Source organism: Streptomyces yunnanensis, assembly GCF_029011865.1.
GTDB lineage: Bacteria > Actinomycetota > Actinomycetes > Streptomycetales > Streptomycetaceae > Streptomyces > Streptomyces yunnanensis.
Genome location: NZ_CP095749.1, coordinates 5368854 through 5426524, shown reverse-complemented (window position 1 = coordinate 5426524; position 57671 = coordinate 5368854). Strand labels below are relative to the sequence as shown.

The following is a 57671-nucleotide window of genomic DNA, read 5'->3' as shown; positions in this document are numbered from 1 at the left end:
CGGTCAGGTTCTGGGTGGTGACCCGCTCATTGCCCATACGGCCGGCCATCCGCATGCCCTTGAACACGCGGCCCGGGGTGGCGCAGCCACCGATGGAGCCCGGCTTGCGGTGCACGCGGTGGGCACCGTGCGAAGCCTTGCCACCGCCGAAGCCGTGACGCTTCATGACACCGGCGAAGCCCTTGCCCTTGCTCTTGCCGGTCACGTCCACCTTGACGCCGGACTCGAAGGTCTCAGCGGTCAGCTCCTGGCCGAGGGTGTACTCGCCGGCATCGGGAGTACGGACCTCGACGAGGTGGCGACGGGGGGTGACGTCGGCCTTCGCGAAGTGGCCCTTGAGGGGCTTGTTCACCTTGCGCGGGTCGATCTCGCCGAAGGCGATCTGGACGGAGTCGTAGCCGTCCTGGTCATTGGTGCGCACCTGGGTAACGACGCAGGGGCCGGCCTTCACCACGGTCACCGGGACGACACGGTTGTTCTCGTCCCAGACCTGGGTCATGCCGAGCTTCTCGCCCAGGAGCCCCTTGATCTGCTTAGCCATCTCTTCCGCGCCTCTCAGAGCTTGATCTCGATGTCAACGCCGGCCGGAAGGTCCAGGCGCATCAGCGAGTCAACGGTCTTGGGCGTCGGGTCGAGGATGTCGATCAGGCGCTTGTGCGTGCGCATCTCGAAGTGCTCGCGCGAGTCCTTGTACTTGTGCGGCGACTTGATGACGCAGTACACGTTCTTCTCAGTGGGCAGCGGCACCGGGCCCGCGACCGACGCACCAGTGCGAGTCACCGTCTCGACGATCTTCTTCGCCGAGGAGTCGATGACCTCGTGGTCGTAGGCCTTGAGCCGGATGCGGATCTTCTGTCCCGCCATGGCTACTTCGTAGTCCTGTCTCTCGTAACGCTCTGGGACCCGGGAGGTGACCGTTCTTCTCCGACCCACGCGGTCGGGCGTGTCGCGCCCCTTCTCGTAAATCTCCACATGGAAGATCCCTCGAGAGGAGAACATGGGGGAAGAACACCCACCGGGCGCCTGGAAGAGGCACCCCGCTGACACTTCCCGGAAGATTCCCGTACTTCCGCCCCTGAGAAGGGGCGACGAATACCTGGGACTCGCTTCCAGTCCTCCCGGCGGGAGGCGCGCAGCATCGGCACTCAACCGAGCAACCTGGACAGTGTGCCATACGCGGGTTGCGTAAGGCCAATCGAGCCCCGACTGTCAAGAAGCCCCGCCCACCTGATGGTGAGCGGGGCCTCTTGGATGCTCCGGAGAGCTACCGGATCAACCGGACCGTCTTACTTGACGATCTTGGTGACCTGGCCGGCGCCGACGGTCCGACCACCCTCACGGATGGCGAACTTCAGGCCCTCCTCCATGGCGACAGGCTGGATGAGGTCCACCTTCATCTCGGTGTTGTCACCCGGCATGACCATCTCGGTGCCCTCGGGGAGGGTCACAACACCGGTCACGTCAGTCGTACGGAAGTAGAACTGCGGACGGTAGTTGTTGAAGAACGGCGTGTGGCGGCCACCCTCGTCCTTGGAGAGGATGTAGGCCTGCGCCTCGAACTCGGTGTGCGGCGTGACCGAGCCCGGCTTGATGATGACCTGGCCGCGCTCGACGTCCTCGCGCTTGATGCCGCGGAGCAGCAGACCGACGTTCTCACCGGCCTGGCCCTCGTCGAGCAGCTTGCGGAACATCTCGATACCGGTGACCGTGGTGGAGGTCTTCTCGGTCTTGATGCCGATGATGTCGACGGTCTCGTTGACCTTGAGGACACCACGCTCGATACGACCGGTGACGACGGTGCCACGACCGGTGATCGTGAAGACGTCCTCGATCGGCATCAGGAACGGCTTGTCGACGTCGCGCTCGGGCTGCGGGATCGACTCGTCGACGGCCTTCATCAGCTCGAGGACGGTGTTGCCCCACTCCTTGTCGCCCTCGAGGGCCTTCAGAGCGGAGACCTTGACGACCGGAACGTCGTCACCCGGGAACTCGTACTCGGAGAGGAGCTCACGGACCTCGAGCTCGACGAGCTCCAGGATCTCCTCGTCGTCCACCATGTCAGCCTTGTTCAGGGCGACGACGATGTACGGAACGCCGACCTGGCGGGCCAGGAGCACGTGCTCCTTGGTCTGCGGCATCGGGCCGTCGGTGGCGGCGACCACGAGGATGGCGCCGTCCATCTGCGCGGCACCCGTGATCATGTTCTTGATGTAGTCCGCGTGACCGGGGCAGTCGACGTGGGCGTAGTGACGCGTCTCGGTCTGGTACTCGACGTGCGCGATCGAGATGGTGATACCGCGCTGGCGCTCCTCAGGAGCCTTGTCGATCTGGTCGAAGGCCGAGGCCTCGTTCAGGTCCGGGTACGCGTCGTGCAGCACCTTGGTAATGGCGGCCGTGAGGGTCGTCTTACCGTGGTCAATGTGACCGATGGTGCCGATGTTGACGTGCGGCTTAGTCCGCTCGAACTTCGCCTTCGCCACTGGGGTCCTCCTGTGGAGTGGTTCTGTACGCCTTACTCATCGGCGCCAGGTGATCTTTGCTGGATAGCCCGGGCCCGAGGGGCGTTCCTCCGCTGTTGCGGCGGAACGGCCCCTACGGGTTCCGGAGTCAAGCCTAGAGCGTGAACTCGACGGGTGAGTTACTCGCCCTTGGCCTTCGCGATGATCTCCTCGGCGACGTTCCGGGGAACCTCGGCGTAGGAGTCGAACTGCATCGAGTAGCTGGCGCGACCCGACGTCTTGCTGCGGAGGTCTCCGACGTAGCCGAACATCTCCGAGAGCGGAACCAGGCCCGTGACGAGCTTGGCGCCGGCGCGGTCCTCCATGGCCTCGATCTGACCACGGCGGGAGTTGATGTCGCCGATCACGTCGCCCATGTAGTCCTCGGGCGTGGTGACCTCGACCTTCATCATCGGCTCGAGCAGGGCCGGGCTGGCCTTGCGGGCGGCCTCCTTGAAGGCCATCGAACCGGCGATCTTGAACGCCATTTCCGACGAGTCGACCTCGTGGAACGCGCCGTCGAGGAGCGTGACCTTGACACCGGTCAGCGGGTAGCCGGCGAGAACACCGAACTCCATGGCCTCCTGGCAGCCCGCGTCCACGGACGGGATGTACTCCCGCGGGATGCGGCCACCGGTGACCTTGTTCTCGAACTCGTACCCGTCGCCCTCAAGCGGCTCGATGGCGATCTGCACCTTAGCGAACTGGCCGGAACCACCAGTCTGCTTCTTGTGCGTGTAGTCGAGACGCTCGACCGGCTTGCGCAGGGTCTCGCGGTAGGCGACCTGCGGCTTGCCGACGTTGGCCTCGACCCGGAACTCACGCTTCATACGGTCGACCAGCACGTCGAGGTGCAGCTCGCCCATACCCGCGATGATGGTCTGGCCGGTCTCGTCGTCGGTGTGCACCTGGAACGAGGGGTCCTCTTCGGCCAGGCGCTGGATGGCGACACCCAGCTTCTCCTGGTCGCCCTTGGACTTGGGCTCGATGGCGACCTGGATGACCGGGGCCGGGAACTCCATCGACTCCAGGATCACCGGGGAGCCCGCGTCGCAGAGGGTCTCGCCGGTGGTGGTCTGCTTCAGACCCATGACGGCGACGATGTCGCCGGCACCCACCGCGTCGATCTCCTCACGCTTGTTCGCGTGCATCCGGTAGATCTTGCCGATGCGCTCCTTCTTGCCCTTCACCGAGTTCTGCACCTGCGTGCCGGCCTCAAGGCGGCCCGAGTACACCCGGATGAAGGTGAGCTTGCCCAGGTGGGGGTCGCTCGCAATCTTGAACGCAAGGGCGGCCAGCGGCTCGTCCTCGGACGGCTTGCGCTTGACGATCTCCTCCGGGTCGTTGACCGCGTGGCCCTCGATGGCCTCGACGTCCAGCGGGGAGGGGAGGTAGCGCACGACCGCGTCGAGCAGGGGCTGCACGCCCTTGTTCTTGAACGCGGTACCGCAGAACACCGGGGTGACGGTGACGACGTCAGCCTTGCCGGAGGCGATGGTGATACGACGGATCGCGGCGTAGAGCTGCTCCACGGTGGGCTCCTGGCCCTCCAGGTACAGCTCCATGACCTCTTCGTCGTTCTCGGCCACGGTCTCGAGGAGCTTGCCGCGCCATTCGTCGGCAGCCTCGATGTGCGTGTCCGGGATGTCGACGGTGTCGTACATCTCGCCCTTGGCGGCCTCGGCCGACCAGACCAGGGCCTTCATCGTCACGAGGTCGACGACGCCCTTGAAGTCCATCTCGGTGCCGATCGGCAGCTGCATCACGATCGGGGTCGCACCCAGGCGATCCGAGATCATGTCGACGCAGCGGTGGAACTCGGCACCCGTACGGTCGAGCTTGTTGACGAAGCAGATACGCGGAACGCCGTAGCGGTCCGCCTGACGCCAAACGGTCTCGGACTGGGGCTCGACACCGGCAACGCCGTCGAACACCGTCACCGCACCGTCGAGCACGCGCAGCGAGCGCTCCACCTCGACGGTGAAGTCGACGTGGCCCGGGGTGTCGATGATGTTGATGGTGTTGTCGACGTTGTCCAGCGGCCAGTGGCAGGTCGTCGCGGCAGACGTGATCGTGATGCCGCGCTCCTGCTCCTGCTCCATCCAGTCCATCGTGGCAGCGCCGTCGTGGACCTCACCGATCTTGTACGAAACACCGGTGTAGAACAGGATCCGCTCGGTGGTGGTCGTCTTGCCCGCGTCGATGTGGGCCATGATCCCGATGTTGCGGACCTTGGCCAGGTCAAGCGAAGTGGTAGCCATAGTGGCTCAATCTTCTCTCGGTCTCGATGGGGGTTGCGACTACCAGCGGTAGTGCGCGAAGGCCTTGTTGGACTCGGCCATCTTGTGCGTGTCCTCACGCTTCTTGACCGAAGCGCCGAGGCCGTTGGAGGCGTCCAGCAGTTCGTTCATGAGGCGCTCGGTCATGGTCTTCTCGCGGCGGGCGCGGGAGTAGCCCACGAGCCAGCGGAGCGAGAGGGTGGCGGCGCGGCCGGGCTTGACCTCGACCGGGACCTGGTAGGTCGCGCCACCGACACGGCGGGACTTGACCTCAAGGGTCGGCTTGATGTTCTCCAGCGCGCGCTTCAGCGTGATGACCGGGTCGGTGCCGGTCTTCTCACGCAGACCCTCCATGGCGCCGTAGACGATGCGCTCGGCGGTGGAGCGCTTGCCGTTCAGCAGCACCTTGTTGATGAGGGAGGTCACCAGAGGAGAGCCGTAGACCGGGTCGATGATGACCGGGCGCTTCGGGGCGGGGCCCTTACGAGGCATTCTTACTTCTCCTTCTTGGCGCCGTAGCGGCTGCGAGCCTGCTTGCGGTTCTTGACGCCCTGCGTGTCGAGGGAGCCGCGGATGATCTTGTACCGAACACCCGGCAGGTCCTTCACACGGCCGCCACGCACGAGCACGATCGAGTGCTCCTGCAGGTTGTGGCCCTCACCCGGAATGTAAGCGGTGACCTCGATCCCACTGGTCAGACGCACACGCGCGACCTTACGCAGGGCCGAGTTCGGCTTCTTCGGGGTGGTCGTGAACACACGCGTGCAGACGCCACGGCGCTGGGGCGAACCCTCAAGTGCGGGCGTCTTGTTCTTCTCGACCTTGTCCTGCCGGCCCTTACGGACCAGCTGCTGGATCGTAGGCACTACTTCTCCGGTTTCTGTGTGCCAGTCTCGGTAAAGCTAACCTGGAACATTCCCCGACCCACGCGGTCGGGTGTGTCGAATACTGCAGACCTGCCTCGCTGGAACGAGGGCGGCGGCAGATTGCGGTGTCAAAACCCGGCTTCCGTGCTGCCGGGACTCTCCGGCCGGAACTGGCGGGAGAAGGCGCGCACGGCAGCCCAGGGACACCCCAGGCACAAGGTCAGAGCGTACCTAGCGCATTGGCTGCGGTCAAAACAAATGCACACGCGAAGGACACGCCGGACTCCCCCTGCGCTGCCGCCACGGTAGTGCGATCGACTGCGCTACGGAAGAAGGCGCACGGCCCTCAGCCGCGGGACACCGCGAGCAACGCCATCACCAGGAAGAACAGTGCCCAGGCACCGATCCCGAGCCAGCCGAGCACCAGGCCGGCGACCGCCTGACCGTCGCCCCGCTGGCCCGTGCGCCGGATCTCGGCCCGCGCCTTGTGCCCCAGGATCACCGCGGGGATCGACGTCAGCCCCCAGGTGAACGGCGCTATCAGCCCGCACACCAGCGCGCCCGTCGCCGCACCGTTGGTCGGCTGCGGCATCGGCATCTGCATCGGGAGGAACGTGGCGGGCACCGCGGGCATCATCGGTCGCGGCGCGAACTGCGCCTGCGGCACCGGCCCCTGCGGCAGGTCAGCGACCAGCATCTGGAGCTCGGTGTGGGTCTGCGCCTGATAGGCCCGCGACATCCGCTGCTCGTACTCGGACTGCGCCAGCCGCCCCTCGGCGAACCCCGCCTTCAGCACGTCGACCGCCCGCTCGCGATCCGCGTGCGAGGCCCGCATGGCAGGCGCCTGATACGGGTTCTGCGCAGGCTGCCCACCCTGCCACGGCTGGAATGCCATGCCGCGAACCTCCCCCCGCTCAACAGTTGTCCCCATCCTCTCATCACAGACGCAGCAATGGGAGGACGAGTTCCCACGGCACCTCGAACGCCGCAGGGCGGCCACCCCGTGGGGTGACCGCCCTGCTGACGCGCCTATGGCCTTACTGGTTGTACGGACCGTAGTCGTAGTCCTCCAGCGGGACCGCCTGGCCGGAGCCGGTGCCGAAGGGCGAGTAGTCGATGTCGTCGTAACCGACGGCCGAGTACATCGCGGCCTTGGCCTCCTCGGTGGGCTCGACCCGGATGTTGCGGTAACGGGACAGGCCCGTACCGGCCGGGATGAGCTTACCGATGATGACGTTCTCCTTGAGGCCGATGAGGCTGTCGGACTTGGCGTTGATCGCCGCGTCCGTCAGCACTCGGGTCGTCTCCTGGAAGGAGGCGGCCGACAGCCAGGATTCCGTCGCCAGCGAAGCCTTGGTGATACCCATCAGCTGCGGACGGCCGGAGGCCGGGTGGCCGCCTTCCGCCACCACGCGACGGTTCTCGCCCTCGAACTTCGAACGCTCCACGAGCTCGCCCGGCAGCAGCTCCGCGTCGCCGGACTCGATGATCGTCACGCGGCGCAGCATCTGCCGGATGATGATCTCGATGTGCTTGTCGTGGATCGCCACGCCCTGCGAGTTGTAGACCTTCTGGACTTCGCCGACCAGGTGGACCTGGACCGCACGCTGACCGAGGATCCGCAGCACGTCGTGCGGGTTGATGGCACCGACGGTCAGCGGCTGGCCGACCACCACGTGGTCGCCCTCGCCGACCAGCAGACGCGCACGCTTGGAGACGCCGTACGGCATCTCGTCGCTGCCGTCGTCCGGGGTGACGATGACCTTCTTGGTCTTCTCGGTCTCCTCGATGCGGACGCGGCCGGCCGCCTCCGAGATCGGGGCGACACCCTTGGGCGTACGGGCCTCGAAGAGCTCGACGACACGCGGCAGACCCAGGGTGATGTCGTCACCGGCCACACCACCGGTGTGGAAGGTACGCATGGTCAGCTGGGTGCCGGGCTCACCGATGGACTGGGCGGCGATGATGCCGACCGCCTCACCGATGTCGACCAGCTTGCCGGTGGCCAGCGAGCGGCCGTAGCAGAAGGCACAGGTGCCGACCGCGGACTCGCAGGTCAGGACCGAGCGGGTCTTGACCTCTTCGACGCCGTGCATGATCAGCTGGTCGATCAGCACGTCACCGAGGTCGACGTTGGCCGGGGCGACGACCTTGCCGTCCACCACGACGTCCTCGGCCAGCATCCGCGCGTACACGGAGGACTCGACGTCGTCCGCCTTGCGCAGGATGCCGTCGGCGCCCTTCGAACCGATCCGCAGCTTCAGGCCGCGCTCGGTGCCGCAGTCCTCCTCGCGAATGATGACGTCCTGGGAGACGTCGACCAGACGACGGGTGAGGTAACCGGAGTCGGCGGTACGCAGGGCGGTGTCCGCCAGACCCTTACGGGCACCGTGGGTGGAGATGAAGTACTCCAGCACGGACAGACCCTCGCGGAACGACGCCTTGATCGGACGCGGGATCGTCTCGTTCTTGGCGTTCGACACCAGACCACGCATACCCGCGATCTGACGCATCTGCATCATGTTTCCGCGCGCACCCGAGTCCACCATCATGAAGATGGGGTTGGTCTTCGGGAAGTTCTCATTCATCGCCTCGGCAACCTCGTTGGTCGCCTTGGTCCAGATGTTGATGAGTTCCTGCGTGCGCTCGTCCTTGGTGATCAGACCGCGCTCGTACTGCTTCTGGACCTTCTCGTCCTGCGCCTCGTAACCGGAGACGATCGCCTTCTTGGCCTCCGGCACGACGATGTCGGAGACGGCGACGGTGACGCCGGAACGGGTGGCCCAGTAGAAGCCGGACGCCTTCAGGTTGTCGAGCGTCGCCGCCACGATGACCTTCGGGTAGCGCTCGGCCAGGTCGTTGACGATCGCGGAGAGCTGCTTCTTGCCCACCGAGTAGTCGACGAACGGGTAGTCCTCGGGCAGCAGCTCGTTGAAGAGCGCGCGACCCAGGGTCGTCCGCAGCCGGAAGCTGTCGCCCTGCTGCCACTCCGGCTCGCCCTCGACCGGGGCCGGCGGGGTCCAGCCGCGGGGCGGCACGGTGCCGATCGGGAAGCGGATGTCGACCTTCGCCTGGAGCGAGAGCTCCTTGGCGTCGAAGGCCATGATCGCCTCGGGGACCGAGGAGAACGAGCGGCCCTCGCCGATGACCTTGCGCTCCTCTTCATCCGTGGTGAGGAAGAAGAGGCCCAGCACCATGTCCTGGGTCGGCATGGTGACCGGACGGCCGTCGGCCGGCTTGAGGATGTTGTTCGAGGACAGCATCAGGATGCGGGCCTCGGCCTGCGCCTCCGCGGAGAGCGGCAGGTGGACGGCCATCTGGTCACCGTCGAAGTCCGCGTTGAACGCGGTGCAGACGAGCGGGTGGATCTGGATGGCCTTGCCCTCGACCAGCTGCGGCTCGAAGGCCTGGATGCCGAGGCGGTGCAGGGTGGGCGCACGGTTCAGCAGCACCGGGTGCTCGGCGATGACCTCTTCGAGGACGTCGTACACCACGGTGCGGCCGCGCTCGACCATGCGCTTGGCCGACTTGATGTTCTGCGCGTGGTTGAGGTCCACCAGGCGCTTCATCACGAACGGCTTGAAGAGCTCCAGCGCCATGGCCTTGGGCAGACCACACTGGTGCAGCTTCAGCTGCGGGCCGACGACGATGACGGAACGCGCGGAGTAGTCCACACGCTTGCCGAGCAGGTTCTGACGGAAGCGACCCTGCTTGCCCTTGAGCATGTCGGACAGCGACTTCAGCGGACGGTTGCCGGGGCCCGTGACCGGGCGACCACGACGGCCGTTGTCGAAGAGCGCGTCGACGGCCTCCTGGAGCATGCGCTTCTCGTTGTTCACGATGATCTCGGGCGCGCCGAGGTCGAGAAGCCGCTTCAGGCGGTTGTTGCGGTTGATGACGCGGCGGTACAGGTCGTTCAGGTCGGAGGTCGCGAAGCGGCCACCGTCCAGCTGCACCATCGGACGCAGGTCCGGCGGGATCACCGGGATGCAGTCCAGCACCATGCCCTTGGGGCTGTTGCGGGTCTGCAGGAAGGCGGAGACGACCTTGAGGCGCTTGAGCGCACGGGTCTTCTTCTGGCCCTTGCCGGTCCGGATGATCTCGCGGAGGCGCTCGGCCTCCTCGTCCAGGTCGAAGGTCTCCAGGCGCTTCTGCAGCGCGGCGGCGCCCATCGAGCCGTCGAAGTACGTGCCGAAGCGGTCACGCAGCTCGCGGTAGAGGAGCTCGTCGCCCTCCAGGTCCTGGACCTTGAGGTTCTTGAAGCGGTTCCAGACCTCGTCGAGGCGGTCGATCTCGCGCTGCGCACGGTCGCGCAGCTGCTTCATCTCACGCTCGGCACCCTCGCGCACCTTGCGGCGGGCGTCGGCCTTGGCGCCCTCGGCCTCGAGCTCGGCCAGGTCGGTCTCGAGCTTCTTGGCGCGGGCCTCCAGGTCGGAGTCGCGGCGCTGCTCGATCTGCTGGCGCTCGACGGAGACGTGGGCCTCCAGCGAGGGCAGGTCGCGGGTGCGGCGCTCCTCGTCCACGAACGTGATCATGTACGCGGCGAAGTAGATGACCTTCTCAAGGTCCTTGGGCGCGAGGTCCAGCAGGTAGCCCAGCCGGCTCGGCACACCCTTGAAGTACCAGATGTGGGTCACAGGAGCGGCCAGCTCGATGTGGCCCATCCGCTCACGACGCACCTTGGCGCGAGTGACCTCGACGCCGCAACGCTCGCAGATGATGCCCTTGAAGCGGACGCGCTTGTACTTACCGCAGTAGCACTCCCAGTCCCGGGTCGGACCGAAGATCTTCTCGCAGAAGAGTCCGTCCTTTTCGGGCTTGAGGGTGCGGTAGTTGATGGTCTCCGGCTTCTTGACCTCGCCGTGGGACCACTGACGGATGTCGTCAGCGGTGGCAAGGCCGATCCGCAGCTCGTCGAAGAAGTTGACGTCGAGCACTATGCGTCAATCCCTCTCAGGGTCGTGTCTCTATGGTCTGTCGGGGTCCGGGGCGGGGCCGGGAGCTCTGTGGGGCTTGGAGCTCCCGGCCAGACCCGTCAGACCTCTTCGACGCTGCTCGGCTCGCGCCGGGACAGGTCGATGCCGAGCTCCTCCGCAGCGCGGAAGACGTCCTCGTCGGTGTCGCGCATCTCGATGGACATGCCGTCCGAGGACAGCACCTCCACGTTGAGGCACAGGGACTGCATCTCCTTGATGAGCACCTTGAAGGACTCGGGGATGCCGGGCTCGGGGATGTTCTCGCCCTTGACGATGGCCTCGTAGACCTTCACGCGACCGGTGACGTCGTCGGACTTGATCGTCAGCAGCTCCTGGAGGGCGTATGCGGCGCCGTAAGCCTCCAGCGCCCACACCTCCATCTCACCGAAGCGCTGACCACCGAACTGAGCCTTACCACCCAGCGGCTGCTGGGTGATCATCGAGTACGGACCGGTCGAGCGGGCGTGCAGCTTGTCGTCGACCAGGTGGTGCAGCTTGAGGATGTACATGTACCCGACCGAGATCGGGTCCGGGAACGGCTCACCGGAACGGCCGTCGAACATCCGCGCCTTGCCGGACGGGAGGACCATGCGGTCGCCGTCGCGGTTGGGGATGGTGTTCTCCAGCAGACCGGCCAGCTCGTCCTCGCGGGCGCCGTCGAAGACCGGGGTCGCGACGTTGGTACGCGCCTCGACCTGGTCGGCGCCGATGGACTGCAGGCGCTGGGCCCACTCCTCACCGAGGCTGGAGACGTCCCAGCCCTGGCTGGCGAGCCAGCCGAGGTGGATCTCCAGGACCTGTCCCGGGTTCATTCGGGACGGGACACCCAGCGGGTTGAGGATGATGTCGACCGGGGTGCCGTCCTCCATGAACGGCATGTCCTCGACCGGCAGGATCTTCGAGATGACGCCCTTGTTGCCGTGACGGCCGGCGAGCTTGTCACCGTCGGTGATCTTACGCTTCTGCGCGACGTAGACGCGGACCAGCTGGTTCACGCCCGGCGGCAGCTCGTCGCCCTCTTCGCGGTCGAAGACGCGGACGCCGATGACCTTGCCGATCTCGCCGTGCGGGACCTTCAGCGAGGTGTCGCGGACCTCGCGCGCCTTCTCACCGAAGATCGCGCGGAGCAGGCGCTCCTCGGGGGTCAGCTCGGTCTCGCCCTTGGGCGTGACCTTGCCGACGAGGATGTCGCCGGCGACGACCTCGGCACCGATGCGGATGATGCCGCGCTCGTCGAGGTCGGAGAGGACCTCCTCGGAGACGTTCGGGATGTCCCGGGTGATCTCCTCGGGGCCGAGCTTGGTGTCACGGGCGTCGACCTCGTGCTCCTCGATGTGGATCGAGGAGAGGACGTCGTCCTGCACGAGGCGCTGCGACAGGATGATCGCGTCCTCGTAGTTGTGACCCTCCCACGGCATGAACGCCACGAGCAGGTTCTTGCCGAGCGCCATCTCGCCCTCGTCCGTGGACGGACCGTCGGCGAGGACCTGGCCCTCGATGACCCGCGCGCCCTCGTCCACGACGACCTTCTGGTTGAAGGAGGTGCCCTGGTTGGAACGGGTGAACTTGGCGACGCGGTACGTGGTGTACGTGCCGTCGTCGTTGGCGACGGTGATGTAGTCCGCGGAGACCTCCTGGACCACGCCGTTCTTCTCGGCCTTGATGACGTCGCCGGCGTCGACCGCGCAGCGGTACTCCATGCCGGTGCCGACCAGCGGCGACTCCGCCTTGATCAGCGGAACGGCCTGGCGCATCATGTTCGATCCCATGAGCGCGCGGTTGGCGTCGTCGTGCTCGAGGAAGGGGATCATGGCGGTCGCGGCCGACACCATCTGGCGCGGCGAGACGTCCATGTAGTGCACCTCGTCGGCGGGGACGAGGTCGACCTCGCCGCCACGGCGACGGACCAGCACACGCTGCTCGGCGAAGCGCAGGTCGTCGGAGAGCTTGGCGTTGGCCTGGGCGATGAGGAAGCGGTCCTCCTCATCTGCGGTGAGGTAGTCCACCTCCTCCGTGACCTGGCCGTCGACGACCTTGCGGTACGGCGTCTCGATGAAGCCGAAGACGTTGACGCGGCCGTAGGACGCGAGCGAGCCGATCAGACCGATGTTCGGGCCTTCGGGGGTCTCGATCGGGCACATGCGTCCGTAGTGCGACGGGTGCACGTCACGAACGTCCAGACCGGCCCGCTCACGGGAGAGACCACCCGGGCCCAGCGCCGACAGACGGCGCTTGTGGGTCAGACCCGACAGCGGGTTGGTCTGGTCCATGAACTGGGACAGCTGGCTGGTGCCGAAGAACTCCTTGATGGAGGCGACGACCGGCCGGATGTTGATCAGGGTCTGCGGCGTGATCGCCTCGACGTCCTGGGTGGTCATGCGCTCGCGCACGACGCGCTCCATACGGGCGAGACCCGTACGGACCTGGTTCTGGATCAGCTCGCCGACGTTGCGCAGACGACGGTTGCCGAAGTGGTCGATGTCGTCGGTCTCGACAACGATGCTGTTGCCGTTCTCGCCGATCGTCTCGGTCTCGCCGGCGTGCAGCTTGACCAGGTACTTGATCGTGGCGATGACGTCATCGGTGGTCAGCACACCGGCGTCCAGCGGCTCGTCGCCGCCGAGCTTCTTGTTGACCTTGTAGCGGCCGACCTTGGCGAGGTCGTAGCGCTTGGGGTTGAAGTAGAGGTTCTCCAGCAGCGTCTGCGCGGCCTCGCGGGTCGGCGGCTCGCCCGGGCGCAGCTTGCGGTAGATGTCGAGCAGCGCGTCGTCCTGGCCCTGGGTGTGGTCCTTCTCCAGGGTGGCGCGCATCGACTCGTACTCGCCGAACTCCTCGAGGATCTGCTCGGTGGTCCAACCGAGCGCCTTGAGCAGGACGGTCACGGACTGCTTGCGCTTGCGGTCGATACGCACACCGACCATGTCGCGCTTGTCGATCTCCATCTCCAGCCAGGCACCCCGGGACGGGATGATCTTGGCGGAGAAGATGTCCTTGTCGGACGTCTTGTCGATCGAGCTGTCGAAGTACACACCCGGCGAGCGGACCAGCTGCGACACCACGACACGCTCGGTGCCGTTGATGACGAAGGTGCCCTTGTTGGTCATGAGCGGGAAGTCGCCCATGAAGACCGTCTGGGACTTGATCTCGCCGGTCTCGTTGTTGGTGAACTCCGCGGTGACGAACAGCGGAGCCGCGTACGTGAAGTCGCGCTCCTTGCACTCGTCGATGGAGTTCTTCGGAGGCTCGAAGCGGTGGTCGCGGAACGTCAGCGACATCGACCCGGAGAAGTCCTCGATCGGGGAGATCTCTTCGAAGATCTCTTCCAGACCGGACTTGGTGGGAACTTCCTGCCCACTCTCCAGCGCAGCCTCGACGCGACCCTTCCATGCGGCATTGCCGAGCAGCCAGTCGAAGCTTTCGGTCTGCAGCGCAAGGAGGTTAGGAACCCCGAGGGGCTCCTTGATCTTCGCAAAAGAGATGCGCAGCGGGGCGGTGCTGTCGCCGTTGTTCGTATTGGCAGTCGAGGCGTTGCGCGAGGCGGCCAAGAGGGGGTCCTTCCGAGGGCTCGGACTCACTACGCGCGTACCGGTCCCGAATCGAGCAGAGCGGTCGAGAAGCCCAGGTCAGGGCGGTCCATTTAGCTTTGCTCGGGCTCGGGTATGCCCCTGGTGACGGGCAGGGAGCAGCTAACAGGCAGCGCAAAGGGTCAGTGTAGCCACATGGCCCACTGATGTCCAGAGCGAGTTTCCGAAGACCGGTATCGCACCGCGTCCCGATCTTCTCCCTCCGGGAGGTCATCCCCTCCGCAACGGAGGAGCCCCTCGTTGTTCTTCTCTCCGCCCAATGCCCTGCGCCTGCCGAAAGCCCTGCGCCAGTGGCGCACACCGATGCTTCCCTCTTCGTCGGCGATCCATGCCTCGAACCCTGGACCGCTTCTGCGTCGCGTCCCGAGAATTGCGCGCCGCGTCCGGTTCGTCAAGGCCCCCCGCCTCTGGGAGATCGTCACATGGAGGTGCGTCCGGACAACGAAGATCACCATACTCGCACTCGGACGCGGGGCAACGCAGCCGGGGCGGGTATGCGGAAGGGCGACCACCCGTATGGGTGATCGCCCTTCGCGGTGTCCGCGTTACGCCCTCAGGCGCGGCGGACGGGAGTCAGAGACTCACCAAGGTCACTTGACCTCGACGGAGGCGCCGGCGCCCTTGAGGGCCTCGGCGGCCTTCTCCGCGGCGTCCTTGGCGACCTTCTCGAGGACCGGCTTCGGGGTGCCGTCGACGAGGTCCTTGGCCTCCTTCAGGCCCAGGGAGGTCAGCTCACGCACGACCTTGATGACCTGGATCTTCTTGTCGCCCGCGCCGGTGAGGATGACGTCGAACTCGTCCTTCTCCTCCTCGGCCTCGGCCTCGGCACCACCGGCGGCACCGGCGACGACGACCGGGGCAGCGGCGGCAGCGGTGACGTCGAACTTCTCCTCGAAGGCCTTCACGAACTCGGAGAGCTCGATGAGGGTCATGCCTTCGAACTGCTCGAGCAGCTCGTCCTGGGTGAGCTTCGCCATGGTGGCGGTCCTTCCACTAAATCGGCTGGTGCCGGATGTACATTTCGGCGGGCGTGCGGCCCGCTGTAACCCGCGCCGGGACGGCGCGGATCATGACGCGAGCCGAATTACTCGGCACCGCCCTGCTCGGCCTGCTTGGCGCGCAGCGCGTCCACGGTGCGGACGAGCTTCGACGGCAGCGCCTGGAAGACGGAGGCAGCCTGGGACTGCTTCGCCTTGAAGGCACCGGCCAGCTTGCTGAGCAGAACCTCGCGGGACTCAAGGTCCGCAAGCTTCTTGATCTCGTCGGCGGAGAGCGCCTTGCCGTCAAGGACGCCGCCCTTGATGACGAGGTTCTGGTTCTCCTTGGCGAAGTCACGAAGACCCTTCGCCGCCTCGACCGGGTCACCGGTAACGAAGGCGACGGCCGTCGAGCCACTGAGGTGCTCGTCCAGCGCAGAGATCCCGGCCTCCTTGGCCGCGATCTTGGTCAGCGTGTTCTTCACCACACGGTACTGAGCGTTGTCACCGAGCGAACGGCGCAGATTCCGGATCTGCGCGACGGTAAGACCGGTGTACGCCGTCACAACAGCGGCGTTCGAGTTGCGGAACTTGTCGGCAATCTCGTCGACGGCTGTGACCTTGTCGGGCCTCGCCATGAGCCTCGGCCTCCTTCCGGGTGATGAGGACCGCGCAGAAGGGGCTGGGCAAAACAAACGCCCCGGCGCAGGGCACGGGGCGTTACTCGACCGAACAGAAAATGCTCGGGAGTCTCTCCACACAACCTGCGCAGGCCGTCCGCAGCTAGCGGATCCTTCGGCCACCACACGCCCGGAATCGGACGCGCAGAGACAACCAGCGGTCTTTGGCTTCCGGGACACCGTACGGGAAGGGCCCATGCGCAGGCAAATCGGCCCGTGCGGGGCCGCGGCGGGCGACCGGGACACCCCGCCGCGGCCGGGCGCCTCAGGTGCCGGGAGCGGCCATGGTCTCGCTGGCCGGCGGCGGGGTCACGGTGACCTTGGTGCCGTAGTTCGAGTAGAAGACGGTGGAGTCCTGGGGCTGCTTGCCGTCCATCTGCTCACGCTTCTTCACGAGCGTGTTGTCCGGGCCGATCCACAGGTCGATGGTCTCCGTCGTCGCGCCGGCGTTCTTGAGCGACACCTCCAGCGCCTTCAGGTCGGCCTCGCTGAGGCTCTTGGACTGCATCTTGACCATCTCGGCCGCGGCGACCTTGCCGGTGTAGTGGGTCGCCTGAACGCCGCGGACGTCCTCCTTGCCGGCCTCCTGGACCTTGCCGGAGGCGATGAGCAGGTTCACCGACTTGACCGGGTCGTTGTTCTGCAGGGCGTCCTTCATCAGGGCGCCGGCCGGACCCTGCTTGGCCAGGGCTGCGTAGTCGTACTTGATCCAGCTCTTGCCGCCCATCGGCATGCCCATGTTCACGTACATCGCCTGGGGCGTGTACAGCGCCTTCATGGGCTTGCCGGTCGCCAACGGCCCACCGGTCGTGGTCATGTCGAGGGTCATGTTGGTCCCGTTCGACCAGTCCATCGCGCCCTTGATCGTGCGCGTGGTCGGACCCACCTTCTGCGTGCCGTCGATCTGCGCGGACTTCTTGTCGCCCGTCTGCTGCGACGCCGTCTTCAGCGAGGCCAGCGCGGCGTCCAGCGGGGACTTCGCCCCCGCCGCGTCGTTGCTGCCACCGCTGGCGCTGCCACCGCCGGTGCCGTTGCTCTTGTCGCCACCGCTGTTGCAAGCGGTCAGACCGGCCATCATGACGACTCCCGCCGCGACGGCGGCGGCTATACGCGTACTGCGCACGTGAGGCTCCCCCTTTGATCTCCTCTACGGACCTCGCAGGGGACTGTAGTGCAGGCCGCCGACAGCGCGCCTGGCGACCCTGTTATGAACGCGTCAGGCCCCGCTCTCCGTACGGAAAGCGGGGCCTGACGTCACGCGTCACGCGCTATGAGGCATCGATCGAAACGATCAGACGGCCTCGTCCTCGACGAGGAGGTTGCGGGTGCGGTTGGGGTCCACCGGGACGCCGGGGCCCATGGTGGTGGTGATCGTCGCCTTCTTGATGTAGCGGCCCTTGGCGGCGGACGGCTTCAGACGGGTGATCTCCTCCAGCGCCGCGGCGTAGTTCTCCACCAGCTTGGTGTCGTCGAAGGACACCTTGCCGATGATGAAGTGGAGGTTGGAGTGCTTGTCGACCCGGAACTCGATCTTGCCGCCCTTGATGTCGGTGACGGCCTTGGCGACGTCCGGGGTGACGGTGCCGGTCTTCGGGTTCGGCATCAGACCACGGGGACCGAGCACGCGGCCGAGGCGGCCGACCTTGCCCATGAGGTCCGGGGTGGCGACGACCGCGTCGAAGTCCAGACGGCCCTTGGAGACCTCGTCGATCAGTTCGTCCGAGCCGACGATGTCGGCGCCGGCGGCTTCCGCGGCCGCAGCACGGTCACCGGTCGCGAAGACCAGGACCCGGGCGGTCTTACCGGTGCCGTGCGGGAGGTTCACGGTGCCGCGGACCATCTGGTCGGCCTTGCGCGGGTCGACGCCCAGACGCATGGCGACCTCGACGGTCGAGTCGAACTTGGCCGAGGAGGTGTCCTTGGCGAGACGGACGGCCTCGAGCGGGGCGTACAGACGCTCCCGGTCGATCTTCGCGTCCGCGTTGCGAAGAGTCTTGCTGCGCTTCACTTCTGCTCCTGATGCAGTGGGGTGGAGTCGTGGTACGGACCAGCGCCTGGTCCTGCCACGGGCTGAGCCAACGTGCGGCTTGCGCCGCACGGCCGTGCGGGGCTGAGGATCAGCCCTCGACCGTGATGCCCATGGAACGGGCGGTGCCGGCGATGATCTTCTCGGCGGCGTCCAGGTCGTTGGCGTTCAGGTCGGGCATCTTGGTGGTGGCGATGTCGCGGACCTGGTCGCGGGTGATCTTGGCGACCTTGGTCTTGTGCGGCTCGCCGGAGCCCTTGTCCACGCCCGCGGCCTTCAGGATGAGCTTCGCGGCCGGCGGAGTCTTGGTGACGAAGGTGAAGGAACGGTCCTCGTAGACCGTGATCTCCACCGGCACGACCATGCCACGCTGCGACTCGGTCGCGGCGTTGTAGGCCTTGCAGAACTCCATGATGTTGACGCCGTGCTGACCCAGCGCGGGGCCGACCGGCGGAGCCGGGTTCGCGGCACCGGCCTGGATCTGGAGCTTGATCAGCCCCGTGACCTTCTTCTTCTTGGGAGGCATGCTCTCTCCGGGTCCTAGTGAGAGGTGGTTCGCCCCACAATCCGGATCATCCGGATGGAGGCATACCGCACCACGATAACGGGTACTGTCGTGCGGCCAAAAACCGCGCAGGTCAGACCGGCTCTACGCCGGTCTGACCTGGTCGGTGGCTGGTGGTCCGGAAGAACCTAGTTCTTCTGGATCTGGTCGAAGCTCAGCTCGACCGGGGTCTCGCGACCGAAGATCTCGACCAGGCCCTTGACCTTCTTCGAGTCGGCGTTGATCTCGTTGATCGTGGCCTGCAGCGTCGCGAACGGACCGTCGGTGACGGTGACGGAGTCGCCCACCTCGAAGTCCAGGACCTGGACCTCGACCTTGCGGGACGGCGCCGGCTTGCCCTCGGCCGCGGCGGCCTCCTTGGCGGCCTTCTCCTCGGCCTCCGGGGCGAGCATCTTGACGATCTCGTCGAGGGTCAGCGGGTACGGGTCGTAGGCGTTGCCGACGAAGCCGGTGACACCCGGGGTGTTGCGGACGACGCCCCAGGACTCGTTCGTCAGGTCCATGCGCACCAGAACGTAGCCCGGAAGCTTGTTCTGGCGGACGGTGCGACGGTCGCCGTTCTTGATCTGAACGACCTCTTCCTGCGGCACCTCGGCCTGGAAGATGTAGTCCTCGACGTTCAGCGAGACGGCGCGCTGTTCGAGGTTGGTCTTCACGCGGTTCTCGTAGCCCGCGTAGGTGTGGATGACGTACCACTCGCCGGGGAGCCCGCGCAGCTCGTCACGGAGGGCGGCCACCGGGTCGACCGGCTCCTGCTCCTCCGCGTCCTCGGAAGCCTCGTCGGCCTCCGCTTCGTCGGCGGACTCGACGTGCACGGCGGCCGACTCGGCGGGCTCGCCCGCGTCGGCGTCCTCGGCGTCCAGCTCGTCGACGTCGTCCGCGCCCGCGACGATCTCCGCGGCGGCTTCCTCGTCAGCGACGGCCGCAGCCTCCCCCTCGACCTCGGCCGAGACGGCCTCGTCAACCTCGGCCTCTGCAGCCGCGACGGGCTTGGCGGCGTCGTTCAGGTTCGGGTCAGACACGTGGCTGCTTCTTCCTTGCTTCAAGGGGTTGAACGTGCGAAGGGCCGCCCGCAGAGGCACCCTCCGCGGGATCAGCCGAAGACGTACCCGACGACTCGGTTGATTCCCAAGTCAATCACGGTTACGAGACCAATGATGATGGCTACGAAGACGATCACCACGGTGGTGTACGACGACAGCTGGCTGCGCGTGGGCCAGACGACCTTGCGCAGTTCCGCGATGACCTGGCGGTAGAAGAGCGCGAGACGCGCGAAAGGCCCCTTCTTGCCGCGCTTACCGCCGCGGCGGGGCTTCTTCTGGGATTCCGTGGTGCCGTCTTCGGAACGACCGCGCTCAGGCATGTCGATGGAGCCCAGGGCGTCCGTCACTCGTCCTCACCTGAATCCGGGTCGTGGCCGTGCCGCGTCCGGCCCGGCCGCACGGCGGTGCATTTCGTACGTACGCATGCACGCACTCGGCGATGAAGTGCGTGTAGCAGGGCCGGAGGGACTTGAACCCCCAACCGCTGGTTTTGGAGACCAGTGCTCTACCAATTGAGCTACGACCCTTTGTGGTTCCCCCAACCTACCGCATGCGGACGACTGCATTACGTCGTGCACTGCGGTGACCCGATGGGAGCCAACGGTCAGCGAGTGTACGTGCTTCGGGGCCGGGCGTCGAACAGGAACCTCGCGCACCGCCCCACAAACCCGTGTATCGGGCCCGACGGCGGTCTGCGACGATGCCTCTATGAGCGCTGCCACTCCCTCCGCATCCTCCCCCACCGACCGCCGGGTCTCCGCCCGGGTCGGTTCGATCTCCGAGTCCGCCACCCTCGCCGTCGATGCCAAGGCCAAGGCCCTCAAGGCCGCCGGGCGCCCGGTGATCGGCTTCGGCGCCGGCGAGCCCGACTTCCCCACGCCCGGCTACATCGTCGAGGCGGCGGTCGAGGCGTGCCGCAACCCGAAGTTCCACCGCTACACCCCCGCCGGCGGCCTCCCCGAGCTGAAGTCCGCGATCGTCGCGAAGACCCTGCGCGACTCCGGTTTCGAGATCGAGGCCGCGAACGTCCTGGTGACCAACGGTGGCAAGCAGGCCATCTACGAGGCGTTCGCCGCCATCCTGGACCCGGGCGACGAGGTCATCGTGCCGGCGCCGTACTGGACGACGTACCCCGAGTCGATCCGGCTCGCCGGCGGCGTGCCGGTCGACGTGGTCGCCGACGAGACCACCGGTTACCGCGTGTCCGTCGAGCAGTTGGAGGCGGCCCGCACCGAGCGCACCAAGGTGCTGCTGTTCGTCTCGCCGTCGAACCCGACCGGCGCGGTCTACTCCCGCGAGCAGGTCGAGGCGGTCGGCCGCTGGGCCGCCGAGCACGGCCTGTGGGTGCTGACCGACGAGATCTACGAGCACCTGGTCTACGGCGACGCGGAGTTCTCGTCGCTGCCGGTCGTGGTGCCCGAGCTGCGCGACAAGTGCATCGTCGTCAACGGCGTGGCGAAGACGTACGCGATGACCGGCTGGCGGGTGGGCTGGGCGATCGGCCCCAAGGACGTCATCAAGGCGGCCACCAACCTCCAGTCGCACGCCACCTCCAACGTCTCCAACGTGGCGCAGGCCGCGGCCATCGCCGCCGTCAGCGGCGATCTGACGGCCGTCGAGGAGATGAAGGTCGCCTTCGACCGGCGCCGCCGCAAGATCGTGCAGATGCTCAACGAGATCGACGGCGTGCTGTGCCCGGAGCCGGAGGGCGCGTTCTACGCGTACCCGTCGGTGAAGGGGCTGCTGGGCAAGGAGATCCGCGGCAAGCGCCCGCAGTCCAGCGTCGAGCTGGCCGAGCTGATCCTGGAGGAGGCGGAGGTCGCCGTCGTTCCGGGCGAGGCGTTCGGCACCCCCGGCTACCTGCGGCTTTCGTACGCGCTGGGCGACGAGGACCTGGTCGAGGGCGTCTCCCGGATCCAGAAGCTGCTGGCCGAGGCCAAGTAGCGGGGCGGTGGCCGCCGAGGCGTGCGGGGTCGGACGGGCGTCCGGCCCCGCACGCCTTTCCGGTGGTCCCTTCGTTCGGGGCGGGGCCTATGCCGGGGCGCGCGGGTGCGGCAGTATCTGCGGATGGAGCGTGTTCGTGATCTGCGTCAACTGCCGAAGGCCCATCTGCACCTGCACTTCACCGGCTCGATGCGGCCGGCAACGCTGTTGGACCTCGCCGACAAGTACGGCGTCCACCTGCCGGACGCGCTGACCAGCGGTACGCCGCCCCGGCTGAGCGCCACCGACGAACGCGGCTGGTTCCGCTTCCAGCGGCTCTACGACATCGCCCGGTCGTGTCTGCGCTCGCCCGAGGACATCCAGCGGCTGGTGCGGGAGGCGGCGGAGGAGGACGTCAAGGACGGCTCCCGCTGGCTGGAGATCCAGGTCGACCCGACCTCGTACGCGCCGCGGCTGGGCGGGCTGATCCCGGCGCTGGAGGTCATCCTGGACGCGGTGGAGCTGGCCTCCCGGCACACCGGGCTGGGCATCCGGGTGCTGGTCGCCGCGAACCGCATGAAGCACCCACTGGACGCCCGCACGCTGGCCCGGCTGGCGGTGCGCTACGCCGACCACGGCGTGGTCGGCTTCGGGCTCTCCAACGACGAACGCCGGGGGCTGGCCCGGGACTTCGACCGGGCCTTCGCCATCGCCCGGGACGGCGGCCTGCTGTCGGCGCCGCACGGCGGCGAGCTGTCCGGGCCGGCCAGCGTCCGGGACTGCCTGGACGATCTGCACGCCACCCGGATCGGGCACGGGGTGCGGGCCGCGGAGGACCCGGTGCTGCTGCGCCGGCTGGCGTCCCGGGGGGTGACCTGCGAGGTGTGCCCGGCGTCGAACGTCGCGCTGGGCGTCTACGGCAAGCCGGAGGACGTGCCGCTGCGGACGTTCTACGAGGCGGGCGTCCCGATGGCGCTGGGCGCCGACGACCCGCTGCTGTTCGGCTCGCGGCTGGCCGCCCAGTACGAGATCGCCCGCACCTCGCACGCCTTCGACGACGCCGAGCTGGCCGAGCTGGCCCGGCAGTCCGTGCGGGCCTCCCGGGCGCCCCAGGAGGTGCGGCGGGCGGCGCTGGCGGACATCGACGCCTGGCTGGCCGCCCCGGCGCCGTAGCGGGCCACCGGCGGCCCTCCGCGGCCCCTACAGGCTGACGCCGACCGTCACCGGTTCGTTGACCAGGGTGACCCCGAAGGCGTCGTGGACGCCGTCGCGGACCTCGCGGGCCAGCGCGAGCAGGTCCTCGGTGGTGGCCCGGCCGCGGTTGGTGAGGGCGAGGGTGTGCTTGGTGGAGATCCGGGCCGGGCCGCTGCCGTAGCCCTTGGTGAAGCCGGCGCGGTCGATCAGCCAGGCCGCGGAGGTCTTCACCCGGCCGTCGCCGTCCGGGAAGGCGGGCGGCGCGACGTCGGGGCCGAGACGGTCGTGGACCCGCCGGACGAGGTCGGCGTGCTCGGCCTCGCTGAGGACGGGGTTGGTGAAGAAGGAGCCGGCCGACCAGGTGTCGTGGTCCTCGGCGTCCAGCACCATGCCCTTGCCGGCCCGGAGCGCCAGGACGGTCTTGCGGGCGACGGCGAGCGGCACCCGGTCCCCGGTGCCGACCCCGAGGGCGCGGGCCGTCTGGTCGTACTTCAGGGGCGCGGAGAGTCCGTCCGCGTCCTCCAGGGCGAAGCGGACCCGCAGCACGACGTACCGGTCGGGGTGCTGCTTGAAGCGGCTGTGGCGGTACGAGAAGCCGCACTCCTCGTTGGCGAGGGTGACCGTCTCGCCGGTGCGGCGGTCGTAGGCGACGACCTCGGTGAGGGTCTCGGAGACGTCCTGGCCGTAGGCGCCGACGTTCTGGATCGGGGTGGCGCCGGCCGAGCCGGGGATGCCTGCCAGGCACTCGACGCCGGCCAGTCCGGCCTCGACGGTGCGGGCGACGGCGTCGGACCAGTTCTCGCCCGCGGCGAGTTCCAGGGACGTGCCGTCGACGGCGACACCGCGGGTGGCGATGCGCAGGGCGGTGCCGTCGAAGCCCTTGTCGCCGATGACGAGATTGCTGCCGCCGCCGATGATCAGCAGCGGGCTGCCGGCCTCGTCGGCTTCGCGGACGGCCGCGACCACCTCGTCGTCGGTGGTGGCCGTGACGAGCCGGGTCGCGGGGCCGCCGAGGCGGAAGGTGGTCAGCGGGGCGAGGGGAGCACCGTGCTCTACGTGGAGTTCCTGCACGCGCCCAAGGGTACGGGGGCGGTCCGGCGGCATCGGGCCGGCCGCCCCACGCGGCTGCGTCAGGCGAGCCGGACCACGGCGCGGGACATGCCCAGCACCTTCTGGCCGGCGCTCTTGGCGGTGAGGTCGACGCGGACGGTCCGCTCCGCGTCGTCGAGCTTGGCCGCGACCGTGCCGCTGACCTCGATCAGCGCACCGGTCCCGTCGTTGGGCACCACGACGGGCTTGGTGAAGCGCACGCCGTACTCGGCGACCGCACCCGGGTCGCCGACCCAGTCGGTGACCACCCGGACCGCCGAGGCCATGGTGAACATGCCGTGCGCGATGACGTCCGGCAGTCCGACCTCCTTGGCGAACTTCTCGTTCCAGTGGATCGGGTTGAAGTCCCCGGAGGCGCCGGCGTACTGGACGAGCGTGGCGCGGGTCACAGGGAAGGTCTGCGCGGGGAGTTCGGTGCCGACCTCGACGTCGTCGTAGGCAATCTTCGCGGTCATCTCAGGACTCCTCAGCGGGCCGGGCGACGAGCTTGGTGAGGGCGGTCACAACGTGCTCGCCGGCCTCGTCGTGCACCTCGCCACGGATGTCGATGACCTCGTTGCCGGCCATGGAGCGGATCGCTTCGATGGTGGAGGTCACAGTCAGCCGGTCGCCGGCGCGCACCGGACGCCGGTAGGCGAACTTCTGGTCGCCGTGGACCACCCGGCTGTAGTCCAGGCCGAGTTGCGGATCCGCGACGACCAGCCCGGCAGCCTTGAACGTGATGGCGAACACAAAAGTCGGCGGCGCGATCACATCGGGGTGACCGAGTGCTTTGGCGGCTTCGGTGTCCGTGTAGGCGGGATTGGGGTCACCGATCGCCTCGGCGAATTCGCGGATCTTTTCCCGCCCGACCTCGTACGGGTCGGTGGGCGGGTACGTGCGTCCGACGAATGACTGGTCGAGCGCCATGGGCTCGCAACCTCCCTGAACTGACGGTGCTAATGCCGCGAGGCCGCCCCCAGGAAATGGGGACGGCCTCACAGACGAGCCTGAGTTATCGCGTCTCGCGGTGCGCGGTGTGCGCGTTGCAGCGCGGGCAGTGCTTCTTCATCTCAAGGCGGTCCGGGTCGTTGCGCCGGTTCTTCTTGGTGATGTAGTTCCGCTCCTTGCACTCCACGCAGGCCAGCGTGATCTTCGGGCGGACGTCGGTGGCAGCCACGTGAGTGCTCCTTGACGGACGGATAGTCGATTTGAACGCATAGAAGAGTAGCCGACCGGAGGACCGACCCCACAATCGGCTACTGTCAGTAGCGGTGACCGGACTTGAACCGGTGACACAGCGATTATGAGCCGCTTGCTCTACCGACTGAGCTACACCGCTGCGATGAGCGAGTCCCCCGTCCGAGGACGAGGTACCTCACACATCAGAGCCCCAATACGGAATCGAACCGTAGACCTTCTCCTTACCATGGAGACGCTCTGCCGACTGAGCTATTGGGGCGAGCGATGAAGACATTACACGGCCCGCCGCCAAACGTGAAATCCGAATCCGCGTCGCGCCCCAGCAGCCCCCCGCACCACGCCAGTACGACTATTCCGCGCCTGCGCGAAGCTCTCCGGGGCGCGCCCTAGGCTCGGATCCACACCGCGTGATCTTGCACGCCGTGGCTTCGAGGAGCGCGATGTCCGACAGCAGTTCGCCGCAGCCGGGGAAGCCCGGGGGTGCCGGGCGGTACAGCCGGCCGGATTCCGGTGCGCTGGTCCTGTGCGGTGCCCGGCTCGCCGACGGCCGCACCGTGGACGTCCGGCTCGGCGGCGGGCGCATCGAAGCGGTCGGCACGGCCGGCAGCCTCGCTCCGCAGGGCGCCCGGGTGGACCTCGCCGGCTATCTGCTGCTGCCGGCCCCGGCCGAGCCGCACGCGCACTGCGACACCGCACTGACCGCGGACGCCGACGGGCCGGCCTCCGACTCCACCGAGGACGTCCAGCGCCGGACCACCGAGGCGGCGCTGCTGCAGCTCGGGCACGGGGCCACGGCCTCCCGCAGCCACGTGCGGATCGGCGGCGTCCAGGGACTGGGGGCGCTGCAGGCGGTGCTCCAGGCCCGCCGGGCGCTGCGCGGACTGGCGGACCTGGCGGCGGTGGCGGTGCCGCGGGTGCTGACCGGAGTGGCCGGCGCGAACGGGCTGGCGATGCTGCGGGACGCGGTCAAGATGGGCGCCACGGTCATCGGCGGCTGCCCGGACCTGGACCCCGACCCGACCGGGTACGTGGAGGCCGTCCTGGAGGTGGCCGGCGAGCACGGCTGCCCGGTGGACCTGCACACCGACGGCGACGACCCGGCGCGGTTGGCGCGCGTCGCGACGATGTGCGGCGGGCTGCGACCGGGGGTGGCGATCGGGCCGTGTGCCGGGATGGCACGGATGCCGCGGAGCGTGGCGGCCCGGGTCGCGGAGCAGTTGGCGGCCGCCGACGTCACCGTCGTCTGTCTGCCGCAGGGCGACTGCACGGGCCTGGAGCGCAACGGCACCCGGGTGTCGCGGCCGGCGCCGGTGCGGCTGCTGCGGGCGGCCGGGGTGCGGGTGGCGGCGGGCAGCGGGGCGCTGCGGGACGCGGCCAACCCGGTGGGCCGGGGCGACCCGTTGGAGGCCGCGTACCTGCTGGCGTCCTTGGGGGAGGCCACGCCCGAGGCGGCGTACGAGACGGTGAGTTCGGCGGCGCGGGCCACGCTGGGGCTGCCGGAGGTGCGCGTCGAGGCGGGCTTCCCGGCGGAGTTGCTGGCGGTGCGCGGGGAGCGGATCGCCGGGGTGCTCTCGTTGGCGTACAGCCGGATCGTGGTGCACCGGGGGCGCGTGGTGGCGCGCACCAGTGCGGTGCGCGAGTACTGCGATTCGGTGGACGTGGCACTGGAGTTGCCCCGCCAGTCGCAGCGCTAGGGCGCTTCTGACGGATCTCCGTGGAAGAAGGAGCGGCGCCTGGTGCGTGCGATCGCAAGGCGCCGGGATGTCTTCATAGCGGAGCTATGGGGACATGTCGGCAACGCCGCATGGGGGTCCCCCCGCGCCCTCAAGGCGTGGGGGAGGGCATGCCAGGCGCCGCGACGCCGCGGAGATCCGTCAGAAGCGCCCTAGGCCCTGTCCCCGGGTGTGGCGGGGCGGTTGGGCGTACGGTCGGCAGCATGCGCATTGTCATCGCAGGTGGACATGGTCAGATCGCGCTGCGGCTGGAGCGGTTGCTGCATGCGCGCGGGGACGAGGTCGCGGGGATCGTCCGGCGGCCGGAACAGGCCGGCGATCTGCTGGCCGCGGGTGCCGAACCGGTGGTCTGCGACCTGGAGTCGGCGTCGGTGGGCGATGTCGCCCGGCATCTGGAGGGGGCGGACGCGGCCGTCTTCGCGGCGGGCGCCGGGCCGGGCAGCGGCGCCGCGCGCAAGGACACGGTGGACCGCGGCGCGGCGACGCTGTTCGCGGACGCCGCCGAGGCGGCCGGCGTACGGCGCTTCGTGGTCGTCTCGGCGATGGGCGCGGACCGGGAGCCCCCGGAGGGCACCGATCCGGTCTTCGCGGCCTATCTGCGGGCCAAGGGCGCCGCGGACGCCGATGTACGGGCCCGGGCCGGGCTGGACTGGACGATCCTGCGTCCGGGCCGGCTCACCGACGATCCCGGTACCGGCCAGGTGACGCTGGCCGACGCGACCGGGCGCGGGGCGGTGTCGCGGGACGACGTGGCGGCCGTGCTGGCGGCGCTGCTGGAGGAGCCGGACACGGCCGGCCGGACGCTGGAACTGATCGGCGGGGACGTGCCGGTGGCGGACGCGGTGCGGAACGTGGCGTCGCACTGAGGCCCGCGGCGGCGGAGGTGCCCGCGCGGGCCTGAGGGCGTCTTTGCCGCCCCGTGGCGGCCACCGGGCCGTCCCGGGGGTCCAGGGGCGCTGGACGGCGCCCCAGCGGCGTCCAGCGCCCGCGGTCGGCCCCGCTACGGCAGGACGAGGATCCGGCCGAGGTGCGACCGCTCCTCGATGAGCCGGTGCACGGCGGGCGCGTCGGCGAGCGGGAACCGGGCATGGACGGCGGTGCGCAGCCGTCCGGACGCCGCGTGGCCGGCCAGTTCGGCCATTTCCGCGCGGGCCCGTTCCGGGGCCGCCGCGCGCCAGGCCAGCAGGGAGAACCCGACGACCGTCCGGAGCGCGAAGAGGCTGGTCACGGGGACGTCGAGCAGTTCGCTGCCGGCGACCCCGTAGACCACGACGCGACCGAACGGCGCCAGCAGGTCGAGGCTCTGCCGCAGGATCTCGCCGCCGACGGAGTCCAGGACCAGGTCCACTCCCCCGGGCGCGACCTCGCGGACCCGTTCCGGCCAGTCGTCGGCCGAGTAGTCGACGGCGGCGTCGGCGCCGAAGGAGCGGACGAAGTCGAACTTGCCCGGTGAGCCGACCGCGGCGATCACCTTCCCGGCACCGAGGAGCTTGGCGAGCTGCACCGCGAGGTGGCCGATGCCGCCGGCCGCGGAGTGGACCAGGACGGTCTCGCCCTCGGCCAACTGGCCGGTGCGCAGGGTCCGGAGGGCGACCGGGGCGCCCATGGGGAGCATGCTGGCCACGCCGAGGTCCACCCCGTCGGGTACCGGGGCGAGCCACTGGGCGTCGGCGACGACCTGCTCGGCGAAGGCGTCCTCGCTCAGCGTCGCGACCTGCCGCCCGATCAACTCGCGGTCGACGCCGGGGCCGGCGGCCTCGACGGTGCCGACCACGTCGCCGGTGAGCCGGCCGGGCAACGGGCGCCGGAAGAGCGGTCCGGCGGCCGGCCCGCGCCGCATCCTGGTGTCGACGAAGTTCGCCCCGATCGCCTCGGTCCGCAGCAGCACCTCGCCGGGCCCCGGGGCGGGGACCTCGGCTTCCTCGATCGTCAGGACGTCGGGGCCGCCGTACTCGTAGTAGCGCACGCGTCGCATGCCAGCTCTCCTCGGTGGTCGAAGAAACGCAGCGGTGAGTCGGTCCTGACCGACGCGACAGACTGAACTGGACCAGCGGTCAGGTTATGTGCTGACCGTAGCCATTACTGGACCATCGGTCCAGTTGTTTCTGCGAAATGATGGCCCTCCGGCATCGACCGGGCCCCGAGGACACGGGACGGAGAGGGTGAGGACCGATGGCGGAAGCCCGCCGCGAACGCGCCGACGCGGTACGGAACCGGCGCGCCATCCTGCTGGCGACCGAGGAGCTCCTGGCGCACCATCCGCCGGAGAAGATCTCGATGGAGCAGGTCGCCGCCGCGGCCGGGGTCGGCAAGGGGACGGTCTTCCACCGCTTCGGCAGCCGGATGGGCCTGATGCGGGCCCTGATGGAGGAGCGGGCGGTGGCGCTGCGCGAGGCGGTCACCGACGGCCCGCCGCCGCTCGGCCCGGGCGCCGCCCCGCGGGAGCGGCTGCTCGCCTTCCTGGACGCCGTCGTCGAACTCGTCGCCCGCAACAAGGGCCTGCTGGCCGCGCTCTGCCACGCCACCACCACCGCCCAGCGCCCCGCCGACGACGCACCGCGCGGCGAGCACCCCTTCCACGCCTTCTGGCACGGTCATGTCAGCGCCCTGCTCGCCGCACAGCGCCCCGACCTGGACGCCGGGCTCCTGGCGCACTTCCTCATCGGGGCCCTGCAGAACGAGCGCGTCCTGCGGCTGCTGGAGCGCGGCGAGACCGCCCACGTGGCCGGGACGCTGCGCACATTGGTCACCGGACTGCTGGACGCCGCGCCGACGGCCGACGAAAACGCGCCCGGGAGGCCGTGAGACCCGGCCGGCGGCGCGCCGCACCGGGACGCGGAAAATTCACCCGCCCCGTCCCGCGGGCCGCGCCGCCACCCGAAAGACGGGACCGCGGGACGACGCAACGCAAAGGACCCCTGAACCGTATTCCTACGATTCAGGGGTCCTTCATGGCTGTGGCGGCGCCAGGATTCGAACCTGGGAAGGCGAAGCCGGCAGATTTACAGTCTGCTCCCTTTGGCCGCTCGGGCACACCGCCGGGGGTGTCGTCCGGGATCCCGCTGTGGGGCGGTGTTCCCTGGCAACGACGTAAACCATACCCGATGACAGGGGGTGCTTTGCCACTCGATTCGGGAGCGCTGGATCTTGGCCGGGTGGCTAGGCTTGGCAGGCGGCCCGGGAAGGGCCGCATCTCTGATGGATCTACGTACGAGGAGCCAATCCACCATGGCCGACTCCAGTTTCGACATCGTCTCGAAGGTCGAGCGGCAGGAGGTCGACAACGCCCTCAACCAAGCCGCCAAGGAGATCTCGCAGCGCTACGACTTCAAGGGCGTGGACGCGTCGATCCAGTGGTCGGGCGAGAAGATCGAGATGCGGGCCAGCGCCGAGGAGCGGGTGAAGGCCGTCCTGGACATCTTCCAGTCCAAGCTGATCAAGCGCGGCATCTCGCTCAAGGCGCTGGACGCCGGCGAGCCGCAGGCGTCGGGCAAGGAGTACAGGATCTCCGCCTCGATGGAGGAGGGCATCTCCCAGGAGAACGCGAAGAAGGTCGCCAAGATCATCCGCGACGAGGGGCCGAAGGGCGTCAAGGCGCAGGTGCAGGGCGACGAGCTGCGCGTCACCTCCAAGAGCCGGGACGACCTGCAGGCCGTCCAGCAGCTGCTGCGCGGCAAGGACCTGGACTTCGCGATCCAGTTCGTCAACTACCGCTGAGCATCCCCGCCGAGGGCGGGTGACGGGCGGGAGCCGTCGGGGCGGCGCGACACGGGAGCGCGCCGCCCCAACGGCGTTGCGGGGCACGAGGGTTGACCTCAAGCCTGGTTGAGGTCGCAGGGTGGTCGCATGACTGCCGACACGCCTTTCCCCACGCCTTCTTCCGCTTCTTCCGCGCCCGCGTCGTCGCCGGCCGGGTTCCGGGTCGATGTGTTTCCCGAGGTCCGACGGCCGGACGCCGGGGCGGTGCTGATCGGCGAGTGGGACACGGGCGGTCCGGAGCGGCAGCGGGCGGTGATGGACGGGGTGGCCCGCCTCTGGGCGGAGGCGCCGCTGCCGGACGGGTTGCTGTCCCGGGTGCTGTTCGCCGGGACGGACGGGCGGAGCGTGCTCAACTACGGCCAGTGGACCAGCCATGCGGCGCGCCGGGAGTTCCTGCGGACCGGGGCCGCGGGACTGAGGGACCGGCTGGCGGCGCTGCTGGACGACGTCGGAGGCGTCGGCACCGGCGGGCCGGGAACGTACCGGCTCTACGCGAGCCTGCCGCCGGGCGGGGAGCCGCCGGCGCCCGGGTGCGTGGTGCGGACGGCGTTCCGGACGGCCGGGGAGGACACGGCGCGACGGCTGGTCGACGGGCTGCTGGAGCGGGCCGACGGGCGGCGGGCCGGGGACGGCGCGATCGCCTCGTACTTCCACCTCTCCGAGGACGGCACCCGGGTCGTCGACTACAGCGAATGGGCCGACCCGCAGTCCCACCGGCGGGTGGTGGACACCCGGCTGCGGGACGGCGGGCCGGTGATGCGCTTCCTCGGCGGGCTGGACGGCGTGGAGCCGCTGGGCTTCCGGCGGTTCACGGCCCCGAGGGGGCTGGTGCGCGCCCTGCCGGCCTGAGGGTCAGCGGGTGGCGAACGGCTGGTCGGTGGGGACGATCTCGCGGCCCAGCGGCAGCAGGGAGAGCGGGATCATCTTGAAGTTGGCGATGCCGAGCGGGATCCCGATGATCGTCACGCACTGGGCGACGCCGGTGACGATGTGGCCCAGCGCCAGCCACCAGCCCGCGAAGATGATCCAGATCAGGTTGCCGACCGCCGAACCGGCGCCGGCGTCGCGACGCTCCACCGTCGTCCGGCCGAACGGCCACAGGGCGTAGCCCGCGATGCGGAAGCTGGCGATGCCGAACGGGATCGTGACAATAAGGACGCAGCAGATGATTCCGGCGATGACGTAGCCGACCGCCATCCAGAAGCCGCTGAGGACCAGCCAGAGGATGTTGAGGATGAACTTCATGATCGGCAGCCTTCCAGGGGCAGGTCGGGGAGTGGTTCCGCCGTCCTAGACGCCGCCGGCCGCGGGAAACGTTGCGTGTTTCGCGTACCTGTCCCCCAAGGGGCGGTCGGCGATCGGCTTCAGGGGCGGTGGTGGCCGGCCATCTGCTCCAACCGGGCGATGCGCTCGCGCATCGGCGGGTGGGTGGAGAAGAGGCGGGAGAGGCCCTCACCGCGGCGGAACGGATTGGCGATCATCATGTGGCCGGCGGTCTCCAATCGGGGCTCGGGGGGCAGCGGGAGCTGCTGGGTGCCGATCTCCAGCTTGCGGAGCGCGGAGGCCAGGGCGAGCGGGTCGCCGGTGAGCTGGGCGCCGGAGGCGTCGGCCTGGTACTCGCGGGAGCGGCTGACGGCGAGCTGGATCAGCGAGGCCGCCACCGGGCCGAGGATCATGATCAGCAGCGTGCCCAGGAGGCCCGGGCCCTCGTCGTCATCGTCGGAGCGGCCCACGGGGATCAGCCAGGCGAAGTTGACCAGGAACATCACGACCGAGGCCAGCGCGCCGGCGACGGAGGAGATCAGGATGTCGCGGTTGTAGACGTGGCTGAGCTCGTGGCCAATGACGCCGCGCAGCTCGCGCTCGTCGAGGATCCGCAGGATGCCGTCGGTGCAGCAGACCGCGGCGTTGCGCGGATTGCGGCCGGTGGCGAAGGCGTTGGGAGCCTGGGTCGGGGAGATGTACAGCCGCGGCATGGGCTGGCGGGCGGCGGTCGAGAGCTCGCGGACCATGCGGTAGAGCTGGGGCGCCTCGAACTCGCTGACCGGGCGGGCCCGCATCGCGCGCAGGGCGAGCTTGTCGCTGTTCCAGTACGCGTAGGCGTTGGTGCCCACGGCGACCAGGACCGCGACGATCAGGCCCGTACGGCCGAAAAGACTGCCGATGACGATGATGAGTGCGGACAGTCCCCCGAGGAGTACGGCGGTCCTGAGCCCGTTGTGCCGGCGGTGCACGGTACGCCCTCCAAGTGGTGCGGCAGGGGAACCCTTTGCTTCGTTTCTCCACTCTCCAGTGGACCCTTACTCACTGGTCAACGCGAGAGGGGCGGGGGTGGTTCCCCGGCCCGTGCCTGGTCGGAGGGCGGGCGGGGCGCGGCCGGAGGGGTGACCCGGTGGGCGGACGGGGCTGCCGTCCGCCGTACGGCGGGACAGGGCCTAGGGCGCGTCTTCAAATGATCTTGAGTGGTGGATCATGGTTGGGTGATACGTCGTCATGAACTGTCCGATGCCGAGTGGGAGTTTGTCCGGCCCTTGTTGCCTGAGTCGTTGCGGGGCAGGAAGCGGCTGGACGATCGGACCGTGCTCAACGGGATCGTGTGGAAGTTCCGTACCGGCACGGCTTGGCGTGATGTCCCGGAGCGGTATGGACCGTGGGCCACGCTGCACACCCGTTTTCGCAGGTGGGCCCTGGACGGCACGTTCGAGCGAATGCTGCGGGAGGCCCAGGCGAGGGCGGACGCGGCCGGGGACATCGACTGGCTCGTGTCGGTGGACTCCACCGTGGTCCGCGCCCACCAGCACGCTGCCGGGGCCCGAAAAGGGGGCTGCGCGAGCCCGCACTCGGACGGTCCAGGGGCGGTCTGACCAGCAAGATCCATCTGGCGTGCGACGCCCTGGGCCGCCCGCTCGCCTTCACTGTCACCAGTGGCAACACCAACGACTGCACCCAGTTCACCGCCGTGATGGAGGCGATTCGGGTTCCCGGGTCGGTCTCGGACGGCCACGGGTCCGGCCCGCCCACGTCCTGGGCGACAAGGGCTACAGCTCGAAGGCCATCCGCGCCTGGCTCCGGCGGCGCGGCATCGGCCACACCATCCCCGAACGGGCCGACCAGATCCGTAACCGGCTCAGGCGCGGCAGCCGGGGCGGACGCCCGCCGGCCTTCGACAGGCAGCTCTACAAGCAGCGCAACGTGGTCGAACGCTGCTTCAACCGGTTGAAGCAATGGCGTGGCATCGCCACCCGCTACGACAAAACCGTCGAGTCCTATCAAGCAGCCGTCACCCTCGCATCGCTCCTGATGTGGGCGTGACATTTGAAGACAACTCCTAGAGGAGGGCGCCGGCGGCGAACCGGAGGACGAGCTGGGGGGCGCCGGAGAGGGCGACGCCCAGCGCGGTGGCGAGGGTCAGGGCGGTGGTGAGGGCCGCCGGGATCGGGGCGCGGGGCGCTCCGGCGGGCTCGCCGGCCGGGGTCTCGGCGGGCCGGAAGAGGGCCGCCGTCCACTGGAGGTAGTAGTAGAGCGCGATCACGACGTTCACGGCCATGACGACGGCGAGCCAGCCGAGCCCGGCGTCGACCGCCGCGGAGAAGACCGTCACCTTGGCGAACAGGCCGATGATGCCCGGCGGCAGGCCCGCGAGGCACAACAGGAAGAAGCCGAGGGCGAGCGCCACCAGGGGGCGGCGGTGGTAGAGGCCCCGGTAGTCGGCGAGGCGGTTGGCGGGGCTGGTGCGGGCCACCAGGGCGGCGACGGCGAAGGCGCCGAGGTTCACCGCGGCGTACATCAGGGCGTAGGCGACGGTTGCGCCGATGGCGTGCGCGGGGTCGTGGGTGTAGCCGGCCGCGGCGATCGGGACCAGCAGGTAGCCGGCCTGGCCGACGGAGGACCAGGCGAGCAGGCGGACCGCGCTGTGGGCGCGGTCCGGGTCCTGGCGGAGGGCGGCGGCGTTGCCGACGGTCATGGTGAGCGCGGCCAGCACGGCCAGCGCCGGGCCCCAGACGTCCGCGTAGGCGGGGAAGCCCTGGACGGTGACCAGGATCAGGCCGGAGAAGCCGACGGCCTTGCCGACCACGGAGAGGTACGCGGCGATCGGCAGCGGCGCGCCGACGTAGGTGTCGGGCACCCAGAAGTGGAACGGGGCGGCGGCGGTCTTGAAGGCGAAGCCGACGAGGGTGAGCGCGACGCCGGCGCTGGCCAGGGTGGCCAGGCGGGGGTCGGGGAGGGCGGCCAGGGCGTGCGCCACCCGGGAGAGGTGGAGGCTCCCGGTGGCCGCGTAGACGAAGCTGACACCGAGGAGCATCACGGCGGTGGCGGCCACCGAGGAGAGGAAGAACTTCAGTGCCGCCTCGGAGGAGAGCCGGTCGCCGCGGCGCAGCCCGACCAGGGCGAAGGCGGGCAGCGAGGCGACCTCCAGGGCGATGACCAGGGTGGCCAGGTCCCGGGATGCGGGCAGCAGGGCGGCGCCGGCCGCGGAGGAGAGCAGCAGGAACCAGTACTCCCCGGCGGGCAGGTCGTGGTCCTTGAGGGTGTCGATGGACAGCAGCGCCGTCAGGAGCGCGCCGCCGAGCACCAGGAACTGGACGATCAGGGTGAAGTGGTCGGCCACGTAGCTGCACGCGTCGGGCATGTTCGCTGCGAGCGCGGAGCGCTCTCCGCCCGGGGTGGTGGCGGGCGACGGGTGGGCAAGGCAGAAGGTGCGGCGGCGGCCGTCCAGGAGGGGCAGCAGCAGGAGCGCGGAGGCGGCCAGGCCGGCGGTGGCGAGCCAGCCCAACAGGGGCTTCCGGGCGGTCGGCAGGAAGAGGTCGGCGACCAGCACCACCAGGGCGACGGCGGCGGTGAGGGTGGGCGGGGCGATGGCGAGCCAGTCGACGGACTGGACCAGCGAGGTGACCTGACTCATCACTTACCGCCTCCGAGGAGCTGCTGGACGGCCGGGTTGGTGAGGCCGAGGAGGGCCGCGGGCCACAGTCCGGCGAGGACGGTGAGGACGGCCAGGGGGCTCCAGGCCGCGTATTCGTAGCGCGCGAGGTCGGGGAGGGCGGGGGCGGTGGCCGGCCCGCCGGTGTCCTGCGGGGAGGTCGGGGCCTTCAGGGTGCCGCCCATGCAGACCCGGCGGACGACCAGCAGCAGGTACGCGGCGGTCAGCAGCGTGCCGAGGCCGGCCAGCGCCATGAACGTCAGGAACGCGGGGCGGCTGAGGCCGGCGGCCGGGCGGAAGGCGCCGAACATCGCCAGCATCTCGCCCCAGAAGCCGGCCAGTCCGGGCAGGCCCAGGGAGGCGACGGCGGCGAAGGCGAACAGACCGCCGAAGCGGGGCGCGCGGCCGTAGAGGGCGGCGCCGGTGGCGACGGGAAGGGGCGCGGCAGAGCCGCTCGTTGAGGGGCGGTGGCCGGGCGACGGACGGGACAGGGTGTCCAGGTCGGTGCTGCCCAGGCGGTCCTTGAGGCCGCCGACGAGGAAGAAGAGCAGGCCGGTGATCAGGCCGTGGGCGATGTTGGCGAACAGCGCGCCGTTGACGCCGGTGGGGGTCATGCTGGCGATGCCGAGCAGGACGAAGCCCATGTGGCCGACGGAGCTGTAGGCGATCAGGCGCTTGAGGTCGCCCTTGGCGCCGGTGCGGACGAGGGCGAGGCAGGCCAGCGAGCCGTAGACGATGCCGACGGCGGCCAGCGCGGCGAGGTAGGGCGCGAAGGTGTGCATGCCGTCGGGCGTGATCGGCAGCGCGATCCGGACGAAGCCGTAGGTGCCCATCTTCAGCAGGACGCCGGCCAGCAGCACCGAGCCGACGGTGGGGGCGGCGGTGTGCGCGTCCGGCAGCCAGCTGTGCAGCGGCCACATCGGGGACTTGACGGCCAGTCCGATGCCGACGGCGAGCACCGCGACGAGCTGCACGGTGTGGCTGAGCTGGGCTTTCGGGCCGTTGTCAGTGGCCAGTGCGACCATGTCGAAGGTGCCGGATTTCACGCCGATGAGGAGGAGGCCCAGCAGCATGACGACGGAGCCGAGCAGCGTGTAGAGGATGAACTTCCAGGCCGCCGCCTGCCTTCCGGCGCCGCCCCAGCGGGCGATGAGGAAGTACATCGGGATGAGGACCATCTCGAAGGCGAGGAAGAAGAGCATCAGGTCCAGGACGGCGAAGGTCGCGAGGGTGCCGGATTCCAGGACGAGGATCAGCGCCACGAATGCCTTGGGGGACGGGCCCGTTGGCATGTTGAAGTAGCTGTAGAGGGCGCAGAGGAAGGTCAGCAGCGCGGTCAGGACGACGAGGGGGAGCGAGATGCCGTCGACGCCGAGGTGGACACGGATGCCCAGCGCCGGGATCCAGCTGAGGTCGGTGGTGGCCTGCATACGCGCCGGGTGACCGTGGTCGAAGCCGACGGCCAGCGCGAGGGTCGCGGCGAACACCACGCCGGTGACGGTCACGCCGTGGCGCAGCACGGCCTGGTCGGGGTTCTTCCCCTTCAGGCCGGGCGGGGCCGGCAGCAGCGCGGCGAGCGCGCCGATCAGGGGGAGCACGACGGAGCCCGCGAGGAGGATCTGCAGGGCGGTGTGGTTCACGGGTCAGGCCCTCCTGCGGGGTTCGGCTCCGGCGAGGCAGGCCACGAGGACTGTCGGCTGGGGGTGCGGGGGTCGGCCCCCGGGGGATGGCGGCACGGTCAGGCTCCCGTGCCCGTGGCGACGAGGGCGGCGGCGACGCCCAGGACGAGCGCGCCGGCCAACAGCGCCCCGAGGTAGGTCTGCACGTTGCCGGTCTGGGCGCGGCGGACGGCGGCGCCCAGCCAGCGGGGGGCGGTGCCCGCGCCGCTGACGTAGGTGTCGACGACGGCGCGGTCCAGGAAGCGGACCAGCTCCGCGGCGGCGCGGACGGGCCGGACGAACAGCGCGGAGTAGACCGCGTCGAGGTGGAAGCCGGCGGCCGCGTGGCGGTGCAGCGGCCCCAGCAGGAGCCGGCCGGGGTCGGCCGGGTCCGGGGCGCCGGCGGCGTCGCCGTAGGCCGGGGGGTGGGTGACGATGGCCAGTTCCTCGGCGAGCGCGGGGGTGGCGTCCTCCGCCACGGCGACCGCGCCGAGCGGGGTGCGGGTGGCCAGGGCGCTGGTGTGGCGCCAGGCGGCGTAGGTGATCAGGCCGCCGACGAGGGCGACACCGGTGCCCAGCACGGAGGTGGTGAGGGTCGGGGTGAGCGAGCGCCCGTCGAACCAGGCGGGCAGGAAGGTGGCGGTCAGGCCGAAGCCGACGGTGGGGAGGAAGAGCACCCACAGCACGGCGGTCATCGCGCGCGGCTGTGGGCCGTGGTCGGGGACCTCGGGGCCGGTCCCGCAGAACGTCAGCAGCCACAGCCGGGTGGCGTAGGCGGCGGTGAGGAGGGCGGTGAGCAGTCCGGAGATCAGGACGGTCCAGCCGGCGGCGCCGGGGACGCCGGCCGCGTGGCCGGTGGCGGCGTGCTCGGCGGCGCCCAGGACGGCTTCCTTGGAGAAGAAGCCGGCGAACGGCGGGATGGCGGCGAGCGCGAGCAGCGCGACGGTGACCGTCCAGAAGGCGTCCGGGATGCGCCGGGCCAGGCCGCCCATCCGGGACATGGCGGCCAGCGAGTTGGTGCCCGCGGCGTGGATGACCACGCCCGCGCCGAGGAAGAGGAGGGCCTTGAACGCACCGTGCGACAGGAGGTGGAAGACGGCGGCGCCGCGGTCGCCGACGGCCAGCGCGCCGGTCATGTAGCCGAGCTGGCCGACGGTCGAATAGGCCAGTACGCGCTTGATGTCGTCCTGGGCGAGCGCGGCCAGGGCGGAGCCGACCATGGTCACCGCGGCCATCACGGCGAGCACGACCAGCGCGGCGGCGGAGGCGGCGAAGACCGGCAGCAGGCGGGCGACGACGTAGACGCCGGCGGCGACCATCGTCGCGGCGTGGATGAGCGCGGAGACCGGCGTCGGGCCGGCCATCGCGTCCGGGAGCCAGGTGTGCAGCGGGAACTGCGCCGACTTGCCGGCGACGCCGGCCAGCAGCAGCAGCGCGATCAGCGTCGGGTGGTGCAGGCCGTCGCGGGCGACGTGGCCCAGGATGCCGGTGATCCGGAAGGTCCCGGCGTCGGCGGCCAGCGCGAAGATGCCGAAGAGGAAGGGCACGTCGCCGAGCTTGGTGACGAGGAACGCCTTCAGGGAGGCGGCGCGGGCGGCCTCGGTCTCCCAGTAGTGGCCGACGAGGAAGTACGAGCAGATGCCCATGACTTCCCAGCCGACCAGCAGCACCATCAGGTCGCCGGTGTAGACGACCAGCAGCATCGCGGAGGTGAAGAGCGAGACCAGGGCGGCGTAGGAGGGGTAGCGCGGATCGTCGCGCAGGTACGCCGTGGAGTAGATCTGCACGCAGGTCGCCACCACGCCGACGAGGACGCCGATCAGCGCGGCGAAGCCGTCGACGTGCAGCGCCAGGTCGACGGGGAGCGAGCCGGTCGGGGTGAGCCGGGTGGCGACGTCGGTGGCCGGGCCGCCGCCCTGGCCGACGGCGACGGCGACGGTCAGCACCGCCGCGGCCAGCGTCGGCAGGACCGCCAGCGGGCGGACGAAGCCGGGCGAGCGGCGCCCCGTGAGGAGGCCGACGACGGCCCCGAGGAAGGGCAGGAGGGGGGCGAGTACGGCGGTGGTCGTGAGAGTCACGCGGTGGCCTCCGCCCCGGTGTCCGGCTGCGGCTGCCGTGGTGCGTCCGCGCTGCCCGCACCGTCCTGGCCGGACGGTCCGGACGGCCGCTCGGCGAGGTCGCGGAGCCGGTCGATGTCGGAGCTGCCGCGGTTGCGGTAGACGAGCAGCACGATCGCCAGCCCGATGCCGATCTCGGCGGCGGCGACGGCGATGGTGAAGAGGGTGAGCGCCTGGCCGGCGTGCAGGGTGTCGCGCAGCCAGACGTCGAAGGCGACGAGGTTGAGGTTGACGGCGTTGAGCATCAGCTCGACGGACATCAGCACCAGGATCGCGTTGCGGCGCGCGAGCACGCCGTACAGGCCGGTGCAGAAGAGGAGGACGGCGAGGACCGCCGGGTACGCGAGATGCATCAGAGCCGCCCCTCCCGCGCGGCGGGCGCCGAGGTCTCGGCTGCGCCCTTCGCGCCGCCGCCCCGGCGGGACAGCGCGACCGCCCCGACCAGCGCGGCGAGCAGCAGGACGGAGAGCGCCTCGAAGGGCAGCACCCAGAAGCGGAACAGGCTGCGCCCGGCGGCCTCTGCGGAGCCCTGAACGGCCCCGTCGAGGTCGATCCAGGTGGCGCGGAAGGCGTCGACGACGACCCAGACCAGGGCCGCGGCCGAGGCGCCGGCCACCGTCAGCGCGACCCAGCGGTTGCCGGAATCGGCGTCCGGGGACGGGCCGATGGGCGCCTTGGTGAGCATCAGCCCGAACAGCAGCAGCACGACCACCGACCCGACGTAGATCAGCACCTGCACCCAGGCGATGAACTCGGCGGTGAGCAGGAGGTATTCCACGGCGATCCCGCCGAGGGCGACCACCAGCCACAGCGCGGCGTGCACCAACTGCCGGGAGCCGACGGTCATCAGGGCGGCGCCGAGGGTGGCGATGCCGACGAGGACGAAGGCGATCTCGACGCCGGTGGGCGAGAGGAAGCCGTGGCTTGCGGCGGCGAGCGTCACGTTCCCTCCTGAGTGTCGGTCGGGTCAGCGGTGCTGACCGGGGGCGGTTGCGGGGCGGCGGCGGCCTGCTGGGCGGCGAGCTTGTCCGCGGCCTTGCGGGCGGCGGCGATCTCCTTGGGCTCCTCGGCCGCCGGGTCCAGCGCGGGCGGCTCGGGCACCGTCCACATCCACTCGCGCAGCTTGTCGCGCTCGTGGGTGAGCTCGCGGATGTCGGTCTCGGCGTACTCGAACTCCGGCGACCAGAACAGCGCGTCGAAGGGGCAGACCTCGATGCAGATGCCGCAGTACATGCACAGCGCGAAGTCGATCGCGAAGCGGTCCAGGACGTTGCGGCTGCGCTCCCGGCCCCCGGGGGCGGCCGGCGGCACCGTCTCCTTGTGGGAGTCGATGTAGATGCACCAGTCGGGGCACTCGCGGGCGCACAGCATGCAGACCGTGCAGTTCTCCTCGAACAGCCCGATGACGCCGCGGGTGCGCGGCGGGAGGTCGGGCTGGACGTCCGGGTACTGCGCGGTGACGGACTTCCGCGTCATCGTGCGGAGCGTGACGGCCAGGCCCTTGGCCAGGCCGGAACCGGGGATACCCATCTTTAGGAGATCACCACCTTGACGATGCCGGTGAGGGCGATCTGGACGAGCGCCAGCGGGATCAGGACCGTCCAGGCGAGCTTTTGCAGCTGGTCCTCGCGCAGCCGCGGGTAGGTGACCCGCAGCCAGATGACGACGAAGCAGAGCGCCACGGTCTTCACCAGCGTCCACAGCCAGCCCAGGCCGTCGGCGCCGAACGGACCGTGCCAGCCGCCCAGGAAGAGGACCGCGGTCAGCGCACTGAGCACGACGATGCCGGCGTACTCGGCGAGCAGGAAGAGCGCGAAGCGCAGTCCGGTGTACTCGGTGTACGCGCCGAAGATGATCTCCGAGTCGGCGACCGGCATGTCGAACGGCGGTCGCTGGAGCTCGGCGAGCCCGGCGGTGAAGAACACCACGCCGCCGATGATCTGCCACGGCACCCACCACCAGTGGAAGGCGTCGAGGATGCCGGGCAGCGCCAGGGTGCCGGCGGCCATCGCGACGGACGCGGCGGCCAGCAGCATCGGCAGTTCGTAGGCGAGCAGCTGCGCGGCCGTCCGCAGACCGCCGAGCAGCGAGAACTTGTTGGCCGAGGCCCAGCCCGCCATCAGGGAGCCGAGCACGCCGACGCCCATCACGGCGAGCACGTAGAAGACGCCGGCGTCGAGCGCCTGCCCGACGGCGTTGCCCGGCCCGATCGGGATGGCGACCATGACCAGGAGGTAGGGCAGCAGGGCGACCGCGGGCGCGAGCTGGAAGATCCGCCGGTCGGCGCCGGTCGGGACGACGTCCTCCTTCTGCGCGAACTTCACGCCGTCGGCGACCAGCTGTGCCCAGCCGTGGAAGCCACCGGCGTACATGGGGCCGAGGCGGCCCTGCATGTGGGCCATGACCTTGTGCTCGGTCTGGCCGATGACCAGCGGGAAGACCAGGAACACGACGAAGATGGCGAGCAGGCGCAGCACCAGGGCGAGGGTGTCGCTCACGGGGTGTCGCCTCCTTCGTCTTCGGGCCGTTGGGCGGGCGGTGCGTCGGCCGGTCCGGGCTCGGGGGCCGGCGCGGGCTTCCCGGCGGCCTCCGCTTCCTCGAAGGCCGGGCGGGCGTGGTGCCAGGGCGCGTCGGCGGAGCGCGGTGGCGCGGCGGGGCGCCGGGCGGCCGGGGTGCCCTCGGCCGCGGCGTCCTTGGGTGCGGCGTCCGGGGGCGCGGGGGGCTCGGGCGCGGCGTCCTCGGGCGCGGCGGGCTCGGGCGCGGCGGCCGCCTGCTGGCTGGCCGAGCCCTGGCTCACCGACCGGTTGCGACGGGGCGGCCGGTCCGGGCGCGCGGCGTGGGCCGGGCGTTCGGCCGGGGTGCCGGCCCCGGCCGCAGCCTCGGTGGTTGGCACCTCGGTCGCCGCCGCCTCGGTCGCCGCCGGCTGCTGGCTCGCCGAGCCCGCGCTCGCGGAACGGGTGCGCCGGGCCGGGCGCTCGCCCGCGGCCCCCGCCGCCCGGGCGCCGCGGGCCGGCCGCGCCGGAGCGGGCGGCAACTGGCCCTTGAGCGGGCCCCACTCGTTGGGGTCGGGCACCCCCGGCGGCAGCATCTGCCGCCGCTTGGGCCCACCGTGCGCTGCGCCCGCCGCAGGCTCCCCCGGCTCCTTGGCCCCCGGCCACGCCTTCGCGACCCGGGCCGCCAGGACGAAGTCCTTGCGCAGCGGATGGCCCTCGAACGTGTCCGGCAGGAGCAGCGGCACCAGGTGCGGATGGCCGGTGAAGTCCACGCCGAACATCTCGTGGGTCTCGCGCTCGTGCCAGCCGGCGCCCGCGAACACGCCCACGGCGGTGGGCAGCACGGGCGTGTCGTGCGGCACGGTGGTGCGGACGATCAGCCGGCGGACGGCGCCCGGGTGGGCGACATCGGCGAGATGGGCGCAGATCCGGAAGCCGGTGCCGGGCTCGTCGACGGCGCTCAGCCAGTCGAAGTAGGTGCAGCCGAGCTCGTCGCGGGCGACGGTCAGCGCGCCGATCCAGGCGTCCGCCGGGACGTCGACGGTCAGCAGGTCGTAGGCCAGCTCCGCGGTGGCACCGGCGCCGAAGAGGGCGCCGGCCGGGCGCGGCAGCCAGCCGACCGCCTGCTGCTCCTCGGCGGGCGGCTCGGCCGGGTCGGCCGGCTGCCGGGGCTGCTCGGGCTGCTCGGGCTGCTCGCTCATCGGGATCCCTCCCCCGCGGTCCCGGCGGTGCCGGACGCGTCCGGCGCCGGGGCGGCCGGCGGGGTCACCAGGCCGCTGCGGAGGGCCGCGGCGGACGGCCGGGCGGCACGCTGGTAGCGCTCGCCGAGCGACTCGCGGGCGATCTTCTCCTGGAGCTTGAGGATGCCCTGGAGCAGCGCCTCCGGACGGGGCGGGCAACCGGGCACGTAGACGTCCACCGGGATGATCTGGTCGACGCCCTTGGTGACCGCGTACGAATCCCAGTAGGGGCCGCCGCAGTTGGAGCAGGCGCCGAAGGAGATGACGTACTTCGGCTCGGGCATCTGCTCGTAGAGCCGCTTGACCGCGGGCGCCATCTTGTCGGTGACGGTGCCGGAGACGACCATCAGGTCCGCCTGGCGCGGTCCGGGCGCGAACGGGATCACGCCGAGCCGGATGAAGTCGTGCCGGGCCATGGACGCGGCGATGAACTCGATGGCGCAGCAGGCCAGGCCGAAGTTGAAGACCCACAGGCTGTAGCGGCGGCCCCAGTTGAGGACCACCTTCATGGGTTCGGGGGCCAGCCGGGCCAGCGCGCCGAGGCGCCGAGGCTCCGGCAGGAACTCGGGGGCGACGCTCCCGGGCGCGGTCTCGGAGCCGGCGGAAGCGGGGGTCACGTCCATTCCAGGACGCCCTTCTTGTACGCGTAGAGCAGGCCGACGGCGAGGAAGCCGAGGAAGACGAACATCTCCACCAGCGTCACACCGCCGTATCCGGGCGCGGCGAAGACCGTCGCCCAGGGGAACAGGAAGATCGAGTCGACGGCGAAGACGACGTAGAGGAAGGCGTAGACGTAGTAGCGGACCTGGGTGTGCGCCCAGCCCTCGCCGACCGGATCCACGCCGCACTCGTACGTCAGCAGTTTCTCGGGCGTGGGCACCACGGGCCGCAGCAGCCGCCCGGCCCCGAAGGCCGCGGCGACGAACAGCACCCCGACCACGGCGATGATCCCGACGGCCGAATAGCCCAGGAAATAGTCCGCGGCGACGGTGGTGCGTACGGTCGTGTCCGGCACGTCCGCCCCTCGCTCCCTGACTGCGCTTCTTGAAACGACTTTTACACGATCTCTACGGACGGGAGTCTAGGCCCTGCCCCGGCCGCGTAGGGCAGCCGTGTCATCGCCGACGGTGGGTCCGGCCCCACTTCGCCCTTCCCGGGTGGCCGGCAGCGTAGACGGCGGGCCAGGTTGTCTCACCAGGCGTCTCACTAATCGGACGGCAGGCGTCCGGTCGGCGGACCGGGTGGGCGGGCGCCGCCGTGCGTCGGCGGTCCGTCGGTCAGCGCGGGGTGCCGCCGCCGTACGCGGCGCGCGGGTCGGCGGACGGCGGGGGCGCCTGGGGGTGGGGCTGGTACGGGGACGGGTGTGGGGGCTGGTGCTGTGCGTGCTGCTGGTGCACCGGGGGTTGGGGTGGCGGTGCGGTCGGGGGCTGGGCCGCTGCCGGGGGCGGCGCGTGGCGGGGCGCGGCCGGTGCCGGCTGCGGCTGCTGCGCGGGGACCGGGTGCGGCGGCCGGCGCCGGGCCGGGTCCCGGGAGACCGCACGGTCCATGACCTCGGCCGCGATCCGCGCCGCCGCCTCCTGCGTGCGGGCGCCCAGCAGCTCGCTGCGGATGGCGCCGCCCGCCGCCAGATGGCGGTCGTAGGGCAGCGGCAGCACCGCCGCGCCGCCGGCGCCCAGATGCCCGGCGGCCTTGCGGACGTCGACGCCGCTGTCCGGCGAGGAGTGGGTGAGCACCACGACCGTGGTCGGCAGCAGACCGGGGTGCAGACCGCCGACCCAGTCCAGTACCGACCGGGTGGCGGCCACGCCCTCCGGGGTCGCCGGGGTGACCAGGACCCGGGCCTGGGTCGTCACCAGCGCGGTGCGGGCCACCTCGGCGGGCAGCGTCTCGCAGTCCACCACCGTGGCGGCGAAGTGGCGGCGCAGCGAGGTCATCACCACGCGGTAGGTGTCGAGGTCCAGCCGGGTGCCGATGGCGCCCTGGCTGCCGGGCAGCAGCCAGCCGCCGCCGGCGAACGGGAGGAGGTAGCCCGTCAGGTCCGTGATCAGCATCGACGGGTCGAGGATCTGCGCGAGGTCGCTGCCCGACCAGCGGACCTCACGGGCGCCGAGCCGGTGCGGGAGCGTGCCCAGCGCCGGGTCGGCCTCGACGGCGAGCACCGGGTCGGGGCGGTAGTGCGCGAAGGTCAGCGCGAGCAGGGCGGCGACGGTGGACTTGCCGGCACCGCCGCGGATGCTGGACACCGCGATCTGCCGACCGCTGGAGACCGGTTGCTGGATGGCGTGCGCGGCCCGGGTCAGGGCGGCGGTCTCGGCGGCGGGCGAGGACGCGAACACCCGGCGCAGGGCCCGGCCAGCGCGCCGGGCCAACGGGTCGCCGCGGCGCGGCCGGGGCTGTCCGTCGGCCAACTCGGGCGGCAGCAGCGGCACGGAGACCGGCGTCCGCGCGGGCAGCCCGGAGCGCCCGTAGTGCCCGGGGGCGGGCGCGGCTCCGGGGCCCGGGGCGGCTCCCGGGGCGGGCGCGACCGGCGGCAGCGGGGCGACGGCCGGCGGGACCGGGGCGGCCGGAGATGCCGGGGCGGCCGGAGGTACCGGAGGAACTGATGGGGCTGATGGGGCTGATGGCGCCGACGGGGCCGATGGGGTCCGGATGACCTGGCCGGCCTGGATGATCTGGCCGGTCAAGGCGACCTGAGGGGCCGGCGGGGGCGGGGACGCCGGCGCGGGGTCGAACGGGGACGGTTCGGCCGCCGCGGGCATCGTCCGGGGCGGCGGCGACATCGAGGGCGGGGCCGGGGTCGACATCGGGGCCGACATCGGTGCCGGGGTCAGGGGCTGGGTCGGCGTCGGGCTCGGGGGCGGCGCAGCCTGCGGCATCGGTACGGCCGCGGGCAGCGCGCCCGGCACCCCGCCGGCCACCACCGCACCACCAGTGCCTACAGAACCACCCGAACCGGCAGGACCACCCGGCCCGGCAACACCTCCCACTGCCGGCGTACCCGCCGCAGCCGCCGGCTGTGCCGTGCTCTCCGTTGTCATCCGGCCCTCACCTCCTCCCGGTCTTCGCCCTGCGTTCCGAACTCCCCGGGCCGGCCGGAACGTTCCGCCGCCGCCGGGTCTTCACAGGATGTCCCCGTCGCCCCCGCTGTCCGCGTCGCCCCCGCTGTCCGCGTCGCCCCCGCCGACCTGATCGTCTCCGCCGGCACCGCCCCTCTCCTTCCCATGACCGTTCCCGACCGCTTCCGGCTGCTTCCAGTCGCTCCCGACCGTTCCCGACCGGTTCCGGCCTCGTCCGGTCGTTCCGCGCTGCTCCCGACCGCTCCGGTCGTTCTCCGCTCCGCGCCTCCTCGCCCGCTGCTCCGCTCCCGTCAGAAACCGCCCAGCAGCAGCCCGTAGAGCCCGAACGCGCCGAGGCCCACGGGGATCAGCGCCACCATGCTCACCGACTCCGCCAGATCCAGCCAGCGCCGCAGCCGGTTCCGCAGCGGTTCCGGCAGCCGGACGGCGAGCGCCGCCACCGGCAGGGCGACCAGCAGGCACAGCGCGGCGAGCGCGAGCGCCGGGGCACCGCCGTCCGTCGCGCAGAGCAGGACCAGCCGCACGCAGACGGCCGTTCCGGCGGCGAGCAGCGCGACCACCTCCACTGCCAGGGGATAGGCGCGGGCCCGGGAGAACAGGACGACGGCCAGCAGCAGGGCGGTGAGCACCGTCCAGAGTCCGGGCGCGCCCGCCGCGAGCACACCGGCCGCGCCGGCCGAGGCCGCCAGCGCCACGGTGGCCGGGGCCAGTCCCCGGTGGGCGGCGGCCAGCGCGGCGGCCGCCCGGTGGCGGCCGACCGTGGTGGTGCCGGCGTGCCGGTCGTCCAGCCCGGTCAGCCCGGCCGCGCGCAGCGCCAGCCAGGGCAGCGCCCCGAGGGCGAGGACGGAGAGGAATCCGAGGGCGACGCCGGTGCGGACCGGGTCGGTGAGGGCCAGCAGCAGCTCCCAGGTGCCCACCGTGAGCGCGAGCGTGGCCGCGCCGGTGAGGCCGCCGCGGCCGAGGCCGGTGCGGAGGCCGAGCAGGGCCAGCGCGACCGCGGCGACGAGTCCGGTGGCGGCGAGCCGGGCGGCGCCGCCGGGGGCCGCCTGCCAGGCGGCGACGATGCCGAGGGTGCCGCCGATGAGCAGCAGGGCGGTGCCGGCGGCGCGTCGGGCGGGCGCCGCGGTGAGCGCCGCGCCGCCGCCCGCGGCCAGGACGGCCGTGCCGGCCAGCCAGAGGGCGGCGCCGGCGCCGTACCAGGTGCCCGCCGCGATCCCGGCGACGGCGGCGAGCAGCACGCTCGCGGTGACCGCGGTCCGGGTCCGGCAGCGGTCGTCCCAGCGCGGGCTGTCCTGGGGGCCGGCCGGGCCGGTGGGCGCCGCGGCGGGCGCCGTCGGGGCCGCGGTCCGGCCGCTGCCGCCGCGCTGTCCGGGGCCCGCGTCCGCACCCGGCGTCGCACTCGTCATGTCCACGCGGCCGTTCTGCACCGCCACACCATACGGTCCCGGTGCCGTGCCCTGTCCACAGCGTCGCGCGCCAACCCGGGCCGCCCGGGCGGAGGGTGGGGGAAACCCCCCGCCCACCACCCGACGGCCCCCATGGCAGAGCGGTGCCGGGCCCGGCAAGCTGGGGCGTATGACGGAAAGTTCCCCACTCGCTCCCGACACCGACGCCCCCGACGGGGCGCCGCTCCCACCCCCGCGGGCGCCGCTCGACCGCTGGACCTGGCGGGAGATCGGATATCTGCTGGCCAACCTCCCTCTGAGCGTGACGGCGTTCGTGGTGCTGGTGGTCTGGTTGGTGCTGGGGCTCGGGCTCTCCGTCACGGTCGTCGGACTGCCGCTGCTGGCCCTGGGACTGACGGCCTGTCGGTTCTACGGGAAGCTGGAACGGGCCCGGGCGCGGGCCTGGCTCGGGGTGGCGGTGGCCGAACCGAGCCCGCTGCGACTGAGCCAGCACGGGTTCTTCGGGTGGCTGTGGGCGCGGCTGAAGGACCCGGTGGCCTGGCGGCACGCGCTGTTCGCGGTGATCCGGCTGCCGTGGGGCATCCTCACCTTCTCCCTCGTCCTGGTCTCGCTGTTCGTGGGCTGGCCGGTGCTGCCGTGGCTGGCCCGCTGGCTGTCCAACGTGGACCGGGCGATGGTGCGCGGGCTGCTGCCGCCCTCCGACGAGCTGGAGCGGCGGATCGCGGAGCTGGAGTCGGACCGGGTGGCGGTCACCGACACCGCCGCCGCCGACCTGCGGCGGATCGAACGGGATCTGCACGACGGGGCGCAGGCCCGGCTGGTGGCGCTCGCCATGGGCCTCGGTCTGGCAAAGGAGAAGCTCGCCGAGGGGCAGGCCGACGAGAGCGTGGCGGCGATGGTGGACGAGGCGCACGGCGAGGTGAAGCTGGCGCTCCAGGAACTGCGCGACCTGGCCCGCGGCATCCACCCGGCGATCCTCACCGACCGCGGCCTGGGCCCGGCGCTGACGTCGCTGGCCAGCCGGTGCACGGTGCCGGTCACCGTCTCCGTGGACCTGGCCGAACGCCCCGCGCCGGCCCTCGAAGGGATCGTCTACTTCACCGTCTCCGAGCTCCTGCAGAACGTCTCCAAGCACAGCGGCGCCCGGCAGGCGTCGGTGGAGGTGTGGCGGGTGGAGGGGGGCGGGCCCGCAGGGCCCTCGGGCAAGGGCGGTGGTGGGCGACGGCCGGGACGGCTGCTGCTCCAGGTGCAGGACGACGGGAGGGGCGGCGCGCGGCTCGACGGCGGCAGCGGGATGGCCGGACTCGCGGACCGGCTGGGGTCGGTGGACGGGCTGTTCGTGCTGGATTCGCCGGTGGGCGGGCCGACCCGGGTGACGGCGGAGGTGCCGTGGCGCCCGCGGCCGGAGGCGGGGGCGGCGCCGGGCGCGGGCCGACGCTGAGCGGGGCGCGGCCCCTTCCGCCGGGGTGGGGAAAACCCCCGGCGGAAGACTGCGAGCACCCTCATGGCCCGGGCGGCGCCCGTCGTCGACCCTGGAGGGAGCCGGCCAGGGCCGGTCGGGAACCGCCAGAACCGCCGGAATCGCCGGCACGGACGCCACGGCAGAACGGACGGACGAGACAGACATGGACACCGCGTACTCCGCGCACCCCACCCGCCCACCGCGGCCCCGCGGCCACCGGGTGCCGGTGGGGCTGCGCGCCCCCTTCGCCGGGCGCACCTGGCGGGAGTTCCTCCACCTCTGCCTGAGCCTCCCGGTGGCCAGCGTGATGTTCGGCTACGCGGTCGCCGTGGTCGCGACGAGCGCCGGCCTGCTGGTCACGTTCCTGGGCATCCCGGTGCTGGCCGGCGGACTGGCCGGTGCCCGCGGGCTGGGCGCCCTGGAGCGGGCCCGGGCGCGGGCGCTGCTGGGCCTGGACGTGGCCGCCCCGGAGCCGCTGCGCCCCTCGAAGCCGGGCCTGATGGCGTGGGTCGGGGCGGTCCTCAAGAGCGGGGCGTCCTGGCGGCACCTGCTCTATGCGTTCGTGCACTTCCCGTGGGCGCTGTTCGCGTTCGTCGGCTCGGTGACGTTCTGGTCGGTGGGCTGGGCGCTGCTGAGCTTCCCGTTCTGGTACTGGCTCGCCCCCTCGTACGCCTCCCTGCCGGGGATCCAGCTGTGGGGGGACGGGACCACCGTCCTGTATGTGAGCCCGACGGCGGCGGCCATGGTGAGCGGGGTGTTCGGGCTGCTGATGGTGCTGGCCGGGCCGTGGGTGTTCCGCGGGCTGACGCAGGTGGACCGGCTGCTGGTGCGCGGGCTGCTGGGGCCGTCGCCGCTGGCCACCCGGGTCATCGAGCTGGAGTCGGACCGCGGGGTGGTGGTGGACACCGCCGCCGCCGACCTGCGGCGCATCGAGCGCGACCTGCACGACGGGGCGCAGGCCCGGCTGGTGGCGCTGGCGATGGACCTCGGGCTGGCCAAGGAGAAGCTGGCCGCGGACCCGCAGGCGGCGGCGCGGATGGTGGACGAGGCGCACGGCGAGGTGAAGGTCGCGCTCCAGGAACTGCGCGACCTGGCCCGCGGCATCCACCCGGCGATCCTCACCGACCGCGGCCTGGGCCCGGCGCTGACGTCGCTGGCCGGCCGGTGCACGGTGCCGGTCACCGTCGAGGTGGACCTGGACCGGCGCCCGGCCCCGGCCATCGAGGGCATCGCCTACTTCACCGTCTCCGAACTGCTCCAGAACGTCGCCAAGCACAGCGGGGCGGACCGTGCGGCGGTGGACGTCTGGCACACCGCGGACCAGCTGATGCTGATGGTGTCGGACAACGGCCGGGGCGGGGCGAGCACCGAGGCCGGCGGCGGGCTGGCCGGGCTCGCCGAGCGGTTGGGCTCCGTCGACGGCCTGCTGGTCGTGGACTCCCCGGCGGGCGGCCCGACCACGGTCACCGCCGAGCTGCCCTGGCGCGGCTGACCGACGACCGGCGGACGACCAACGGGGAGCGACCAGGGAGAACGCTCGGAGGACACGATCGGGGTGGGGCCGGGACGGGGGTCCGGCCCCACCCGCCTTTCCCCGGCCGCCGCCCCGCCCCCACCCCCCGTCCTCTCCCCTCTCCCCTCCCTTCCTCCCCCCTTGCCCCTCTCCCCCCTTGCCCCTCCTCCTCTCCCGTTTTCCGCGCCGCCCCGCGTCGTTCCTCTTCTCCCCCTCACCCGCCCGCCGCGTTCCGGATGCTGGAATGCTGGGGGACGGCAGGCTGGACCGTAGGAAACGTGGGGAAACGAGGTCGTGGGGGACGTGTCGGTCGTGGAGGACAGGGTGCGGGTGGTCATCGCCGAGGACTCGGTGCTGTTGCGGGAGGGGCTGACGCGGTTGCTGACCGACCGCGGGCACGAGGTCGTGGCGGGCGTGGGCGACGGCGAGGCGCTGGTGAAGACGGTCGCCGAGCTGGCCGCCGCGGGCGCCCCGCCGGACGTGGTGGTGGCGGACGTGCGGATGCCGCCGACCCACACCGACGAGGGCGTGCGGGCCGCGCTCCGGCTGCGGCGGGACCACCCCGGGGTCGCCGTGCTGGTGCTGTCGCAGTACGTGGAGGAGCAGTACGCGACCGAGCTGCTGGCCGGGTCGAGCCGGGGCATCGGCTATCTGCTCAAGGACCGGGTCGCCGAGGTGCGGGAGTTCGTGGACGCGGTGGTCCGGGTGGCCCGCGGCGGCACCGCGCTGGACCCGGAGGTGGTGGCGCAGCTGCTGGGCCGCAGCCGCAAGCAGGACGTGCTGGCGCACCTGACGCCGCGGGAGCGCGAGGTGCTGGGGCTGATGGCCGAGGGGCGGACCAACGCGGCGATCGCCCGGCAGCTGGTGGTCAGCGACGGCGCGGTCGAGAAGCACGTCAGCAACATCTTCCAGAAGCTGGGGCTGACGCCGAGTGACGGGGATCACCGTAGGGTGCTCGCGGTCCTCACCTACCTGAACTCCTAGCGACCTGACACCCTGTCAGATGTCTGTGATGTACCGATCCACCAGCAGCTGAGGGGCAGGACGTAGAACGATGGTCCTAGCACCAATGGACGAGGTCGGTGCGTCACGGGGGCGGGGGCGACGAGGGCAGTGATTCGATGACAAACCATGACAGAGCGGTGTCTCATCCTGACGTCCACGATATGGCCGGACCAGGGAAGGGCACCCTTACCCAAGTACGATGGTTATGGGACAACCGGTCGGTACGACCCGTCCCACGCCCTGCGTCCGGCGGGGACGCCGCACCCCTTGAGGGAGGTCCGAAGCAGTGACCAGCCAGGTCAGTAGCACAGCCGAACAGGCCGACGGAGCGCTAGTCGGGGAACAGCGCACGTCCGGCGACGGCGGCCCGGGCAAGGAGGTCCGGCGCCTGGACCGGGTGATCATCCGGTTCGCCGGCGACTCCGGTGACGGTATGCAGCTCACCGGTGACCGTTTCACGTCCGAGACGGCGTCGTTCGGCAACGACCTGTCGACGCTGCCCAACTTCCCCGCCGAGATCCGGGCCCCTGCCGGAACCCTCCCGGGCGTCTCCAGCTTCCAGCTGCACTTCGCCGACCACGACATCCTCACCCCCGGTGACGCGCCGAACGTCCTGGTGGCCATGAACCCGGCCGCGCTGAAGGCCAACATCGGCGACGTGCCGCGCGGCGCGGAGATCATCGTCAACACCGACGAGTTCACCAAGCGCCCGATGGCGAAGGTCGGCTACGACTCCAACCCGTTGGAGGACGGCTCGCTGTCGGCGTACAACGTCCACCCGGTGCCGCTGACGACGCTGACCATCGAGGCGCTCAAGGACTTCGGGCTCTCCCGCAAGGAGGCCGAGCGCAGCAAGAACATGTTCGCGCTGGGCCTGCTGTCGTGGATGTACCACCGGCCGACCGAGGGCACCGAGAAGTTCCTGCGGGCGAAGTTCGCCAAGAAGCCGAACATCGCCGAGGCGAACGTCACCGCCTTCCGGGCGGGCTGGAACTTCGGCGAGACCACCGAGGACTTCGCCACCTCCTACGAGGTCGCGCCGGCCACCGCCGCCTTCCCGACCGGCACCTACCGCAACATCTCCGGCAACCTCGCACTGTCCTATGGCCTGATCGCCGCCGCGAGCCAGGCCGACCTGCCGCTGTACCTGGGCTCGTACCCGATCACCCCGGCCTCCGACATCCTGCACGAGCTGTCCAAGCACAAGAACTTCGGTGTGCGGACGTTCCAGGCGGAGGACGAGATCGCGGGCATCGGCGCGGCGCTGGGCGCGGCGTTCGGCGGCTCGCTGGCGGTCACCACGACCTCCGGCCCGGGCGTGGCGCTGAAGTCCGAGACCATCGGCCTCGCGGTGAGCCTGGAGCTCCCGCTGCTGATCGTGGACATCCAGCGCGGTGGGCCCTCCACCGGCCTGCCCACCAAGACCGAGCAGGCCGACCTGCTCCAGGCGATGTACGGGCGCAACGGCGAGGCCCCGGTGCCGATCGTGGCCCCGAAGACGCCCGCCGACTGCTTCGACGCGGCACTGGACGCGGCCCGGATCGCGCTCACCTACCGCACCCCGGTCTTCCTGCTCTCCGACGGCTACCTGGCCAACGGCTCGGAGCCCTGGCGGATCCCCGAGGTCGACGAACTCCCCGACCTGCGGGTGCAGTTCGCCACCGGCCCCAACCACGAGCTGGCGGACGGCACCGAGGTGTTCTGGCCGTACAAGCGCGACCCGGAGACCCTCGCCCGGCCCTGGGCCGTCCCCGGCACGCCCGGCCTGGAGCACCGCATCGGCGGCATCGAGAAGCAGGACGGCACCGGCAACATCTCCTACGACCCGGCCAACCACGACTTCATGGTCCGCACCCGCCAGGCGAAGGTGGACGGCGTCACCGTCCCCGACGTCGAGGTGGACGACCCGCTGGACGAGACCGGACGGGGCGCGAGCACCCTCGTCGTGGGCTGGGGTTCGACCTACGGGCCGATCACCGCGGCGGTCCGGCGGGTCCGCGGCGCGGGCCAGCGGATCGCCCAGGCGCACCTGCGCCACCTCAACCCCTTCCCGGGGAATCTGGGCGAGGTCCTGGCGCGTTACGACAAGGTGGTCGTGCCGGAGATGAACCTCGGTCAGCTCGCCACTCTGCTGCGCGCCAAGTACCTCGTCGACGCGCGCTCGCACACCCAGGTCAGCGGGATGCCGTTCAAGGCCGAGCAGCTCGCGGAGGTCCTTAAGGAGGCCATCAATGACTGACACGGTCTCGGAGAAGCCCGCGCAGATCGAGGCGCTCTCCCTGGTGCCCAAGGCCACGGCGAAGCAGTCCATGAAGGACTTCAAGTCGGACCAGGAAGTGCGCTGGTGCCCCGGCTGCGGCGACTACGCCGTCCTCGCCGCCGTCCAGGGCTTCATGCCGGAGCTGGGCCTGGCCAAGGAGAACATCGTCTTCGTCTCCGGCATCGGCTGCTCCTCCCGCTTCCCGTACTACATGGACACCTTCGGGATGCACTCCATCCACGGCCGCGCCCCGGCCATCGCCACCGGGCTCGCGTCCTCGCGCCGCGACCTGTCGGTCTGGGTGGTCACCGGTGACGGCGACGCGCTGTCCATCGGCGGCAACCACCTCATCCACGCCCTGCGGCGCAACGTCAACCTCAAGATCCTGCTGTTCAACAACCGGATCTACGGGCTGACCAAGGGCCAGTACAGCCCCACCTCCGAGGTCGGCAAGATCACCAAGTCGACGCCGATGGGGTCGCTGGACGCGCCGTTCAACCCGGTCTCCCTGGCGCTGGGCGCCGAGGCGACCTTCGTGGCCCGCACCGTCGACTCCGACCGCAAGCACCTCACCTCGGTGCTGCGCGCGGCCGCCGCGCACCCCGGCGCGGCACTGGTGGAGATCTACCAGAACTGCAACATCTTCAACGACGGCGCCTTCGAGGCCCTCAAGGACAAGGAGCAGGCCCAGGAGGCGGTGATCCGGCTGGAGCACGGGCAGCCGATCCGGTTCGGCACCCCGGCGCCGGACGGCCTCGGTTCCCAGGGCGTGGTCCGCGATGTGGCCACCGGCGACCTCAAGGTCATCGACGTCACCGAGGAGGGCACCGACGGGGTCCTGGTGCACGACGCGCACAGCCCCTCCCCCACCACGGCGTTCGCCCTCTCCCGGCTGGCCGACCCCGACACCCTGTACCGCACCCCGATCGGTGTGCTGCGCGACGTCGAGCGGCCGGTCTACGACACGCTGATGGCCGAGCAGTTGGACACCGCCGTCGAGCAGAAGGGCAAGGGCGACCTGGGTGCCCTGCTGACCGGCAACGACACCTGGACGGTCGTCGGCTAGCCGACGCCCCGGCCGGACCCTCCCGCGGGTGTCCGTGGGGAGCGCCTTGCGGCGTTCTCCGCGGGCACCCGCGCGTGCGTTCCGGACCCTTCACACTCCTGTCATGACCGTCTTACGAAACGGACATGACAGGAGCGGCGGACGGCGCTACCTTGCACAGCATCGACCACGCACGACCAGGAGGGCCCCTTGCCGCCTCGAACCGACCAGCGAGCCGGCCTCGCATACGGCCTCGCCGCCTACACCATGTGGGGTCTGCTGCCGCTCTACTGGCACCTGTTGGGCGCCGCCGCGCCGTCCGAGATCCTCGCCCACCGGATGCTGTGGTCGCTGCCGGTCGCCCTGGTCATCCTGGCCGCGCTGCGCCGCTGGTCCTGGATACGCCCGCTGCTGCGGCAGCCCAAGAGGCTCGGGCTGGTCCTGGTCTGCGCCGTGGTGATCTCGCTGAACTGGTACCTCTACATCTGGGCGGTCAACGCCGGGCACGTCCTCGAAGCCTCGCTCGGATACTTCATCAACCCGCTGGTGAGCATCGCTTTCGGGGTGCTGGTGCTGCGCGAGCGGCTGCGGCCGCTGCAGTGGGCCGCGGTGGGCATCGGCGCCGTCGCCGTCGTGGTGATGACCATCGCCTACGGCCGGATGCCCTGGATCGCGCTCGGCCTGGCCCTGTCCTTCGCGACGTACGGGCTGGTGAAGAAGGGCATCAAGCTCGACGGGATCGAGGGCTTCAGCGCCGAGACCGCCCTCCAGGCGCTGCCGGCGCTGGGCTTCCTGATCTACCTCGGGGTGCACGGCGAGTCCTCCTTCGTCACCGGCGGGACGGGGCAGGCGCTGCTGCTCGCGGGGTGCGGGATCGCGACCGCGGTACCGCTGATCTGCTTCGGCGCCTCGGCGGTGCGGCTGCCGCTGACCACCGTCGGAATGCTCCAGTACCTGGCGCCGACCTTCCAGTTCCTGCTGGGCCTGACGGTCTTCCACGAAAAGATGCCGCCGGAGCGCTGGGCCGGCTTCGCGCTGGTGTGGGCGGCACTGGTGGTGCTGACCTGGGACGCGCTGCGGACCGCCCGGCGGGCGCGATCCGAGCTGGCCGCCGCGGGCGCGCGGGCCGGCGAAGCGGTCGCGGCGCAGGCCACACAGGCGGCGCAGGCCGGGCCCGCCGCCGCGGACCGGACCGCCCCGGAGCCGGACGCGCCGGGATCCGTCAGGCCGTGATGTCGCGGGTGGTGAACCGCGCCCAGGCCGCCGAGCCGAACACCGCCGCGTAGAGCGCCTGGAGGCCGAGGTTCCGCAGGATCCCGTCCAGATAGACCGGGTCGCGGAGCAGGTCCGCGAAGGACAGCCAGTAGTGCGGGAAGAGGTACGGCTGGATGGCCTGGAGCTGCGGTATGCCGTCCAGGATCTGGGTGGTGAGCACCAGGCCGACGGTCGTCGCCATGGCGGCGACGCCGCTGTCGGTGAGCGTGGAGACGAACAGGCCGAGGGCCGCCACCCCGAGCAGGGAGAGCGCCACGACGCCCGCGATGGCCAGCGCCCGCAGCAGCCCCTCGCCGAAGGATATGGACGTCCCCGAGAGCAGCGTCACCTTGCCCACGGGGAACAGCAGCGCCCCGGTGGCCAGCGCGGACAGCGCCACGACGAGGGTGCCCGCCAGGCAGAACGCCACGACCGTGACGAGCTTGGCGCACAGCAGGCGGGTACGGCCGGCGGGGGCGACCAGGAGGTAGCGCAGCGTCCCGGTGTGCGCCTCGCCGGCGAGGGCGTCGCCGGCCACCACCCCGACGGCCATCGGCAGGAACACCGGCAGCGTCACCGCGAGGGCGGTGAAGACCAGGAAGAGGCCGTTGCCGGCGATCCCGGCGAGGAACGCCGGACCGCCGCCGCCCCCGCCGTGCCGCCCGGCCTGGATCCGCACGGCGACACCCACCAGCACGGGGACGCCCGCCAGGACGGCCAGCAGCACCAGTGTGCGCCAGCGCCGGAAGGTCGTGGCGATCTCACTGCGCAGCAGGTCAGCCCGCAACATCGAATCCCTCCCCGGTCAGCCGGACGAAGGCGTCCTCCAGGGACGGCCGTTGGGTGCCGAAGGCCCGGACCCGGACGCCGGCGCGGACCAGCGCGGCGTTCAGCTCCGCCGGGTCCGGGGGCGCCGGGCCGTCCGGCGGCGCCTCGGGCAGTTCGCCGGTGACCCGGTCCCCGTCGGCCCGCAGACCGGTCAGGCCGTGCTCCTTGAGGACCCGGACGGCATCGGCCGGATCGGGCGTGGTCACCGCCAGGCGGCCGTGGCCGCCCGGGCCGAGGACCGCCGCGGTCAGACCGGCGACCGGCCCCTGCGTGACCAGCCGGCCCCGGGCCATCACCGCGGCGTGGGTGCAGACCTGCTCGATCTCGTCGAGGAGGTGGGAGGAGAGGAAGACGGTGGTGCCGTCCGCCGCCAGCTCCCGCACCAGGGCGCGGATCTCCCGCATGCCCTGCGGGTCCAGGCCGTTGGTCGGCTCGTCCAGCACCAGCAGCTCGCGGGGCTGGAGCAGGGCGGCGGCCAGCCCCAGGCGCTGCTTCATGCCCAGGGAGTAGGCGCGCGCCTTCTTGCCGGCCGCGGCGGCCAGGCCCACCCGGTCCAGCGCCCGACCGACCCGCTCGCTGCGGGTGCGGGGATCGGCGGCCGGGTCGGCGGCGTCGAACCGCCGCAGGTTGTCCCGCCCGCTGAGGAAGCCGTAGAGCGCCGGGCCCTCGATGAGCGCGCCGACCCGGGGGAGCACCTGGCGGACCGCGCCGGGCATCGGCCGGCCGAGCACCCGGGCGGTGCCGGCGGTCGGCTCGATCAGGCCCATCAGCATCCGGATGGTGGTGGTCTTGCCCGAGCCGTTGGGGCCGAGGAAGCCGAAGACGCTGCCGCGCGGCACGGCGAGGTCCAGCCCGTCGACGGCGGGCCGGCCGCCTCGGTAGGTCTTGGTCAGCCCCCGGGTCTCGATCACCCGGTGCTCGGCGTCCGGCGCCGCGCGCCCCTGGTCCGCGGCGGGTGGTGCTGGCACGGTCTCCCCCCCAACTCCTGGCGTACGGC

The 57671-nt window shown here is 71.0% G+C and carries 50 protein-coding genes, 4 tRNA genes and 1 pseudogene (1 of these 55 only partly in view); 14 read left to right on the top strand and 41 right to left on the bottom strand.

All coding sequences use genetic code 11. The annotated features are described in order from the left end of the window. From rplC to MOV08_RS23570, 17 genes are all read right to left on the bottom strand, one after another. Positions 1-541, bottom strand: the 5' portion of a protein-coding gene (gene rplC, locus MOV08_RS23650; protein WP_039635350.1) for a 50S ribosomal protein L3. The gene continues 104 nt to the left of window position 1, outside the view; the window shows 541 of its 645 coding nt (coding positions 1-541); it begins with the start codon at positions 539-541; the stop codon falls past the left edge of the window. A gap of 14 nt (positions 542-555) precedes the next feature. Continuing rightward, positions 556-864 (bottom strand): 30S ribosomal protein S10, encoded by a 309-nt coding sequence (gene rpsJ, locus MOV08_RS23645; RefSeq protein ID WP_003948644.1) that lies wholly within the window; start codon positions 862-864, stop codon positions 556-558. 422 nt (positions 865-1286) lie between these two features. Further along, complete coding sequence (tuf, locus tag MOV08_RS23640; protein WP_039635340.1) at positions 1287-2480, bottom strand: elongation factor Tu; 1194 nt, start codon at positions 2478-2480, stop codon at positions 1287-1289. Positions 2481-2638: 158 nt separating this feature from the next. Then, complete coding sequence (fusA, locus tag MOV08_RS23635) at positions 2639-4759, bottom strand: elongation factor G (RefSeq protein WP_039635338.1); 2121 nt, start codon at positions 4757-4759, stop codon at positions 2639-2641. Between the two features lie 39 nt (positions 4760-4798). Then, positions 4799-5269, bottom strand: a complete 471-nt coding sequence (gene rpsG, locus MOV08_RS23630; RefSeq protein WP_018538761.1) for a 30S ribosomal protein S7 — start codon at positions 5267-5269, stop codon at positions 4799-4801. A gap of 2 nt (positions 5270-5271) precedes the next feature. Beyond that, positions 5272-5643 (bottom strand): 30S ribosomal protein S12, encoded by a 372-nt coding sequence (gene rpsL, locus MOV08_RS23625; protein ID WP_003948652.1) that lies wholly within the window; start codon positions 5641-5643, stop codon positions 5272-5274. A gap of 346 nt (positions 5644-5989) precedes the next feature. Next, a complete protein-coding gene (locus tag MOV08_RS23620) occupies positions 5990-6538 on the bottom strand; it encodes a DUF1707 and DUF4190 domain-containing protein (protein WP_420834203.1) in 549 nt (182 codons plus the stop codon). Between the two features lie 142 nt (positions 6539-6680). Next, a complete protein-coding gene (locus MOV08_RS23615; protein WP_275308753.1) occupies positions 6681-10580 on the bottom strand; it encodes a DNA-directed RNA polymerase subunit beta' in 3900 nt (1299 codons plus the stop codon). Between the two features lie 98 nt (positions 10581-10678). Then, entirely contained in the window at positions 10679-14164 is a 3486-nt protein-coding gene (rpoB, locus tag MOV08_RS23610; protein ID WP_039635314.1) for a DNA-directed RNA polymerase subunit beta, read from the bottom strand. A 629-nt stretch (positions 14165-14793) separates the two neighbouring features. Beyond that, a complete protein-coding gene (gene rplL / locus MOV08_RS23605) occupies positions 14794-15180 on the bottom strand; it encodes a 50S ribosomal protein L7/L12 (protein ID WP_039635312.1) in 387 nt (128 codons plus the stop codon). 107 nt (positions 15181-15287) lie between these two features. Beyond that, a complete protein-coding gene (gene rplJ / locus MOV08_RS23600) occupies positions 15288-15818 on the bottom strand; it encodes a 50S ribosomal protein L10 (protein WP_039635310.1) in 531 nt (176 codons plus the stop codon). A 307-nt stretch (positions 15819-16125) separates the two neighbouring features. Next, complete coding sequence (locus tag MOV08_RS23595) at positions 16126-16983, bottom strand: SCO4651 family lipoprotein (RefSeq protein ID WP_338057187.1); 858 nt, start codon at positions 16981-16983, stop codon at positions 16126-16128. A gap of 168 nt (positions 16984-17151) precedes the next feature. After that, a complete protein-coding gene (gene rplA, locus MOV08_RS23590) occupies positions 17152-17868 on the bottom strand; it encodes a 50S ribosomal protein L1 (RefSeq protein WP_039635306.1) in 717 nt (238 codons plus the stop codon). A 109-nt stretch (positions 17869-17977) separates the two neighbouring features. Continuing rightward, on the bottom strand, positions 17978-18412 hold the full coding sequence (gene rplK / locus MOV08_RS23585; RefSeq protein ID WP_004941595.1) for a 50S ribosomal protein L11: 435 nt from the start codon (positions 18410-18412) through the stop codon (positions 17978-17980). Between the two features lie 167 nt (positions 18413-18579). Further along, positions 18580-19473 carry a transcription termination/antitermination protein NusG gene (gene nusG, locus MOV08_RS23580; protein ID WP_039635303.1) on the bottom strand — a complete coding sequence of 298 codons (894 nt, stop codon included), beginning with the start codon at positions 19471-19473 and terminating at the stop codon, positions 18580-18582. Between the two features lie 71 nt (positions 19474-19544). After that, positions 19545-19841 (bottom strand): preprotein translocase subunit SecE, encoded by a 297-nt coding sequence (gene secE, locus MOV08_RS23575; RefSeq protein WP_039635301.1) that lies wholly within the window; start codon positions 19839-19841, stop codon positions 19545-19547. Between the two features lie 107 nt (positions 19842-19948). After that, positions 19949-20021 (bottom strand) — tRNA-Trp (locus MOV08_RS23570). Positions 20022-20202: 181 nt separating this feature from the next. On the opposite strand from MOV08_RS23570, the gene MOV08_RS23565 reads away from it, so the two are divergent. Beyond that, a complete protein-coding gene (locus MOV08_RS23565; RefSeq protein WP_039635299.1) occupies positions 20203-21438 on the top strand; it encodes a pyridoxal phosphate-dependent aminotransferase in 1236 nt (411 codons plus the stop codon). 123 nt (positions 21439-21561) lie between these two features. Then, positions 21562-22590: an adenosine deaminase gene (locus tag MOV08_RS23560; protein ID WP_039641393.1), complete on the top strand. Its 1029-nt coding sequence runs from the start codon at positions 21562-21564 to the stop codon at positions 22588-22590. A gap of 27 nt (positions 22591-22617) precedes the next feature. On the opposite strand, the gene MOV08_RS23555 is transcribed toward MOV08_RS23560, so the two are convergent. The 6 genes from MOV08_RS23555 to MOV08_RS23530 all read right to left on the bottom strand — a co-directional run bounded on the left by MOV08_RS23555 (position 22618) and on the right by MOV08_RS23530 (position 25162). After that, entirely contained in the window at positions 22618-23682 is a 1065-nt protein-coding gene (locus MOV08_RS23555; RefSeq protein WP_039635296.1) for a UDP-N-acetylmuramate dehydrogenase, read from the bottom strand. A 59-nt stretch (positions 23683-23741) separates the two neighbouring features. Beyond that, a complete protein-coding gene (locus MOV08_RS23550; protein ID WP_039635291.1) occupies positions 23742-24176 on the bottom strand; it encodes a MaoC family dehydratase in 435 nt (144 codons plus the stop codon). A gap of 1 nt (position 24177) precedes the next feature. Continuing rightward, the gene (locus MOV08_RS23545; protein ID WP_039635289.1) at positions 24178-24630 is read right to left on the bottom strand and encodes a MaoC family dehydratase N-terminal domain-containing protein; all 453 of its coding nucleotides are present in this window, start codon (positions 24628-24630) and stop codon (positions 24178-24180) included. A gap of 85 nt (positions 24631-24715) precedes the next feature. After that, positions 24716-24880, bottom strand: coding sequence for a 50S ribosomal protein L33 (gene rpmG, locus MOV08_RS23540; RefSeq protein ID WP_004571794.1), 165 nt, complete (start codon positions 24878-24880; stop codon positions 24716-24718). Positions 24881-24969: 89 nt separating this feature from the next. Beyond that, positions 24970-25042: transfer RNA gene (locus MOV08_RS23535), tRNA-Met, on the bottom strand. Positions 25043-25089: 47 nt separating this feature from the next. Then, positions 25090-25162, bottom strand: a tRNA-Thr gene (locus MOV08_RS23530). A gap of 181 nt (positions 25163-25343) precedes the next feature. Here MOV08_RS23530 and MOV08_RS23525 point away from each other — a divergent pair. Together MOV08_RS23525 and MOV08_RS23520 are read left to right on the top strand one after the other, a co-directional pair. Next, positions 25344-26597 carry an amidohydrolase family protein gene (locus MOV08_RS23525; RefSeq protein WP_039635286.1) on the top strand — a complete coding sequence of 418 codons (1254 nt, stop codon included), beginning with the start codon at positions 25344-25346 and terminating at the stop codon, positions 26595-26597. Between the two features lie 242 nt (positions 26598-26839). Then, entirely contained in the window at positions 26840-27502 is a 663-nt protein-coding gene (locus tag MOV08_RS23520; RefSeq protein ID WP_039635284.1) for an NAD(P)H-binding protein, read from the top strand. A 134-nt stretch (positions 27503-27636) separates the two neighbouring features. Here MOV08_RS23520 and MOV08_RS23515 read toward each other — a convergent pair whose 3' ends face one another. Beyond that, entirely contained in the window at positions 27637-28611 is a 975-nt protein-coding gene (locus MOV08_RS23515; protein WP_275308752.1) for a quinone oxidoreductase family protein, read from the bottom strand. Between the two features lie 197 nt (positions 28612-28808). Here MOV08_RS23515 and MOV08_RS23510 point away from each other — a divergent pair, with 197 nt between their 5' ends. Continuing rightward, positions 28809-29441, top strand: coding sequence for a TetR/AcrR family transcriptional regulator (locus MOV08_RS23510; RefSeq protein ID WP_275308751.1), 633 nt, complete (start codon positions 28809-28811; stop codon positions 29439-29441). Between the two features lie 153 nt (positions 29442-29594). On the opposite strand, the gene MOV08_RS23505 is transcribed toward MOV08_RS23510, so the two are convergent. Then, a tRNA-Tyr gene (locus MOV08_RS23505) sits at positions 29595-29676 on the bottom strand. Positions 29677-29864: 188 nt separating this feature from the next. On the opposite strand from MOV08_RS23505, the gene MOV08_RS23500 reads away from it, so the two are divergent. Both MOV08_RS23500 and MOV08_RS23495 read left to right on the top strand, forming a co-directional pair. Beyond that, entirely contained in the window at positions 29865-30353 is a 489-nt protein-coding gene (locus tag MOV08_RS23500; protein WP_039635280.1) for a YajQ family cyclic di-GMP-binding protein, read from the top strand. A gap of 129 nt (positions 30354-30482) precedes the next feature. Beyond that, positions 30483-31244, top strand: coding sequence for a hypothetical protein (locus MOV08_RS23495; protein ID WP_275308750.1), 762 nt, complete (start codon positions 30483-30485; stop codon positions 31242-31244). A 3-nt stretch (positions 31245-31247) separates the two neighbouring features. Here MOV08_RS23495 and MOV08_RS23490 read toward each other — a convergent pair whose 3' ends face one another. Together MOV08_RS23490 and htpX are read right to left on the bottom strand one after the other, a co-directional pair. Further along, positions 31248-31640 carry a YccF domain-containing protein gene (locus MOV08_RS23490; RefSeq protein WP_039635278.1) on the bottom strand — a complete coding sequence of 131 codons (393 nt, stop codon included), beginning with the start codon at positions 31638-31640 and terminating at the stop codon, positions 31248-31250. A gap of 119 nt (positions 31641-31759) precedes the next feature. Further along, entirely contained in the window at positions 31760-32629 is an 870-nt protein-coding gene (gene htpX / locus MOV08_RS23485) for a zinc metalloprotease HtpX (protein WP_039635276.1), read from the bottom strand. Between the two features lie 249 nt (positions 32630-32878). Here htpX and MOV08_RS23480 point away from each other — a divergent pair. Then, positions 32879-33707: pseudogene (locus tag MOV08_RS23480) on the top strand (IS5 family transposase). A gap of 16 nt (positions 33708-33723) precedes the next feature. Here MOV08_RS23480 and MOV08_RS23475 read toward each other — a convergent pair. The 12 genes from MOV08_RS23475 to MOV08_RS23420 form a co-directional block, all read right to left on the bottom strand. After that, entirely contained in the window at positions 33724-35298 is a 1575-nt protein-coding gene (locus MOV08_RS23475) for an NADH-quinone oxidoreductase subunit N (protein ID WP_275308749.1), read from the bottom strand. After that, positions 35298-36941 carry a complex I subunit 4 family protein gene (locus tag MOV08_RS23470; RefSeq protein WP_275311864.1) on the bottom strand — a complete coding sequence of 548 codons (1644 nt, stop codon included), beginning with the start codon at positions 36939-36941 and terminating at the stop codon, positions 35298-35300. The genes MOV08_RS23475 and MOV08_RS23470 overlap by 1 nt, the downstream gene beginning before the upstream one ends. Positions 36942-37054: 113 nt before the next feature. Next, positions 37055-39052: an NADH-quinone oxidoreductase subunit 5 family protein gene (locus MOV08_RS23465; RefSeq protein WP_275308748.1), complete on the bottom strand. Its 1998-nt coding sequence runs from the start codon at positions 39050-39052 to the stop codon at positions 37055-37057. Then, positions 39049-39444, bottom strand: coding sequence for an NADH-quinone oxidoreductase subunit NuoK (gene nuoK / locus MOV08_RS23460; RefSeq protein WP_275308747.1), 396 nt, complete (start codon positions 39442-39444; stop codon positions 39049-39051). The genes MOV08_RS23465 and nuoK overlap by 4 nt, the downstream gene beginning before the upstream one ends. Then, positions 39444-40034, bottom strand: coding sequence for an NADH-quinone oxidoreductase subunit J family protein (locus tag MOV08_RS23455; protein ID WP_039635272.1), 591 nt, complete (start codon positions 40032-40034; stop codon positions 39444-39446). Before MOV08_RS23455 ends, nuoK begins: the two co-directional genes overlap by 1 nt. Next, positions 40031-40621 (bottom strand): NuoI/complex I 23 kDa subunit family protein, encoded by a 591-nt coding sequence (locus MOV08_RS23450; RefSeq protein ID WP_039635267.1) that lies wholly within the window; start codon positions 40619-40621, stop codon positions 40031-40033. The genes MOV08_RS23455 and MOV08_RS23450 overlap by 4 nt, the downstream gene beginning before the upstream one ends. A gap of 2 nt (positions 40622-40623) precedes the next feature. Beyond that, positions 40624-41589, bottom strand: coding sequence for a complex I subunit 1/NuoH family protein (locus MOV08_RS23445; RefSeq protein ID WP_039641386.1), 966 nt, complete (start codon positions 41587-41589; stop codon positions 40624-40626). Then, the gene (locus MOV08_RS23440) at positions 41586-42785 is read right to left on the bottom strand and encodes an NADH-quinone oxidoreductase subunit C (RefSeq protein WP_275308746.1); all 1200 of its coding nucleotides are present in this window, start codon (positions 42783-42785) and stop codon (positions 41586-41588) included. Before MOV08_RS23440 ends, MOV08_RS23445 begins: the two co-directional genes overlap by 4 nt. After that, entirely contained in the window at positions 42782-43447 is a 666-nt protein-coding gene (locus MOV08_RS23435; RefSeq protein WP_275308745.1) for an NADH-quinone oxidoreductase subunit B, read from the bottom strand. The genes MOV08_RS23440 and MOV08_RS23435 overlap by 4 nt, the downstream gene beginning before the upstream one ends. Continuing rightward, positions 43438-43839 carry an NADH-quinone oxidoreductase subunit A gene (locus tag MOV08_RS23430; RefSeq protein WP_275308744.1) on the bottom strand — a complete coding sequence of 134 codons (402 nt, stop codon included), beginning with the start codon at positions 43837-43839 and terminating at the stop codon, positions 43438-43440. Before MOV08_RS23430 ends, MOV08_RS23435 begins: the two co-directional genes overlap by 10 nt. Before the next feature lie 262 nt (positions 43840-44101). Next, a complete protein-coding gene (locus tag MOV08_RS23425) occupies positions 44102-45253 on the bottom strand; it encodes a MinD/ParA family ATP-binding protein (RefSeq protein WP_275308743.1) in 1152 nt (383 codons plus the stop codon). Between the two features lie 938 nt (positions 45254-46191). Continuing rightward, positions 46192-47328 carry a secretion protein snm4 gene (locus MOV08_RS23420; protein ID WP_275308742.1) on the bottom strand — a complete coding sequence of 379 codons (1137 nt, stop codon included), beginning with the start codon at positions 47326-47328 and terminating at the stop codon, positions 46192-46194. Positions 47329-47476: 148 nt separating this feature from the next. Between MOV08_RS23420 and MOV08_RS23415 the strand changes: the two genes are divergently transcribed. From MOV08_RS23415 to rarD, 6 genes are all read left to right on the top strand, one after another. Further along, positions 47477-48748, top strand: a complete 1272-nt coding sequence (locus tag MOV08_RS23415) for a sensor histidine kinase (protein WP_039635263.1) — start codon at positions 47477-47479, stop codon at positions 48746-48748. A 184-nt stretch (positions 48749-48932) separates the two neighbouring features. Next, positions 48933-50261 (top strand): sensor histidine kinase, encoded by a 1329-nt coding sequence (locus MOV08_RS23410; RefSeq protein WP_275308741.1) that lies wholly within the window; start codon positions 48933-48935, stop codon positions 50259-50261. A gap of 345 nt (positions 50262-50606) precedes the next feature. Further along, positions 50607-51266, top strand: a complete 660-nt coding sequence (locus tag MOV08_RS23405) for a response regulator transcription factor (RefSeq protein WP_338057414.1) — start codon at positions 50607-50609, stop codon at positions 51264-51266. Positions 51267-51573: 307 nt separating this feature from the next. Further along, positions 51574-53526 (top strand): 2-oxoacid:acceptor oxidoreductase subunit alpha, encoded by a 1953-nt coding sequence (locus tag MOV08_RS23400; RefSeq protein WP_275308740.1) that lies wholly within the window; start codon positions 51574-51576, stop codon positions 53524-53526. Continuing rightward, complete coding sequence (locus MOV08_RS23395) at positions 53519-54613, top strand: 2-oxoacid:ferredoxin oxidoreductase subunit beta (RefSeq protein ID WP_039635253.1); 1095 nt, start codon at positions 53519-53521, stop codon at positions 54611-54613. Before MOV08_RS23400 ends, MOV08_RS23395 begins: the two co-directional genes overlap by 8 nt. A gap of 189 nt (positions 54614-54802) precedes the next feature. After that, positions 54803-55825, top strand: coding sequence for an EamA family transporter RarD (gene rarD, locus MOV08_RS23390; protein WP_275308739.1), 1023 nt, complete (start codon positions 54803-54805; stop codon positions 55823-55825). Here the strand turns inward: rarD and MOV08_RS23385 are convergent. Both MOV08_RS23385 and MOV08_RS23380 read right to left on the bottom strand, forming a co-directional pair. Further along, complete coding sequence (locus MOV08_RS23385; protein WP_039635246.1) at positions 55815-56636, bottom strand: ABC transporter permease; 822 nt, start codon at positions 56634-56636, stop codon at positions 55815-55817. The two genes, rarD and MOV08_RS23385, sit on opposite strands and share 11 nt — an antisense overlap. Further along, positions 56623-57642, bottom strand: coding sequence for an ABC transporter ATP-binding protein (locus tag MOV08_RS23380; RefSeq protein WP_052286842.1), 1020 nt, complete (start codon positions 57640-57642; stop codon positions 56623-56625). Before MOV08_RS23380 ends, MOV08_RS23385 begins: the two co-directional genes overlap by 14 nt. Positions 57643-57671 lie beyond the last annotated feature (29 nt).

Bases quoted from the DNA above. Each gene is read 5' to 3' on its own strand.
- rpsJ (WP_003948644.1), bottom strand. From the start codon at position 864: ATGGCGGGACAGAAGATCCGCATCCGGCTCAAGGCCTACGACCACGAG.
- fusA (WP_039635338.1), bottom strand. From the start codon at position 4,759: ATGGCTACCACTTCGCTTGACCTGGCCAAGGTCCGCAACATCGGGATC.
- rpsG (WP_018538761.1), bottom strand. From the start codon at position 5,269: ATGCCTCGTAAGGGCCCCGCCCCGAAGCGCCCGGTCATCATCGACCCG.
- MOV08_RS23620 (WP_420834203.1), bottom strand. From the start codon at position 6,538: ATGGCATTCCAGCCGTGGCAGGGTGGGCAGCCTGCGCAGAACCCGTAT.
- rplL (WP_039635312.1), bottom strand. From the start codon at position 15,180: ATGGCGAAGCTCACCCAGGACGAGCTGCTCGAGCAGTTCGAAGGCATG.
- rplJ (WP_039635310.1), bottom strand. From the start codon at position 15,818: ATGGCGAGGCCCGACAAGGTCACAGCCGTCGACGAGATTGCCGACAAG.
- rplK (WP_004941595.1), bottom strand. From the start codon at position 18,412: ATGCCTCCCAAGAAGAAGAAGGTCACGGGGCTGATCAAGCTCCAGATC.
- MOV08_RS23565 (WP_039635299.1), top strand. From the start codon at position 20,203: ATGAGCGCTGCCACTCCCTCCGCATCCTCCCCCACCGACCGCCGGGTC.
- MOV08_RS23560 (WP_039641393.1), top strand. From the start codon at position 21,562: ATGGAGCGTGTTCGTGATCTGCGTCAACTGCCGAAGGCCCATCTGCAC.
- MOV08_RS23550 (WP_039635291.1), bottom strand. From the start codon at position 24,176: ATGACCGCGAAGATTGCCTACGACGACGTCGAGGTCGGCACCGAACTC.
- MOV08_RS23545 (WP_039635289.1), bottom strand. From the start codon at position 24,630: ATGGCGCTCGACCAGTCATTCGTCGGACGCACGTACCCGCCCACCGAC.
- MOV08_RS23525 (WP_039635286.1), top strand. From the start codon at position 25,344: ATGTCCGACAGCAGTTCGCCGCAGCCGGGGAAGCCCGGGGGTGCCGGG.
- MOV08_RS23520 (WP_039635284.1), top strand. From the start codon at position 26,840: ATGCGCATTGTCATCGCAGGTGGACATGGTCAGATCGCGCTGCGGCTG.
- MOV08_RS23515 (WP_275308752.1), bottom strand. From the start codon at position 28,611: ATGCGACGCGTGCGCTACTACGAGTACGGCGGCCCCGACGTCCTGACG.
- MOV08_RS23510 (WP_275308751.1), top strand. From the start codon at position 28,809: ATGGCGGAAGCCCGCCGCGAACGCGCCGACGCGGTACGGAACCGGCGC.
- MOV08_RS23500 (WP_039635280.1), top strand. From the start codon at position 29,865: ATGGCCGACTCCAGTTTCGACATCGTCTCGAAGGTCGAGCGGCAGGAG.
- MOV08_RS23495 (WP_275308750.1), top strand. From the start codon at position 30,483: ATGACTGCCGACACGCCTTTCCCCACGCCTTCTTCCGCTTCTTCCGCG.
- MOV08_RS23490 (WP_039635278.1), bottom strand. From the start codon at position 31,640: ATGAAGTTCATCCTCAACATCCTCTGGCTGGTCCTCAGCGGCTTCTGG.
- MOV08_RS23475 (WP_275308749.1), bottom strand. From the start codon at position 35,298: ATGAGTCAGGTCACCTCGCTGGTCCAGTCCGTCGACTGGCTCGCCATC.
- nuoK (WP_275308747.1), bottom strand. From the start codon at position 39,444: ATGCATCTCGCGTACCCGGCGGTCCTCGCCGTCCTCCTCTTCTGCACC.
- MOV08_RS23450 (WP_039635267.1), bottom strand. From the start codon at position 40,621: ATGGGTATCCCCGGTTCCGGCCTGGCCAAGGGCCTGGCCGTCACGCTC.
- MOV08_RS23440 (WP_275308746.1), bottom strand. From the start codon at position 42,785: ATGAGCGAGCAGCCCGAGCAGCCCGAGCAGCCCCGGCAGCCGGCCGAC.
- MOV08_RS23435 (WP_275308745.1), bottom strand. From the start codon at position 43,447: ATGGACGTGACCCCCGCTTCCGCCGGCTCCGAGACCGCGCCCGGGAGC.
- MOV08_RS23415 (WP_039635263.1), top strand. From the start codon at position 47,477: ATGACGGAAAGTTCCCCACTCGCTCCCGACACCGACGCCCCCGACGGG.
- MOV08_RS23410 (WP_275308741.1), top strand. From the start codon at position 48,933: ATGGACACCGCGTACTCCGCGCACCCCACCCGCCCACCGCGGCCCCGC.
- MOV08_RS23395 (WP_039635253.1), top strand. From the start codon at position 53,519: ATGACTGACACGGTCTCGGAGAAGCCCGCGCAGATCGAGGCGCTCTCC.
- MOV08_RS23385 (WP_039635246.1), bottom strand. From the start codon at position 56,636: ATGTTGCGGGCTGACCTGCTGCGCAGTGAGATCGCCACGACCTTCCGG.